The sequence below is a fragment of the Bradyrhizobium uaiense genome (assembly GCF_010811875.1).
GTDB classification, from domain to species: Bacteria; Pseudomonadota; Alphaproteobacteria; order Rhizobiales; family Xanthobacteraceae; genus Bradyrhizobium; species Bradyrhizobium uaiense.
Map to the genome: position 1 here is coordinate 1 of NZ_VKHP01000016.1, position 57671 is coordinate 57671.

Sequence of the window (57671 nt, forward strand, 5' to 3'; positions counted from 1 at the left end):
ACGCGGTGCTGCTGCTTGTGATCGTGCTGGCGATGCCGCCGGGCATCACCAGCACGATCACAAGCAGCAGCACCGCGTAGAGAAAGGTCGACCAGGCCGCGAGCGGCGCGGCGATCTCCGGCAGAATGGTCAGAATGATGGTGCCGAGCATCGGTCCGAGGATCGAGCCGCGACCGCCGATCAGGATCGCGATGAAGAACAGCACCGAGAGGTCGAAGGTGAAAGCGTCGGGTGTGATGTAGGTCTGCAGGGTTGCGAACAACCCGCCGGCGATGGCCGCCAGCGCCCCGGCGAACAGGAAGATTGCGATCAGCATGTTCGGCTTGGAGATGCCGCTGGCTTCGGCGGCGACCTCGGCGTCGCGCACCGCGATCAGGGCGCGGCCGAACCGGCTGCGTGCGACGTTGGCGCTCATCCAGGTGGTGAACGCGGCAAACGCGATGCAAAGGCCATAGAAGCCCCACGGCGTGTTGAACGGCGCCGGGAATTCCGGACCGGTAATGCCGATACCGCCGCCGGTCACGCTCTGCCAGGCCAGTGCGATCTGCGTCACGATGGTCGCAAAGCCCAAGGTCGACATCGCGAAGTAGAAGGTGCGCAGGCGCAAGGCCGGCAGGCCGACGATCACGCCGAAGACCGCACCGATCAGGCCTGCGATCGGCAAGGCGGCGAACACCGGAATCGCCGGCATCACGTTGCCGGCGACCAGCACGCTCGTGGTGTAGGCGCCGAGCGTCAGCAGCGCGACATAGCCGATCGCCAGATGGCCGGCAAAGCCGACCACCAGATTGAGGCCGGACACCAGCACCCAGTAGATCGCGGCACGCGTGCCGATCAGCACCCAGTAATCATTGCTGACGAAGGGCAGCACCACCGCCAGCACGAGAATGCCGAGAAACGGCAGGACGTGCGGCAGCGCGGCGCGCCATGCGCCGCTGTCGGTCCGGGGCGGCGCGGCTGCGACCGAGGTCATCACACCCTCCGCGCAGTGGAGCTGCCGAACAGCCCTTGCGGCGCCGCGAGCAGCACCACGATGAACAACGTGAACACCGCGACCGACGAGAAGATGCCGCCGACCAGGAAATTCGCCGCCTGCTGGAACAGGCCGAGCGCCAGCCCGCCGATGATCGCGCCTCTGTTATTGCCAAGCCCGCCGAGAGCCACCGGCACGAAGCCGTAGAAATTCAGCAGTGCGCCATTGGCGAAGAAGGCGAGCAGCAGCTGCCCGCCGGAGAATCCGGCGATGCCGCCGACCACGCCCGCGAGCGCGTAGCTCGCGACGCGCAGATTGCGCTCCGGCAGGCCGAGCGCGCGGGCCGCAAAATTGTCCTCTGCGATGGCCAGGAACGCGCGGCCGACCAGCGTGCGGCGGTAGAGATATTCAAGGCCGATGACGGTGATAGCGCAGGCAGCGACCGGCAGCCAGAACTTCTCGTCCAGCACGCCCTCACCCATTCCGACCACGCGCGGGAACGGCTGCGGCTCGGTGCCCCATTTGATCGCGGTGACCTGCTGGATCATCAGCGCGACCGCCAAGGTCGAGAGCACGTAGAGATGCTGATCGAGGCTCTTGAGCACCGGCCGCACCGCGACGAATTCGGTAATGATCCCGATCACCGCGCAACAGAGCAGCGTCAGCACGAAGCCTGCGGCAATCGGTAGACCGAGCTTCAGCGTGAACATCGAGCCGAACACGCCGCCCAGCATCGCAAGCTGGCCGGCGGTGAAGCTCATCACCCGCGAGGTCGAGAACATCGTGTTGTAGGTGACGCCGACCAGCGCGTAGATCGCGCCCGCCGCGAGACCGGATGCAAGGATCGAGGCCAGCATCGGCTGCGCCCTCGCTCTTTATGTATACCCCGGCGCCAGCGCGAAGGTGCCGTCCTTGGCGGTAGAGGCTTCCGACATCACGATCTCTTCGGTCAGATAACCGTTATGCTGCGTCGGCGAGAACCGGTAATTGCCGAAATAGCCGGGATAGGTCGACAGCGAGTTCCAGTAGTTGATGATGCCAGCGCTGTCGGTCGAGCCGCTTTCCCCGATAGCCTTGGCGATCAGCTCGATGCAATCGATGCCGCCGGCGATCCACCACAGGAGGGTGTCGTTCAACGCGATATTGGCCTTGGTCAGCCGCACGACCAGGTCCGCGCTCTTCGCCGGCAGCTTGCCGGCGCCGTCATAGCTGCAGCTCTTGTAGCCGATCGCATAGACCTTCTTCCAGTTCTCCGGCTTGGCGACCAGGCTCGCAAGCTCGCCCGAGGCCAGCGACGGATGCCCGACGAAGGGAACATCCCAGCTCATCGCGGCGCGGGTGTTGAACATGCGCGCCTCCATGCCGGTCGAGACGCTCCACACCACGATCGCCTCGGCGCCGGCGTTCTTGGCGCGCAGCATGTCCGGCGTCATGTCGGGCTGCGTGGCGTCGACATTGGCCTGATAGACGACCTCGGCGCCGTCCTTCTTGAACGCTGCGACGGAGGCGCCGACCGCGGTGACGCCATAGCCGGTGGTGTCGCCGATCACCGCGACCTTCTTCACCTTGAGGATCTTGAGGCAATAATTGCGCACGGCATCATCCCATTGATTGTTCGATGGCGCGATGCGGAACGCGTTGGGGAACTTGACCGGATCGATCAGGGTCTCGACGACGCAGGGGTGCAGGTCGGGCATCTTGGCGCGCGCCATGATCGGCGTCGTCGCCAGCGCCTCGCCCGAATTCAGCGGCCCCCAGATCGCGTGGACCTTGGCCTGGCTGATCAGCTCCTGCGTGGCGTTGACAGCCTTGGTCGGATCGCCCTGGGTGTCGCGCATCACGAGCTCGATCTTGCGGCCCTTCACCCCGCCCGCACCGTTGATGGCATCGACCGCGAAATTGACGCCGCGGTTGAAGCCGACGGTCGGCGCCGAGCTCGGCCCGGTGATCGCTGCGAGACAGCCGATCTTGATCGGTTCGGATTGCGCGATGGCCGGGGCCGGGAAGGAGAATGATGCGGCGCCCAATGCACCGGCGCTGCCCAACAAGACGTCACGGCGTGAAATGGCCATGTGATGCACTCCCTGTTTCCCTCTCGGCGCCCGTCGTTTGTTGCGGGACGTCCGTTGATTGATTGTCCGCGCGCTCTTTGGCCGCGGTTTTACAGGTTCAAGTTTGAGCTGGATGTAAAGGTCTTGTCCAGCCCTTCCGATAGCATTGGGATCAGCTGAACTTTCATGGCCGAGGCCGCCGCGTCCAGTGCTCGGCGTTGACAGCCCCGACAGGTATTTCTCCGGCGACGATCTTCGCGACCTGGCGCACGGTCTCCGACGATTGATGCTCGATGGCCTGCGGCGTCAGGCCGCCGACATGCGGCGTTGCGATTACATTGCCGAGCTTCGCAAGTTCCGGCGTCGGCATCTGGTCGGGCGCGCGGCCGACATCCAGCGCCGCGCCCGCAATGCGGCCATCGCGCAGCGCGGCCGCCAGCGCCGCTTCGTCGACGAGATTGCCGCGCGACAGGTTGATGAAGAACGCGTGCCTCTGCATCCGCGCCAGCGCCGCCTGCCCGATCAGGTTCTCGGTCTGCGCATTGGCGATGGCGAGGCAGACGACGTAGTCGGCGCGCGCCAGCAGATCGTCGAGCGGCAGATGCGCGATCACCACATCGTCGATGGCCGCAAAGGGATCGGCGACCAGCACATTCATGCCGAGCGCCTTGGCAAGGCCGGCAAGATAGCGCCCGATGCTGCCATAGCCGATGATGCCGATCGTGCTGCCCGCAAGCTGGCGGCCCATCACGACCTCGGGCGCGCTGCCCGCATGATAGTCCGCAGTGGCCCGCGACACGCCGCGCGACAGATCGACCATGAAGCCCAGCGCGAGTTCGGCGACCGACTGCACGAATCCGGCGCTCGCCTGCGTCACCAGCACGCCCGCGGCGGATGCCGCGGCCACGTCGATATTGCGGATATCGACCGCGCAGCGCACGAAGGCGCGCAGCTTCGGCAGAACCGGGAAGATCGCGCCTGGCCCCTGGGTCATGCGATCGGCGACGATGATGTCGGCGTCGGCCGCGGCCTCGACGAGGGCGGTTGCATCGAGGGCCTCGTCGTCCTCGTGAAGTTTGACGTCAGCGACCGCGCGCAAGCCGTTCAGGCTGCGCTCGCCGTAATAGTCGCGGCGCATTTGCGGGGTATGGGCGAGCAGCACCTTCACGACAGCACTCCCCTAATAGCCGAGCGCATGCGGCAAGGCCGTGCTGATGGCCGGCACGAAGGCGATCACCAGCAGGCACAGCAACAGCAGGCCGAGATAGCCCAAAATCGGCTTGATGGTCTGCTCGATCGGCACGTTGCCGATCAGGCAGGCGCCGTAGAGCCCGAGCCCGAGTGGCGGCGCAAACAGGCCGAGCCCCATCGCGATGACCAGCACGACGCCGAAATGCAGGGGATCGACGCCGAGCTTGACGGCCACCGGCAGCAGCAGCGGGCCGAAGATGATCAGCGCCGCGGCGCCCTCGAGCACCGAGCCCATCACCACCAGCACCAGGATCGAAAGCAGCATGAACAGCCAGGCGCCATGGCTGCCCGAGATCGCCAGCATGAGGTCGCCGACCGCGTGCGGCACCTGTTGCAAGGTCAGGATGAAGGCGAGCGATTGCGCCGCGGCGACGATGAACAGCACCAGTCCCGAGCGCGTTGCGGATTGCACGAAGCAGTGCGCCAGGCTTTTCACGCCGAGCTCGCGGAACAACAGGCTGCCGACCGCGATGGCGTAGACCGCGGCAAAGGCCGAGATCTCGGTCGCGGTGGCGAAGCCGCTCTTGAAGCCGAAGAAGATCATGAAGATCAGCCCGAACGAGGCGATCGCGCCGGTCCACAAGCCCGATACCGCGGCGCGCGGCTCGGCTTCCGCGTTCGCGGCGGGACGCTTGCCGAAGATGATCGACACCGCGATCAGCGCCAGCGCCATCAGTGCAGCCGGCAGCATGCCGGCGACGAACAGTCCGCCGATCGAGAGGTTGGCGACGAAGCCGAGGATGATCAGGTTGATACAGGGCGGAATGGTTTCCGCCATCACCGCGGAGGCCGCAAGCAGCGCCACTGCCCCGCCCGGGTTCTGCCGCGAGCGGCGCGCCGCCGGGATCAGCACCGAACCGACCGCGGCGACATCGGCCATCTTCGAGCCTGATATGCCCGAGAACAGCACCATCGACATCACCATCACGACGTTGAGCCCGCCGCGCATCCGCCCGACCGCGCGTTGCAACAGCTCGATCAGCCGGACCGACATGCCGTTGGCTTCCATCAGATAGCCGACCAGGATAAAGAACGGGATCGCCAGCAGCACGAAATTGTCGATGCCGCGCGCCATCTGCTGGGCGAAGATCACGCCAGGCAACGTGCCCTCGACCCAGATGAAGATCAGCGCCGCCAGCGCCAGCGCGAAGCCGATCGGCAGTCCGCCGAACAGCGTGAGGAAGAAGCCGACCAGCATCAACGTCTGCGACGACGGCACCGACGACGGCGCTAACGCGTCCCAGGCCAGATAGAGACCAATGATGACGGCCGTCGCGACGATGCCTGCCACCATGTCGCGCAACGTCCGGCCGCAGAATGTCTCGAACGCGAAGATGGTCATGAACGCCGCGCCGACGCCCATCGGATAGAACGTCCACTCCAGCGGCAGCCCCGAGCCCGAGGTCTGCCCCGTGGTCAGCCAGCCCATCTTGATGGCATTGAACGCGACGTAGGCCGCGATGATGGTGACGAGCAGCGCGCCGACCGCGTCGACGATCCGGCGCACGCCCGGCGCCAGCATGTCGACGAAGAAGGCGACACCGAGATTCTCGCTGCGCGCGAGCGCGCTCGCCGCACCGAAGAAGCTCGACCCGACCATCAGGCCGCGGGCGACGTCGTCGGACCACTCGACCGGCGCATTGAACAGGAAGCGGGCCAGCACCGAGACGCAGACCACCACGAGATCGGCAGCGAGCAGGACCGCGGCGATCGCATCACTGAGCGCAAGCAATGGCGCCGTGATCCGATCGGTGCGGCTTCGCGTCGCAACTGCGGCGACTGACATGCGCCGACCTCAGGCCTGGGTGGCGCGGATCAGATCGACGACGGCCTTCGCCTCGGGCCGCGCCTTGATGAAATTGTCGGTCTGCGGCAGCACGCGCTTGCGGAACGCCTCCTTGTCGCATTCGACCACCGTGACGCCCTTCTCCGCCAGCGACGCCAGCGCTTCCTTCTCCACCGCGAGGCCGTGCGTACGGGTATCGGCCGCAGCCTTCTTCGCTGCATCGAGGAACCCTTCGCGCAGCTTGGGATCCATCCGGTTGAAGGTGGTGTCGCTGAAATAGACCGCGAGCGGCGAGAAGATGTGCTGGGTCAGGGCGTAGTTCTTCGACGTCTCGTAGAACTTGCTCGCGAGGATGGTCGGCGGATCGTGCTCGAGGCCGTCGAGCACGCCGGCTTGCAGCGCCGTATAGATCTCGCCGAACGCCAGCGGCGTCGCGGCGGCGCCCATCAGCCGCAGGCATTCGGTGATGATCGGATTGGGCAGCGTGCGGATCTTGAGGCCGGCGAGATCTTCCGGCGTCTTCACCGGCTTCTTCGACAACACGCTGCGCGCGCCGAAATTGTAGGCCCAGGCGATGATGTGGATGCTGCCACCCTTGAGCAGCGCATCCTCGATCGGCTTCGCCGCGCCGGCGTCGAACGCCTTGGTCTGCTGCTCGTAGCTGGTGAAGAGGTAGCCGAGGTCGAACGTGCTGACGAGCGGCACGAGATTCGCCGAGATCGACGAGCCCGACACCATCAGGTCGATCACCCCGAGCTTCACCGAGTTGATGACGTCGATCTCCTGGCCGAGCTGGTTGTCGGGGAAGAACGTCACCTCGATCTGCTCGCCGAGCCCGTTCGCCTTCAGGCTCTTGACGAGGTTGTCGTTGTAGACGCGGCCGTTGGCGTATTTGGGATCATTCGGCAGCGACGACGAGCAGCGCAGCTTCATGGCCGCGGCCTCTGCGCGGCCGATGATGGCAGGCGCGGCGGCGAGCCACGCCGCAGCAGTGACCGATGACCGCAACACGATACGGCGGCTCATGCGCGTCGACGTCATGATGGTGCTCCTCCCCAGGAACGGATCGTTATTGTCTTGGCATTCTCTCGCCTGCCCGCCGGTTAGCCCGAGCTTGGCAGCGCTTTTGTCATAATGTATGACAAAAGCAATACGGTTGTGCAAGAGCGCGGCGCTGCGGCGGCGCAGGCTTCAACCGCAGCGAGGCTTCCGATGTTCCAGACATCCAACGCGTTGCGTCGGAGCGTGCACAGCCAGGTCACCGACCGGGTCGGCAGCAGCATCGTGCGCGGCGAGATCGGCGTCGGCGAGACGCTGCCGCCGGAAATGCAGATCTGTGAGATGATGGCTGTCAGCCGCACCGTGGTGCGCGAGGCGATCCGCACCCTGACCGGCAAGGGCCTGATCGAGTCGCGTCCCAAGAGCGGCACAAGGGTGCGACCGCCCGAGCAATGGAATCAGCTCGATCCCGACGTGCTGCGCTGGCACCTCGAGAGCGCCGAGATCGATCGCTATCTGGCAAAGCTGTTCCAGCTGCGCTCGGCGGTCGAACCGGCCGCGGCGGCGCTTGCGGCCACCCATGCCCACGAAGACGACATCGCCCGCATCCGCGCCGGATGCGACGGGATGGACGCGGCGCAGACCAACGAGGCGTTCGTTGCCGCCGACATCATGTTCCACCAGGCAATCTATTTCGCGACCCGCAACGAGTTCTTCTGGCCGATCGCCCAGATGTTCGAGATCACGCTTCGGCAGAGCTTTACGATCGCCGCAACCGGCTCGCACCGTCCACGCGCGCTAATCGAGCACCGCGCGGTGCTGGACGCAATCGTGGCCGGCGATGCGGAGGCCGCGCGCGCGGCCACGGTGGTGCTGTTGGCGCATTCCGCCGACGATCTGGTGCGGATTCGCGGCCGGGAGTTCGAGACGCCATCGCCACGGGACGCGCGCAAGCGGTAACAAGCGGGCAACTCTCTCCCCGTCGTCGTCCCGGCGAAAGCCGGGACCCATACGCCGCAGCCGATGTTACGAAGGGGGACTCGTCATTCCAGCATCACGAGATAATCAGCATCGGTGGTTATGGGTCCCTGCTTTCGCAGGGACGACATCGAATATGTTGCGCGACCGCTGAAATTGCGCACCGGGGAATGACGGAACTATAAGCCGCTAAGGAGCCGGATGGCGCCCGCCTTGGCCTGCCCGCCCCCGGACACGACCCTGTGACCATAGTTGAATGCCAGGCTGACGAAACTTCTGGATTGTTGGCTGCGTAGACGCCAAGACAGCACGGTAATTCCGCGAAGGTCCTTTGATGCACGACGTCTCGATCCCGGCGGCCCTGATTGCCGGCCTAGTCAGCTTCCTGTCGCCCTGCGTGCTGCCGCTGGTGCCGCCCTATCTGATCTATTTGACCGGGGCGACCATCGAGCAGGTCAACCAGGACGGCGCCACCGCGGCCTCCAAGCGCGCGGTCATGATGGCGGCGCTGATGTTCGTGCTCGGCTTCTCCACCGTGTTCGTCGCACTCGGCGCCAGCGCGTCCATCGTCGGCGGGCTGGTGCGCGCCTGGTCGGCCGAGTTCTCGATCCTGGCTGGCATCGTGATCATCGTCATGGGCCTGCATTTCCTCGGCATCACGCGGATCGGCCTTCTGATGCGCGAGGGGCGACTGACCGCGCCCAAGCCGGTCGGGTTGTGGGGCGCCTATGTCATGGGCCTTGCGTTCGCTTTCGGCTGGACGCCGTGCATCGGGCCGATCCTCGCCGCGATCCTCTCGATCGCAGCCGCGGAGGCCACCGTGACCAAGGGTGCCGGCCTGCTCGCGATCTATTCCGCCGGGCTCGGCATCCCCTTCCTGCTCGCAGCCTTCCTGGTCGAGCAGTTCTCCTCACTATTCGCACGGATGAAGCGTCACCTCGACACCGTCGAACGCGTGATGGGCGCGCTGATGGTGGTCACCGGCATCGGCTTCCTGACCGGCGCCGTCTCCAGCGTCAGCGTCTGGCTGCTCGAGACTTTCCCGGCGCTGCAGAATATCGGCTAGCCGTTCGCGCCTGCACACGCGCGTTCGCTGGCTTTTGGCCACGTGATGTCCGACTATTGCGGCCCCTTTCGCCGCCAGCTGAGTCGGAGACCGATGGCCCCCACCCCCGCGACACCCACCAACTGGCCGATCTTCCGTTCGCTCAGTGCGTTCCGGCCGAGCGACCTGCCGGGTGACTTGATCGCCGGACTGACGCTCGCCGCGATCGCAATCCCGGAGCAGATGGCGACCGCGCGGCTTGGCGGCTTCTCGCCGCAGATCGGCTTCTTTGCCTTCATGGCGGGCTCGCTCGGCTTTGCGATGTTCGGCGCCAACCGCTTCCTGTCCTGCGGCGCCGATTCCACGATCACGCCGATCTTCGCGGGCGGGCTGGCGCTGATGGCGACGGCAGGCTCGCCCGACTATCAGGCGTTCGCGATGGCGCTCGCGCTGATGGTCGGCGTCATCATGATCGCCGGCGGCCTGTTCAAGCTCGGCTGGATCGCCAATCTGCTGTCGACGCCGGTGACCGTCGGCTTCCTCGCCGGCATATCCGTCCACATCCTGGTCTCGCAGCTGCCCGGCGTGCTCGGCCTGACCACGCCGGACGGGCCGACGCTCTACAAGCTCGGGGTTCTCGCCGGGAAGATCGGCGAGACCAATCTCTACACGCTCGTGATCGGCCTCGGCGTGCTGGCGCTGGTCGCCGGATCGGAGAAGATCAGCGCGCGGATTCCGGGTGCGTTGATCGGCCTTGTCGCGGCCACCATCGCCGTGATCGCCGGCCATCTCGAAACCAAGGGCGTGAAGGTGGTCGGCACAGTGCCCGGCACGCTGCCGACGCCATCCTTTCCCGACATCGCACCGGAGCGATGGATCAAGCTGCTGTCGCTGGCGATCCTGATCGCCGTCGTCGTCATGGTGCAGACCGCGGCGACGACGCGCTCATTCCTGTCCGATCCGAACAAGCCGGCCGACGTAGATCGCGACTTTCTCGGCGCCGGCGCCGGCAGCGTTCTATCCGGGCTGTTCGGCGCCTTTCCCGTCAACGCCAGCCCGCCGCGCACCGGCATCGTCTCGGAGACCGGCGGACAAACGCAGCTCTCGGGGCTGTTTGCCGCGGCCATCGTGCTCGCACTGCTCGCCTTCGGCGCAACACTGCTGCAGCACGTGCCTGATGCTGCGCTCGGCGGCGTCCTGCTGTTCGTGGCGCTGCGCATCATCCGCATGAAGCAGATCGTCGCGATCTACCGCCAGTCGTTCTACGAGTTCCTGCTGGTGGTGGCGACGGCTGCCTCGATCATCGTGCTGCCGATCGAGCAAGGCGTCGCCGTCGGCATCGCGCTGTCGCTGCTGCACGGCATCTGGACCACGACGCGGGGCCAGCTGGTGGAATTCGTCCACGTGCCCGGCACCACGATCTGGTGGCCGACGGGCCCGCACGTCACCGGCGAGCGTAAGCCCGGCATTGCCGTGGTCGGCCTGCAGGCGCCGTTGTCGTTCCTCAACGCGGAAGGTTTTCACGGCGGCGTGCTCAAGACCATCGGCCATGCGACGCCCAAGCCGCGGCTGCTGGTGATCGAGGCCAGCGGCATGGTCGAGATCGATTTCACGGCGGCGCAGGCGCTGCGCGATTTGTTCCGCGAATGCCGCGATGACGGGGTGACGGTGGCGGTGGCGCGGCTCGAATCCGAGCGCACGCAGGAGGCTTTCGAGCGCTTCGATCTCTACGAGGTGCTGCAGCGGGACCACGTCTTCCACAGCGTCGATGAGGCGGTGCGCACGTTGGGTGGGCAGAGCTAGAAATCGATGAGATCGGAGGCTGCGTAGCCCGGATGAGGCGCAGCGCCATCCGGGATCCTCTCGCACGTTGATAAACCGTCCCGGATTTCGCGGAGCCTGTCATCGGGCGCGCGTTCGCGCGACCCGTTGGCTCCATCCGGGCTACGGGGACTGGGGCGAGCGTGCATCTGCGCGATTTCGGAATTTTGGAAAAATATCCGTGAGTTGCCCGACGTGTCAAGTAGCCTGGTCGAATGCCGGCCACCGCCGGCTACTTTGCATGGGGTTGTTTTCGATATTTTGGCAACGCGCCTCCCCGCAAGCGGGCGAGGCGCGCCGGATCAACCGACTCAAGCCTGCTCACCCTCCAACGTCGGATACTCCCTCAGCACCTCGGCCTTGATCGAACCCGCATGGATGGCGCGGAACAGCGCCCGCCCCGCCTTGATGTTGTTGGCCTTCATGCAGAGGCCGACGATCTCGCGCACCGCGGAATCCCGCACCAGCTGGTCGGATATCTTCATCGCGGTCTCCATCGCGGCCTTGGCGGCACGCTCGTAGCGAGCGCGCTCGATCTGCTGCTGCTTCGGCGAACGCTTGTCGGGTGAGCCGATCGCCTCGGCACAGCCGGCCGCATCGCGGCAGATCGCACGAATCCTGTGCGCAGCCTCGATGTCGCCGAGCGGCTGCTCAGCGGGATCGTCCCAGATGTCCTTGCGCTCGGCCTTGTTGAACAACCACATCGCCGTACCCAAAAGCGAGGCAAGCATAGCTGGCCCTGGTGCAACCTGTGAATGGCAGAGTCTGCGCGACGCCGAGCAAGCGGCGAACTATGGCGTTGAGGTCACACCAAACCGGCTGTTCCACGCGCAATGTGCGCCCGGAGCGAGAAGCCGCGGTCACACTGCGTCACACACGCCGCGCAAGAAAGTGCTGCGCGCTCAGGCGGCAGGAACGATCTTTCCGGGGTTGAAAATGTTTTGCGGATCGAGCGCGTGCTTCAGCGCCCGCATCGCGTCGAGCGCCTCGGGGCCGAGCTCGGCCTTCAAATATTTCTGCTTGCCCTGGCCGATGCCGTGCTCGCCGGTGCAGGTGCCGTCCATCGATTGCGCGCGCTCGACCAGGCGGTGCATGAACTCCTCGCCGCGCGCCATTTCGTCCTTGTTGTTGACGTCGCAGAGCAGCGAACAGTGGAAATTGCCGTCGCCGACATGGCCGACGATCGGCGACAGCAGATTGAGCCGCTTCAGGTCGTCTTCGGTCTCGGTGACACAGTCGGCAAGCCGCGAGATCGGCACGCAGACGTCGGTTGCAACGACGCCGATGCTGTCGCCGGGACGCAGCGCCTTGACCGACCAGTAGGCGTCATGCCGGGCCTGCCATAGCTTGGTGCGGTCTTCCGGCTTGGTGGTCCAAGTGAAGTCGCCGCCGCCGCATTCGGCGGCGATATCGCGGAAGTTCTTCGACTGCTCGGCGACCTCGACCTCGCTGCCGTGGAATTCCAGCAGCAGCAGCGGCGTCTCCGGCAGCGACAGTTTCGAGTAGCTGTTGCAGGCTTTCACCTGCGCGGCATTGAGCAGTTCGATCCGCGCGACCGGAATTCCGGTCTGGATCGCGAGGATGGTGGCCTGACAGGCGCCAGCCACCGTCTCGAACGAACAGGCGGCGGCCGCGATCGTGTCCGGGATGCCGCGCAGGCGGATGGTCAGTTCGGAGATGATGCCGAGCGTACCCTCGGCGCCGACGAACAGATGCGTCAGGTCGTAGCCGGCCGACGACTTCTTGGCGCGCGTGCCGGTCGTGATGATCTCGCCGTCGCCGCGCACCACCTTCAGCGCCAGCACGTTCTCGCGCATGGTGCCGTAGCGCACCGCGTTGGTGCCGGAGGCGCGGGTCGAGGTCATGCCGCCGAGCGAGGCGTCGGCGCCGGGATCGATCGGGAAGAACAGGCCCTGGTCGCGCAGATGCTCGTTCAGCGCCTTCCGCGTCACGCCGGGCTGGATCACGCAGTCGAGGTCCTCGGCATGCACCTCGAGCACCTTGTTCATGTCGCGCAGATCGATGCAGACACCGCCCGCGGGCGCGTTGACCTGGCCCTCGAGCGAGGTTCCGGTACCGAACGCGATGACCGGCACGCGATTGGCCGAGCAAATCCGCACCACGTCCTGGATGTCGGCGGTTTCCTGCGCCATCACCACCGCGTCCGGCGGCTGGGTCGGCAACCATGTGGTGGTATGGGCGTGCTGTTCGCGCACCGCCTGCGACGTGACGAGCCGGTTGCCGAACCGCGCCGCCAGCGCGTCGATCGCGCGCTTCAAGGCCTGCGGCTCAGGTCGCGTCACATTGCTCGAAATCGTTGTCGCCACGTCAAATTTCCTCCCGGCTTTAGCCGACCGTGGCAAAGCTTGTATAAGGGGTCAAGAGAGCCTGACTTGAAAAAAGTTCATGCTCGAACGCCAGCAAACCGGGGATGGAAGATGACTTCAGTGACTGCCGCCAGCGAGATGCCTATTCCGGCCGCCCCGTTCAAATCTTCGGTGATGCAGATCGACCCGCAATGGATCGATTACAACGGCCATCTCAACATGGCCTACTACAATGTGATGTTCGACCGCGCCATCGACGAGATGTGGCTGCAGCTCGGCATCGGCCCGGCCTACATGAAGGCGCGGCATTGCTCGACCTTCACCGCCGAGTGCCATGTCCGTTACATCAGGGAAATTCATCTCGGCGATCCCGTGCAGGTCTCGGTCTTCCTGCTCGGCGCCGACGAGAAGCGGCTGCACACATTCGAGGAGCTGCGCCACGCCACCGAGGGCTGGCTCTCGGCGACCTCGGAAAACCTCACGCTGCACATCGACATGGAGGCGCGCAAGGTGGCGCCCTTTCCGCCCGATATCCGCGCCCGGGCGCAAGCGATCGTGGCGAGCTATGCGGGGGTGCCGCGTCCCGAGGGCATCGGCCGCAACGTGGCGATGCCCTCGGCGAAGACGTGACCGAACGAACGTCCGCTACACTCTCGTGCGACCTCGCGCCAATCCGACCACCGCCGACACCAGGAACAGGATGATGGCGATGAAGAAGATCGCCTTGGCGATTTCGATCGAGGCGCCGGCGATGCCGCCGAACCCTAAAATGCCCGCGATCAGGGCGATGACCAGGAATGTGACGACCCAGCTCAGCATGATCAAACCTCTGCTTTGTTTCCCTGTCTGCTTTCTTGCGCGGGCCGCTGCCCGACGCCGCACCTGTTGAAACAATCCGGCGAGGAAACGCTGGTTCCTGAGCCCGAAACGGCGAAATTTCCGTCGAGTTTTGGAACCAGGCCGACTGCAAGGCTGCTGCCAAAAGCGTTCCTGTCGACCGCGATAAAACCTGTCAAAACGGCCGGTCAGGCCCTATATGGCCTTCAATCCCTGTTAAGAAGGCTCCCCTTCACCGTCCCACGGTGCCATCGTGGGGCCGAGACGATTCGCCAATGACCGAGCCGAGCAAATTGCCCCATCACGGCGTTCCCGAGCACCAGCCGGTGGCTGGCGGCATCGCTGCGCGTGCGCGGGCAACCGCCGGTCCGCAATATCTCAACGGCCTCAATCCGGAGCAGCGCGAGGCGGTCGAGACGCTCGACGGTCCCGTGCTGGTGCTCGCCGGCGCCGGCACCGGCAAGACGCGTGTGCTGACCACGCGCATCGCGCACATCCTGAGCCAGGGCCGTGCGCGGCCGCAAGAGATCCTGTCGGTGACCTTCACCAACAAGGCGGCGCGCGAGATGAAGCTGCGGCTCGGCCAGATGCTGGGACAGGCGGTCGAGGGCATGCCGTGGCTCGGCACCTTCCACTCCATCGGCGGCCGCATCCTGCGCATCCATGCCGAGCTGGTGCAGCTCAAATCCAACTTCACGGTGCTCGACGTCGACGACCAGGTGCGGCTTCTGAAGCAGTTGCTGCAGGCCGAGAACATCGACGACAAGCGCTGGCCGGCGCGGATGCTGGCCGGCCTGATCGACAGCTGGAAGAACCGCGGGCTGTCGCCGTCGCAGGTGCCCGCGGGCGAGGCCGCTTCATTCGGCAACGGCAAGGGCGGCAAGATCTACGCGACCTATCAGGAGCGGCTGAAGATCCTCAACGCCGCCGATTTCGGCGACCTCCTGCTCGAGAACATCAGGCTGTTCCGCGAGAATCCCGACGTTCTCCGGCAGTACCAGAACCGCTTCAAGTTCATCCTGGTCGACGAATATCAGGACACCAACGTGGCGCAGTATCTGTGGCTGCGTCTGCTGTCGCAGGCGCCGTCGCGGCCGGGGCGGTCTCTTGCCGATGTCATTCCGGGCGACCTTACCTCGCCCCGCTTGCGGGGAGAGGTCGGATCGCAAAGCGATCCGGGTGAGGGGGACTCTCCGCAGACCGTGCTCGTGGAGACTCCCCCTCACCCCGACCCTCTCCCCGCAAGCGGGGAGAGCGAGCAGCCTGCCCTCAAGAACATCTGCTGCGTCGGCGACGACGACCAGTCGATCTATGGCTGGCGTGGCGCCGAGGTCGACAACATCCTGCGCTTCGATCATGATTTTCCCGGCGCCAAGGTGATCCGGCTCGAGCGCAATTACCGCTCCACCGGCCACATCCTGGCCGCGGCCTCGCATCTGATCGCGCATAACGAAGGCCGGCTCGGCAAGACGCTGCGCACCGAGGATGTCGACGGCGAGAAGGTCACCGTCACCGGCTCCTGGGATTCGGAAGAGGAAGCGCGTGCGATCGGCGAGGAGCTCGAGGAGCTGCAGCGATCGGGCGAGAATCTCAACAACGTCGCCATCCTGGTCCGCGCCTCGTTCCAGATGCGCGAATTTGAAGACCGCTTCGTCACGCTCGGCCTGCCCTACCGCGTGATCGGCGGCCCCCGATTCTATGAGCGCGCCGAAATCCGCGATGCGCTGGCCTATCTGCGTACGATCAATTCGCCGGCCGACGATCTCGCCTTCGAGCGCATCGTCAACGTGCCCAAGCGGGGGCTCGGCGACGCCACCGTGCAGCTGCTGCACGACCATGCCCGCAAGCGCCGCATTCCGCTGTTCGAGGCGGCGCGTGCCGTGGTCGAGACCGACGAGCTGAAGCCGAAGGCGCGCGGGTCCCTGCGCGACCTCGTGATGCAGTTCGACCGCTGGCGCGCTCAGCGCGAGGTCACCTCGCATACCGAGCTCGCCGAGATCGTGCTCGACGAGAGCGGCTATACCGAGATGTGGCAGAAGGACCGCTCGGCCGACGCCGCGGGCCGGCTCGACAACCTCAAGGAACTGGTGCGCTCGATGGAGGAATTCGAGAACCTGCAAGGGTTTCTCGAACATATCTCGCTGGTGATGGACCGCGACGGTGAGGCCGGCGACGAGGCGGTGTCGCTGATGACGCTGCATTCGGCCAAGGGCCTGGAGTTCGATAACGTGTTCCTGCCGGGCTGGGAGGAAGGCCTGTTCCCGAGCCAGCGCACGCTCGACGAACAGGGCCGCGCCGGGCTCGAGGAGGAGCGCCGCCTCGCTCATGTCGGGCTCACGCGGGCACGCCGCCGCGCAAAAATCTATTTCGCGACCAACCGCCGCATCCATGGCACCTGGTCGACCACGATCCCGTCGCGCTTCCTCGACGAGCTGCCGGCGCACAATGTCGAGATCACCGAGTCCAAGGGCGGATCGGGCTGGGGCGGCAGCGGCGGCTATGGCGCCTCGCGCTTCGACAACCTCGAATCATTCGGCTCGAGCTATTCGACCCCGGGCTGGCAGCGCGCCCAGGCCAACCGCAACCGTGGCGGCGGGGGACGTAGCGGCGGGTTCGAGGAGCGGCAGTCGTCGTTTACCTCTTCCGATAGCTTCAGCCGCACCAAACGCGGCCCCATGGTGATCGAAGGCGAGCTGGTGGCAAAGTCCACGGGCACGACGTCGGAATTTTCGCTGGACGACCGGGTGTTTCACCAGAAATTCGGCTACGGCCATGTGGTGAAGATCGACGGCAACAAGCTGACCATCGCCTTCGAAAAGGCCGGCGAGAAGAAGGTGGTCGACAGCTTTGTGGAACGGGCGTGACAGAGAGGCCTTCTCTGTTCGTAGCTCTTGACCCCAGTTGATTTCATGGGTTGAGATACAGCCATGGTCCGGGGTGGGTTTTTCCTTTTTGTCGTTGCGCTCACTGCGCCGTCGCTGGCGGTCGCGGAGACAATGAGCTTTGGCGATTTGGCAGCGCAGCTCGCCAAGGCGTGCGGCGCCGACATCACCGCGAACTGCCGCGGCGTCAATCTCGACTCCAACCGCCTCAAGGAATGCCTGTCGCGCAACCGCGACGTGATATCGCCGCAGTGCAAGGAGAGCTACTTCTCCACCCTCGACGCGATCCAGAAGCGGATCGCGGCGCGCGTCACCGTGGCGAACGCCTGCACCCGCGAGATCGTCAAGGTCTGCGGCGGCTCGACCAAGGAAACCAGCAAGTCGGTCCCCTGCCTCGTCGGCGCCAAGGGCCTCAGCCGCAATTGCGCCCAGGCGATCAATGACGCGGGGTATCAATGATGCGGCCGTCGACGCGAGGCCTGCGCGACATTGGTCTTTTGGGCCTGCTCGGCACGCTGGCGTTGCTGGCGATGCCGACCGCGCACGCGCAGACCGCCATCACGCGCGACGACGTCATCGCCAAGCTGAATCACTACGAGACAGACACCGAAATCGATGTCCTAGCGCTGCGCCAGCAGGCGGCCGAACGATCGAAGTCACGCTCGAAGAACGAGCCGCCGCCCTCGAAGCGCCCGCCGATCGCCCCTGACCTGACCAAGCTGCCGACGTTCAACGCCGATATCCAGTTCGACGTCGACACGCCGATCGTGCTGCCGGACTCCTACCAGACCGTCGGGCGCATCGCCGATGCGCTGACGCAGTCCTCGCTGCTGCCGTACACCTTCCTGATCGTCGGCCATATCGAATCGACCGGACGGCGCGAGAATAACGTGCTGCTGAGCCAGCGGCGGGCCGACGCCATCCGCGACATCCTGATCAACACCTTCAAGATCACACCGAAGCGCCTGCAATCGGTCGGGCTCGGCGAAGAGCAGTTGCTCGACCCCGCCCGGCCCAATGCACCTGTCAACAACCAGGTGCAGATCATGCTGGTCGGCAAGCTCGCCGACACCGCGCCGCCCGCGCACCCTGCGCCAGCGGCCGCCGCCAAGAAGCCGGCCAAGCCCGCGAAGCGGCATTAGCGGCCTTTCCGCCACACCGCAGAACGAATTTTCTGCCCCGGCTGGTGATTGCAGAACGGATTATGCGTCCCTATCTGCGGTTGACCCCGCATCTCGCCGCGCCCGGGCCGCAATCCGCGCGCGCCCTTTCCTCACGCTTCCGATCCTCCATGTCGCCGATCATTTCCGTATCCAATCTTTCGAAGACCTATGGCTCCGGCTTCAAGGCGCTGAAGGGCATCAATCTGGACATCAATCGCGGCGAGATCTTCGCGCTGCTCGGGCCGAACGGCGCCGGCAAGACCACGCTGATCAGCATCATCTGCGGCATTGCCAATCCGAGCGAGGGCCGCATTGCGATCGGCGGCCACGACATCATCAGGGATTATCGCGCGGCACGGTCGATGATAGGGCTGGTTCCACAGGAACTGCACACCGACGCGTTCGAATCGGTGTGGGCGACCGTCAGCTTCAGCCGCGGCCTGTTCGGCAAGCCGAAGAACCCCGACCATATCGAGAAGGTGCTGAAGGACCTGTCGCTGTGGGACAAGAAGGACAACAAGATCATCACGCTGTCCGGCGGCATGAAGCGCCGCGTGATGATCGCCAAGGCGCTGTCGCACGAGCCGCAGATCCTGTTCCTCGACGAGCCCACCGCCGGCGTCGACGTCGAATTGCGCAAGGGCATGTGGGAAGTGGTGCGCACGCTGCAGGCGTCCGGCGTCACCATCATCCTGACCACGCACTACATCGAAGAAGCCGAGGAGATGGCCGACCGCATCGGCGTCATCAACAAGGGCGAGATCATCCTGATCGAGGACAAGGCGACCTTGATGCAGAAGCTCGGCAAAAAGCAGCTGACGCTGCAATTGCAGAACAAGCTCGATGCCATTCCGTCTGCGCTCGCCGCCTACAATCTCGAATTGTCCGACGACGGTCACGCGGTAACCTACGACTACGACACCAAGGGCGACCGCACCGGCATCACCAGCCTGCTCAGCGATCTGCGCAATGCCGGCATCCGCATTTCCGATCTCGATACGAAGCAGAGCTCTCTCGAAGACATCTTCGTCAGCCTGGTGCGGCAAGTTTGAAGTTCCTATCAGTTTTGCCGCACCCTCTTCATAGGAACTTCAAACTCCAATGCCGCACCAGAATCATAAGTTTTCTAGCGCTCCTTCGATTTCGAAGTTCGCATCGGAGGCTCCCCAAAAGCATGCGAACTTCGAAATCAGAGCGCTAGTGAGGGCGCCATGAACTACCGCGCAATCCGGGCGATCTATCTGTTCGAAATGGCGCGCACGTGGCGAACGCTGCTGCAGAGCATCGTCTCGCCCGTGGTCTCGACGTCGCTGTATTTCGTGGTGTTCGGCGCCGCGATCGGCTCGCGCATCACCGAGGTCGAGGGCGTCAGCTACGGCACGTTCATCGTGCCCGGGCTCGTGATGCTGTCGGTGCTGACCCAGAGCATCTCCAACGCCTCGTTCGGCATCTACTTCCCGAAATTCGCCGGCACGATCTACGAGATCCTGTCGGCGCCGATCTCCTATCTCGAGATCGTCATCGGCTATGTCGGCGCGGCCGCCACCAAGTCGATCATCCTCGGCCTGATCATCCTGGCGACCGCCGGACTGTTTGTACCTCTGCACATCCAGCATCCGGTATGGATGCTGACCTTCCTGGTGCTGACCGCCGTCACCTTCAGCCTGTTCGGTTTCATCATCGGCATCTGGGCCGACGGCTTCGAGAAGCTGCAGATGATTCCGATGCTGGTGGTAACGCCGCTCACCTTCCTCGGCGGCAGCTTCTATTCGGTGAACATGCTGCCGTCGGGCTGGCGCACCATCACGCTGTTCAATCCGGTGGTCTATCTGATCTCCGGCTTCCGCTGGAGCTTCTACGAGATCGCCGATGTCAGCGTCGGGCTCAGCCTCGGCATGACCGCGGGCTTTCTGATCGCCTGCTTGATGATCGTGGCCTGGATCTTCAGGACCGGTTACCGGCTGAAGAACTGACTTGCGAAAGCAAGTCATTCCGGGGCGCGCCTTAGCGCGACCCCGGACTGACGATCCCGATCAGTAGCAATGGAAATGGCCGTGGCGGTAATAGCCGCGGCAGCGGTGGCCACGGCGGTAGCCGCGATCCGGGATGCCGAACACGCCCTTCACCGCACCCATGGCCCCGCCAACACCGGCGCCGACGGCGCCGCCAACCACACCGCCTACCGGCCCGGCGACCCGATTGCCCTCATAGGCGCCCTCGTGGGCTCCGCGGACGATGCCCTGGGCATGGCCGGCATGGGGCACTGCGACCAGCGTCAATGCGAGGGCTGCGGCCGCAAGCAGGAGCCGCGCGGAGAGGCCGGCTGGGACGATGGCCGCGGTCTTGACCTTGGAGTTGTTCATCGAGGTTCCTTGATGCGCGACGCGAATGCGCCGCCGGGCGGGATTTGTGAAACGCCCATGCGGCCAAATGGTTGCGTACAAACGATCGCTTGAGGGCGCCGGTCGCACCCTGCTCGCGAAAAAGTCAGCCCACCGTGACGGGCCGGCCCGGCTTCGGCCTTGTTTGCGCCGTGCGCGGGATTAACGATGCCGCGGGTCCGTCACTGGAACCAAATTCGGATTCCGTGCATATTGGTTGCCGGGGACGGAGAGCCGCGGCTTTGCAATCAGGCCTGGAGGCCAAAGGTAAATGCGTTCGTTCCTCATTGCGTTCACGTCCGTGATGCTTTTCACGGCCGGCGCCGCGCAGGCCAAGGTCGATATCACCATCGACAAGGACAACCAGCAGATGACCGTCGCGGTTGATGGCGTCGCGCGCTATCACTGGCCGGTATCGAGTGGCATTCCCTCGCGCGAGACGCCGAACGGCACGTTCCGCGCCTTCCGCATGGAAGAAGATCACTACTCCAAGGAATTCGACGACGCGCCGATGCCGCATTCGATCTTCTTCACCAAGATCGGTCACGCGATTCACGGCACCGACTCGGTGAATCGCTTGGGTACCCCGGCCTCGCATGGTTGCGTGCGACTGTCGCGCGACAACGCGACGACGCTCTACGCGCTGGTCCAGAAGGAAGGCGTGCTCAACACCACGGTTACGCTGACCGGTTCGGCGCAGGTCGCGCTGGCGCGCAATCCGCGCGGGCGCAACGGCACCGCCGTCGCCCGCTCCGCGCCGCAGCAAGTTGACGGGCAGTACGGCACCGCCGCCGCCGGCGACCCTGTCGTCCTGACACCGCAGCCGCGCGAATATCCGGCGCAGGCCCGGGCCGACGACGGCTACATCTATCCGGCCGACGGCAGTTCGACCGACCAGCGCTATCCCGCACCGCCGTCAAGCCGCCGCGCCTACGGCGCGCAGGCCTATGGCCAGCAGCAATATTACGGCAACCAGGGCTACGCGGCGGCACCGCAGGGCTACTATCAGCCGCGGCCTTACTACCAGCAGCAGCAGCGCGGCGGCTTCTACGGCAACAGCTACCAAGACTGAGACGCGCTCCTGATCCACTGACGGCGCCGCAGACAGTGCGCCGTCAGTTCACACGCCCCTCACCCGCTTGTGACCGCCGCAAAGGGCCCGTGCCGCCGCACGCCGTGGCTGGTCGTCGCGCCGTCATCTGATTGTAAAATTAGCCCGATATTCGGCGGCAAAAGCGCCCGCTTGGCCTCTGGAGGCCGATTCACGCGGAATGCCCGACGAGATCAAGGCCAAAGCGCGGGTCAGTTAGGCAAGATCAGAGGTCGAAATGAAACGGGGCATCATTGTCCTTTGCCTGTGCGTCGTGACGATGGCCGGCTACTTCACCACGGACAGATGGGCCATCAGTCACACGACCATGACGTTCCACGACGTGCTGCGCGACGACCGCAACGTCACGGTCGAGGTCGCGGTCCGTCGCGACCGGCAAATGCAGGCGATGGCGGAGATGATCGAGCTGCCGGTCGCGATCCTGAGCCACGGCAACACCGTCAGGAACACCGAGTACTCGTTCCTCACCAACGTGTTCGCATCGCGCGGCTACCTCGTGGTCAGCATTCAGCACGATCTCGACACCGATGCGCCGATGGTGACCAAGGTCGGCGAGGAATATGTCGGCCGCCGCATGCAGTACAATCGCGGCGTCTTCAACATCATGTATGCGATCGACGAGCTCAAGAAGCGTTATCCGAACGCCAACTATCGCCAGCTGACCTTGATCGGCCACTCCAACGGCGGCGACATCTCGATGTTCTTCGCCAAGCAACATCCCGACCTGGTCAAGAAGGTCGTGACGCTGGACAATCTGCGCGTGCCCTTCATTACCGACAGCAAGATCAAGATCCTGTCGTTCCGCTCCAAGGACCCGGTGTTCAAGGCCGATCCGGGCGTCGTGCCCGACGACGAAACCTGCGCCAAGCTCGGCATCAAGGTGGTCCGGACCGAATTCCATCACAACGACCTCACCGACCGCGGCCCGGACAGCGCGAAATCATCGATCCAGGCGGGGGTGGAGCAATTCCTCGACGAGGACGCCGGCGAAACAACGCCGACGATGCCGCTGATTGCCGCGTCGGCGCCCACCGCAGCGAATGCAGCGCTGCCGGAGAAGAAATAGCGTCGCGGACGGTTACGCACGCGCGCTGCGATAGGCCGTGGCAAAGAGCCAGATTGCGGACAGCAGGAAATAGAACGCGCCGAAGCCCGCATAGGGAGCGACGTCGAGAATCGTCGGCGCGACGGTGCCGATGGATCGGCTGATCATGTAGCCGCCGGCGAGTGCCGACTGGGCGCCGCTCAGGATCATCGCCCATTGCGCGCCATCAAGGCGCCAGCGTCTGACGCCGGTGGACAATTGCAATACACCCGCGAGGATCGCCCAAATCCCAAACACGCCGAGAACAGCGAAGCTGCTGTGGCTGATCGCCACGATCACGGCGAGTGCCGTTATCGCGCTGACCACGACATTCAATGCCTGGGACGGGTTGGCCTTCAGCCCGCCATTGACCCGGGCGTCGGCCAGATTGGCGACGGCGTCCCATGCCGGGTAGATCACGAGCAGGAACGCTGCGGGACCGGTTTGCCCGCTGAAAACGACGGCGGCGGCAACCCAGGCGATCGAGAAGATCGCGCGCCCGAAATAGTAGGATTGCAGCCAGCTGGATTGGGCCGAAAGTCGGCTTTGCATTGATGAGCTCCTGTGTTTACCTATCTACTAGTAGGTAGACGTTCTCAGGTCAATCCGGCGCTCGGACACCTTCTTGTGTCAGACCGGAGTGCCGCGCTGGCTTGACAAGCTACCTACCGGAAGGTAGGCGCGCGAACATGAAACCGGTGGCTTCGACCTCAGAACAGATTCTCGACGTCGCGCAGTCGCTCATCGTCGCGGGGGGCTATAACGGCTTCAGCTATGCCGATATTGCCGATGCGATCGGCATCAGGAAGGCGAGCATCCACCATCACTTCCCGACCAAGGCCGAGCTGGTCTCGGCGCTGGTGGATCGCTACAGGCAGCAGACGGAGCTGGGCCTGAAGTCGCTTCAGGCGCAGTCCGCAAGCCCAGCCGACCAACTGCAGTCTTACGTGGACTTCTGGAAGGCGTGCATTGGAAATGCTTCGCTGCCCTTCTGCGTCTGCGCGATGCTTGCCGGCGAGATGCCGATGTTGCCGGACGAGGTCGCATCACGCGTCCGCGGCCATTTCCATCATCTCGCGGAATGGCTGACGTCGGTGCTGCAAGCGGGCGCGAAGCAGCACCTGTTCCGGCTGGACAAGCGGCCGGAACAGGAGGCCCAAATGCTGATGGCATCGGTTCATGGCGCGATGCTCTCGGCGAGGGCTTTCGACGATCCCGGGCTGTTTGCCGCAATCGTCGAGCCTCAGATCGCCAGGCTGCGGGCACCGGTTCGCTAGAGAAGTCTGGGGCAGCCGCTCGCGCCTACTGTTCGCCGTCGCGCAGGCGCCGGTAGACGGCGCCCAGCACGTTCGAATAATCGTCGGTCCAGACCCGCTGCTTCTCGTCGGCATCGGTCTCGGTCCAGAGGTTTGACGATGCGAGCTTGCCGACATCGGCGTCCTCGCGCGCGGAGACCACGACAGAGGTCGAGAAGATATACTCGTTGTCGCGGCCGGAATCCTCACTGTAGACCCAGCTCTTCATGTCGTTTGCGTCCGCAATGCCGACCACGACGCTGGCGAGTTCGAGATGGCGGTTGGACACGTGCATTACGACGGCGCCCCGCGGCGCCAGCTTCTGCTTGTAGATCGCCATCGCCTCTTCGGTCGCGAGATGGATCGGGATCGCGTCCGACGAATAGGCGTCGACGATGATGAGATCGTAGACCCCGTCCGGCTCCTTGGCGATGGTCAGCCGCGCGTCGCCGATCACCGGCTTCAGGTTCGGCTCGCAGTTCTGGATGTAGGTGAAGTACTTCGGGTCGCGCGCGGTATCGACCATCGACTGGTCGATCTCGAAGAACTTCCAGTCCTCGCCGGGCACTGACGCACAGGTCAGCGTCCCCGAGCCGAGCCCGATGACAGCGACCTTCAGCGGCGCGCCCTTGCGCTCGCGGATTGCCGTGATCGCCTGCCCGATGCCGCCGTCCTTGTGGTAGTAGCTGATCGGTTCGGGCCTTCCGGTGACCGGCGTGCCGTTGTCGTTCTTGAACTTCTCGGCGCCGTGGATCGTGGTGCCGTGCATCAGCACGTGATACTGACCGTTCGACGTCACCACGATCTTGTGCACGCCGAAGAAGCTGCGCACCGTTTCGACGCGGCCATCGCCGGACGGATAGGCGCGCAGCACCACCAGCGCGACCACGACGGTCGCGAAGATCTTCCAGCGATTGGCATTGAGCGCAAGCGCGAGCAGCGCCGAGAGCACGCCGACCGCACCGATCACCCAGATCCGGTGATCGTCGAGCCAGTTGAAGGTGCCGCCGGCCGAATAACTCGGCGCGATCAGCCCAACCGCCAGCCCCGCAAGGAACGGCCAGTACCAGGCGGCCCAGCGCGGCAGCCGCTCGGCACCGCCAGGCGGACGGCACAGCGCCGCGAGTGCCAGCAGGATCGGATATTCGGCGACCCACGAGAAAGTAAAAGGCGCAATGAGCCCCGCGAACAGGCCACCGACCATGCCGCCGAACGACAGCGCGACATAGAAGCCGGTGAGATATTTTGCCGCCGGACGGGTGCGCGCGAGTTCGCCATGACAGGCCATCGCGATGATGAAGAAGCAGAGCTGATGGCCGCCGAGCGTCAGCAGCAGGTTCTGCTCGCCGCCGACCGCGAGCAGGATCACGACGCCGGCGATCGCCAGCGGCTGCGCCCGCAGCATCCATTTGTGCGGCAGCAGCGGCCGCGACTGGAACACCAGCACCCAGGTCAGCAGATACAGCGACAGCGGCAGCACCCAGAGCAGCGGCGCGGCGGCGACGTCGGTCGAGATATGCGCGGTCACCGCGATCAGCAGGCCGGACGGCACAGCAGCGAGGAAGATCCAGCGCGCCCGCAGCGACCAGGACGGCGCCGGCGCTTTGGCGTCATCGACCTGCATGTTGAGCGCGCCGGCATTGACCGGCGACCGCAATAGCAGCACACCGCAACCCGCGATCAGCACGATCAGCAGGCCATAGCCGCCGGTCCAGATCAGGTTCTGGGTGCGCAAGGTGAACATCGGCTCGAGCAGCACCGGATAGGACAGCAGCGCCAGGAAGCTGCCGATGTTCGAGGACGCGTAGAGGAAATACGGGTCGGGGCCGTTGGGATGGCCGGTGCGCACGAACCAGGCCTGCAGCAGCGGATTGTTGGCGGCGAGCGCGAAGAACGGCAGCCCGATCGAGACCGCGAACAAGCCGAGCAGCCAGACCGAATAGCCCGAATTCGGCGGCTCGCCCCAGCCGCTCCTGATCGACAGCGGCAATGTCAGCAAGGCTATGACGAGCAGCACCAGATGCACCGCGATCGGCACGATGCGACTGTTCAGCTTCATCAGGAGATGCGCATAGGCGTAGCCGCCGAGCAGCAGCGACTGGAAGAACACCATCGCCACCGACCACACCGCCGGCGAACCGCCGAGCCGCGGCAGCACCATCTTGGTGAACAGCGGCTGCACCGAGAACAGCAGCAGTGCACTGACGAAGATCGCAGCGGTGTAGACCACCAGCACCAGCCGGTTTCGCGAGGCGGACGGCTCAGATGTCATGAAAGCTCCGGCATGGACCCGGCGGGCGCCGGAGGCGGACGGTCCGGCGGCACCGCACCGGAGGAATTGAACTGAGCATATGGCAGTATCACGGACAAGAAACCGCGGTCACGTGGACTTGACGACGCGCCGCTGCGGCGCCACAGCACGCTGGATCTTTTCTCGAGCATGATCCTTTCGGAAAACCGGTTTCCACTTTTCCGGATCATGCTTTAATCACTGCTTCTTGAAGCGGACATGAATGAAACAGACGTCGTCATCATCGGTGCGGGGCATAACGGCCTCACCTGCGCGGCCTATCTCGCGATGGCAGGGCTGCGGGTAAAGGTCGTGGAACGCCGCAAGGTGGTCGGCGGTGCCGCCGTCACCGAGGAGTTCTGTCCGGGCTTCCGCAATTCGGTCGCCGCCTACACGGTGAGCCTGCTCAACCCGCAGATCATTTCCGACCTGAAACTTGCCGATCACGGCCTCAAGATCGTCGAGCGCCGCGCGCAGAACTTCCTGCCCGCACCCGACGGCGGCTACCTCTTGACCGGCGAAGGCCGCACCCAGCAGTCGGTCGCGAAACTCAGCCGGCGCGACGCAACCACAATCGGCGTGTTCTCGGCGGAACTCGAAGCCATCGCCGATGTGCTGCGCCACTTCGTGCTGCGCGCGCCGCCGAACCTCGTCGAGGGTTTCGGCATCGGTGCGATGAGCGAGGCCTTCAACGCACTCGGCACCGCCAACATCCTGCGGCGGCTGTCGCTGGAACAGCAGCGCAATCTGCTCGACCTGTTCACACGCTCGGCCGGCGAGATGCTCGACGAGCGTTTCGAGAGCGACCTCGTCAAGGCGCTGTTCGGCTTCGATGCCATCGTCGGCAATTACGCCAGCCCCTACGCGGCCGGCTCCGCCTACGTGATGCTGCACCATGCATTCGGCGAGGTGAACGGCAAGAAGGGCGTCTGGGGCCATGCGATCGGCGGCATGGGTGCGATCACTCAGGCGATGGCAAGCGCTGCGCGCAGCCATGGCGTCGAGATCGAGACCGATGCGGGAGTCCGCGAGGTGATCGTCGAGAAGGATCGTGCCACCGGCGTGATCCTCGACAATGGCGAGACGATCCGCGCCAAATATGTTGCCTCGAACGTCAATCCGAAGCTGCTGTACACACGTCTGGTGCCGGACGGCGCACTGCCAGGCGAATTCCTCGCGCGCATCTCACGATGGCAGAATGGTTCCGGCACGTTCAGGATGAATGTGGCGCTGAGCGCCCTGCCCTCGTTCACCGCGCTGCCCGGCCAGGGCGATCACCTCACGGCGGGCATCATCATTGCCCCAAGTCTCGGTTACATGGATCGCGCCTGGCGCGATGCGCGCGAATTCGGCTGGAGCCGCGCGCCCGTCGTCGAGGTGCTGATCCCCTCGACGCTCGACGACAGCCTGAGCCCGCCGGGCCAGCATGTCGCGAGTCTGTTCTGCCAGCACGTCGCGCCGCAATTGCCCGACGGCAAGTCGTGGGACGACCATCGCGAACAGGTCGCCGATCTGATGATCGCAACCGTGGACCAATACGCCCCCGGCTTCGCAGGTACCGTGCTCGGCCGCCAGATCCTGTCGCCGCTCGATCTCGAGCGGCAGTTCGGCCTGCTCGGCGGCGACATCTTCCATGGCGCGCTGACGCTGAACCAGCTGTTCTCGGCGCGGCCGATGCTCGGCCACGCCGACTATCGTGGACCGCTCCGGGGGCTCTACCACTGCGGATCCGGCGCCCATCCCGGCGGCGGCGTCACCGGCGCCCCCGGCCACAACGCCGCGCGGGCTATCCTGGCCGACCACCGCGCGCTGTTCGCGTAGAGCCGATGGCGCATCGGGCGACGAGGTCCGTGCGACAGCTGTGGACAGGCCTGTTGAGAAGCCGTGGGTTGGCCGTGGTGTCCCCTGGCGGGAAAAGCCAGTGGACATCCCGGTGGACTGGCTGTGGAGGCCTGGCTGACAACCGCGGGAGAACGCGCCTGATATCTTGTGGAGCAGCTGCGCAAGGCCCTGTGGACAACCTGTCAAAAAGAAAACACCGGGCCTCGTTGCCCGGTGCTTGCCTCAGAATGCGATCCGCTGAATTACTTGAGTGAGCCGGAAATCGTGCTGAAAGTTCCGCTCAGCGTGGTACCGACACCATTCACCGCAGCGATGATGGCGATGGCGATACCGGTCGCGATCAGTCCGTATTCGATGGCGGTCGCGCCGGAATCATTCTGCAAAAACCTAACGATAAAAGCCTTCATAGTAGCCCTGCCCTTGGTTGTGATGCCCTGGAACCGGGGAGTTCCCGGTTCCGGAACTGGTACTACTACGGTAAAATCTAAAGTTGCCTTCATCGGGAACCTATCAATTCTCGCGAAATTCAATTGAATCCCGGTTGAAATTTTAACAAAAACCGCGCTACCGGCCTCCGATGACCCCGTCCACACACCGCGCCAGTATCACCCTTTCAGACGAACCGACCGCAAAACGCGTGGTCGACGCGCTTTCCGAGCTGTTTTTCGAGGATCAGGCGGCATTTGCGGCCTTCGAGCGGCCGGATGGCCGCTGGGACGTTACCGTCCATTTTGCCGAGCCGCCGGACCAGGCCTTGCTGCGCGAGCTGATCGGCCAGATCGTGCGGCCGGATGTCGCATCAACTTTGGTCTTTGACACCGTGGAGGCGAAGGATTGGGTGAAAGCCAGCCTCGAGGACCTCGTCCCGGTCGCGGCCGGCCGCTTCATGGTCCACGGCCAGCATGACCGGCACAGGATCCCCCCCAACAAGCTCGGGATCGAGATCGAGGCGGCGCTCGCCTTCGGCACCGGCCATCACGGCACCACGCGCGGCTGCCTGCTGCTGCTCGACCACGTGCTGAAGGCCTATCAGCCTCGCCGCGTGCTCGATCTCGGCACCGGGACCGGCGTGCTGGGGATTGCCGCCGCCAAGGCGCTGCACGGCAAGGTGCTGGCGAGCGATATCGACGCTCCGTCGGTCAGGGTCGCCGAGGAGAACGCCTGGCTGAACGGGGCTGGACACCTCGTGGATGTGATCCGCGCCACCGGCTTTGCGTCACCACGCTTCGCCGAGGACGGGCCGTTCGATCTCGTGCTCGCCAACATCCTCGCCAATCCGCTGCGGCAACTTGCCGGCCCGATGGCGCGCCACCTCGCTGCGTCGGCGCAGGTCATCCTCTCCGGCCTGCTGACGCACCAGGCACCGGCGGTCATCGCCGCCTATCGCGCCCGCGGGCTGGTGCCGCTGCGGCATCTGAAGATCGAGGGCTGGAGCAGCCTGCTGCTGCGCTCAAGATCATGATGCAAAATCGCATCATGATCTTTTCTTCTTGTCTGAGCATGATCTTTTCGGAAAACCGGTTCCCACTTTTCCGGATCATGCTCTAAATGACCACCACCGGCAGACAGTGCGGTGACTGCACGCTCTGCTGCAAGGTGATGGCGATCGAGGAACTGGCGAAGCCCGCCAATACATGGTGTCCGCATTGCAAGCCGGGGCGCGGCTGCCGGATCTACCCAAGCCGGCCGGCGGAGTGCCGCACGTTCAGCTGCGTCTGGCTGCTCAATGAACTGCTGGAGGAGCACTGGAAGCCCTCCAGATCGAAGCTTGTCCTGACCACGTCGGACGACGGTCTCGAGGTCAGATGCGATCCGGGCTTCCCCGACGCCTGGCGCAGGGAGCCGTTTCGCAACGAGCTCAAGGAATGGGCGATCTCCGGCGAGACGCTCGACATGACCGTCGTCGTCATCGTCGGTCAGCGCATGACGCTACTGACGCTTGAGCGCGAATTCGATCTCGGTATCGTCGGCCCCGATGAGCGGATCGTACGCGAACTCGACGGCACCAGGGTCGTCAATGCGACCGTGGTGAAGGCGTCGGACCTCGCGCAGTAGACGCAATCTGCGGACCGGCTATTTGGGCGCACCGGAATCGCGGCCGGCCGCCTCGACCTTGTCCTGACTGGCTGCACGCCGGGCACGCGCCTCGGCAAAGCGATCCAGCATCTGGACGATGACGCCGCGCGGCTTCTGTTCGACCGGCGCGATCGGGCCGCGGGGGATCGGCGGCGAGATCTTCTCAAACGTGAATGCAGGCATCGGGCATCTCCTCACCGTTGAGTTGAGACACTCCTGGACACTCCCCGTACGCTTGACCATCGACGTGCAGTGGACATCGTCCGGTCAGTTCTACTATGCCATGTTTCAAGCAGAAGTTATGCCAAAAATATGGTCACGCTTGACTGCACTTGCGCGAAGCTCATGCTCGACCCGAAGAGAGTACGACAGCGATGTTCGAAGCCCATTTCCAGACGTTCGAAGAACCCGAAGGCGGCGTGGCGCTGACCGCACGGCTGAGCGCGCTGCGCGAGGAACTGGCGCGGCGCAAGCTGACGGGATTTGTGGTTCCGCGCGCCGATCAGCAGCAGAATGAATATGTTGCCGCATCCGAGGAGCGGCTCGCCTGGCTCACAGGCTTCACCGGATCGGCCGGGCTCGCGATCGTGCTGAGCAAGGAAGCCGCCCTGTTCGTCGACGGCCGCTACACCTTGCAGGCCGCCAAGCAGGTCGACCGCAAGGCCTGGCAGGTCGAGCCGCTGGTCGAGCCGCCGCCGGAGCACTGGCTGACCCGGCATCTGGCGGCCGGCGACCGCCTAGGATTTGACCCCTGGCTGCACACTTCTGCGGCAGCCGAACGGCTGGCGGCAGCCTGCACCAAGGCGGGCGCCGAGCTGGTCGCCGTCGACGGCAACCCGGTCGATACGATCTGGCACGAACGTCCGGCACCGCCGCTCGGCCCGGTCTCTGTTCACGGCGCGCAGTTTTCCGGCGAGATCGAAGCCGAGAAGCTCAAGCGCATCCGGCTCGAGATCAACAAGCTCGGCGCCGATGCGCTGGTGCTCTCCGACAGCCACGCGGTGGCCTGGGCCTTCAATATCCGCGGCGCCGACGTCTCGCACACGCCGCTGCCGCTGTCCTACGCGGTGGTGCCGAAGGAAGGCCGGCCGCTGGTGTTCATCGATCACCGCAAGCTGTCCAACTCGACCCGCGACCATCTCGAACAGTCGGCCGATGTCGAGGAGCCGGCGGCGCTGGCACCGAAGCTCACCGAGCTCGCCAGGCGCGGCGCCTCGATCGCACTCGACAGCGCGACCGCCGCGGACGCTCTGAGCCGCCTGATCTCGGGTGCCGGCGGCAAGCCGGTGCGCGGCAACGATCCGGTCAGCCTGCTGAAGGCGGTCAAGAACATCACCGAGATCGAGGGCACGCGCACGGCGCATCAGCGCGACGCGGTGGCGCTGACCCGCTTCCTCGCCTGGATCGACCGCGAGGCGCCGTCCGGCGCCCTCACCGAGATCGACACCGTCGAGGCGCTGGAGACGTTCCGCCGCCAGACCGGCGCGCTCAAGGACGTCTCGTTCCCGACCATCGCCGGCACCGGGCCGAACGGCGCCATCGTGCATTACCGCGTGACGCGCAAGAGCAACCGCCGCATCGAGCCCGGCGACCTGCTGCTGATCGATTCCGGCGCGCAATATCAGGACGGCACCACCGACGTCACCCGCACCATCGCGATCGGCCAGCCGACCGACGAGATGCGCGACCGCTTCACCCGCGCGCTGCGCGGCCATATCGCAATCGCCCGCGCGGTCTTCCCCGACGGTACCACCGGCGCGCAGCTCGACACGCTGGCGCGGCAATATCTCTGGCAGGCCGGGATCGATTTCGAGCACGGCACCGGCCACGGCGTCGGCAGCTATCTCAGTGTCCATGAAGGCCCGGCGCGGATCTCGAAGCTCGGCACCACGCCGCTGAAGCGCGGCATGATCCTGTCCAACGAGCCCGGCTACTACAAGACCGACGCCTATGGCATCCGGATCGAGAACCTCGAACTTGTGATCGGCACCGACATTGCCGGCGCCGAGAAGCCGGTCAACGCCTTCGAGACGCTGACCCTGGCGCCGATCGATCGCCGCCTGATCGAGGTGAGCATGCTGAGCTCCGGTGAACTGGCCTGGCTCAACGACTACCACGCCCGCGTCGCGCGCACGGTGCGCCCGCATCTCGACGACAACGCCACCAAGCTCTGGCTCGACGAGGCCACGGCGGCGCTGACGTAGCGGCGTCACCTTTACGTTCCCCCTCCTCACATTCAGTGTCATCCCCCGCGAAAGCGGGGGATCCAGTACGCCGCGGCCTATCGGCTCAACAACGGCGGCCTCTGGAATACTGGGTCCCCCGCTTTCGCGGAGGACGACAGCGGAGTTTGCGGCCGACGACAGCGACCTAATTGCGCGAGACGAAACATCACGACATCGTCATCCGAAATCGCATGGGCGTATGCCGAAACACCCGTATTCCGCACGAACGGCCACGCTACAGTCGTTCCACAATGCGGAAACGGACCTGAATGCACGGCGTGATGGGCAAGCCGCCCGGCGCGGCTAAAGACAACATCGCGACATCGAAGGTTATGCTGCTGATGCTCGTCGTGATGACGGGCGTCGCGCCGATCTCGCTCTACATGCTGGTCCCGGCGCTGCCGGTGCTGGCGAGCACTTTCGGCCGCGACATCGGCATCGCGCAGATGACCGTGTCGCTTTACATGGTCGGCATTGCGCTCTCGCAGCTCATCATGGGTCCGCTGTCCGACAAGTTCGGCCGCCGCCCGGTGCTGCTCGCAGGCCTCGGCCTGATGGTGGTGGCGGGCATCGGCTCGGTGTTCGCCGAGACCCTGCCGCAGCTGATCGCCGCTCGCTTCTTCCAGGCGCTCGGCGGCGCCAGCGGCATGGTGATCAGCCGTGCCATCATCCGCGATCTCTATCCACGCGAGCGGGTCGGCGCCATGATCAGCCTCGTCGTCGCCGCGCTGATGATCGCGCAGATGGTCAGCCCGTTGACCGGCGGCCTTCTGGAAACCGCATTCGGCTGGCGCGCGATCCTCTATCTCATCACCGCGGCGTCGCTGACCGTCACGATCTTCATCGCATTGGCGTTGCCCGAGACCCGCCGCGACCGCGCCGACAGTTCGAGCTTTCGCGGCGACCTCGGCGGACTGCTGCGCAGCCGCGCCTTCGTCGGCTATCTCATGTGCCAGGTGCTGGCGTCGCAGATCATCTTCGCCTTCGCCGGCGGCGGCCCCTACATCGTGGTGACCCAGATGGGCCGCAGCAGCGCCGAATATGGCGCGTGGTTCGCGATGACGGGGTTCGGCTACTTCATCGGCAATCTCTTGTGCGTGCGGTTCGCGCCGCGGCACTCGCTGGAGAAACTGATCTGGTTCGGCCTCGCGCTGCAGCTCGGCGGCAGCCTGCTGAACCTGATCTGGAGTTTTGCCGGGCTGAACCAGGCGCCGCTCTGGCTGTTCGGCACCCAGATGATCGTGATGGTCGCCAATGCCTTCGTGATGGCCAATTCCGCCGCCGGCGCCATCAGCATCCGCCCCGAGGCGGCCGGCACCGCCTCCGGCGCCATGGGCTTCCTGCAGCAGGGCATCGGCTCGCTGATCTCGCAATTCGGCGCCTATCTCGGCGGCCACTCCACGACGACCCTGCCGCTGACATCGGCGATCTTCGCGATCTCGATCGCCTGCGCCTGCACCATGATCTTCGTGGTGCCGCGGCGGAACGTGATGGTAAGCGAGGAGCTGATCGCGCAGGCGGAAGAGGACGAGCAGGGGATGATGTGAGGCGCGCGAATGCGTCACATCCTCACCTCGTCATCCCCCGCGAAAGCGGGGGATCCAGTACGCCGCGGCCTATCGGGTAAATCACTGCGGCCTCTGGAATACTGGGTCCCCCGCTTTCGCGGAGGACGACAGTGGCAACTGCGGCACCGCCTACTCCCCAATCAGCTTCAGCCACTCGTCTTCGGTCAGCACCTGGACGCCGTGCTTCTGGGCCTCGGCAAGCTTCGAGCCGGCGCCCGGCCCCGCGACCACATAGTCGGTTTTCTTCGACACCGAACCGGCCGCCTTGGCGCCCACCCGCTCAGCCGTCGCCTTGGCCTCGTCGCGCGTCATCTTTTCCAGCGAGCCGGTGAACACCACGGTCTTGCCGGCCACCGCCGAATTGCTCTTCGGCTTCTCGGCGTCGATGATCTCGTCGAGCTCGGCGGTCAGCCGTTCGACAATGCCGCGATTGTGGCTCTCGCCGAAATAGTCCGCGATGCTCTTGATCACGGTGTCGCCGATCTGGTCGAGCGCGTCCATCTCGGCGATCGCCTCCTCGTCGCCCCTGGCGACCTTGAGGCAGGCATCGTGGAACGCGTCCCATGAACCGTAGCCGCGCGCCAGCGCCAGCGCGGTGGTCTCGCCGACATGGCGCATGCCGAGCGCATAGATGAAGCGTTCCAGACCGATCCGGCGGCGGCTGTCGATCGCGGCGAACAGATTGCGCACGGAGGTCTCGCCGTAGCCCTCGATGTCCTCGAGCTTCAGCTTCGCGTTGCGCTTCGGCAGCGTGAAGATGTCGGCGGGCTCCTTGACCCAGCCCGCGTCGAAGAAATATTGCAGCTGCTTCACGCCGAGGCCGTCGATGTCGAAGGCGCGGCGCGACACGAACAGGATGAGGTGCTCGACCTTCTGGAACGGACAGGCGAACTCGCCGCTGCAGCGCAGCCGCGAGCCCTCTTCGCCGGTCGCGGTCTCCTCGCGCACCACGTCGGTGTGCAGCGGGCATGGGCACTTCTTCGGGAAATGGAATTCCTTCGCGCTCTTCGGCCGCTTGTCGATCACAACATCGACGACCTGCGGGATCACGTCGCCGGCGCGCTGGATCACCACGGTGTCGCCGATCCTGATGTCGCGTCCCTCGCGCAGCACCTCGCCCTTGTTGCCGATGCCCTTGATGTAGTCCTCATTGTGCAGCGTGACGTTCTGTACGATCACGCCGCCGACGCCGACCGGCTCGAGCTTGCCGACCGGCGTGAACGAGCCGGTGCGTCCGACCTGGATCTCGATGTCGCGCAGCACGGTCATGGCGCGCTCGGCCGGGAATTTGTGCGCGATCGCCCAGCGCGGCGTGCGCGACACGAAGCCGAGCCGCTCCTGCCAGTCGATGCGATCGACCTTGTAGACGACGCCGTCGATGTCGTAGTCGAGCTCGGCGCGCTGCTCCTCGATCTTGCGATGGAAGGCAATCAGCTCCTCGACCGAGTGACACAGCTTGGTCAGCGGATTGGTCTTGAAGCCGCAGCGCTCGAACCAGTGGATCATACCGGTCTGGGTATCCTCCGGCATCGCGCTCATCTCGCCCCAGGCATAGGCGAAGAAACCAAGCGGCCGCGAAGCGGTGATGCCAGGATCCTTCTGCCGCAGCGAGCCGGCCGCCGAATTGCGCGGATTGGCGAAGATGGTGTCGCCGGCCGCCTTCTGCCGCTCGTTGAGCGCGAGGAACGCCTTCTTGGTCATGTAGACCTCGCCGCGCACCTCGCAGATCTCGGGCACATTGCGGCCCTTGAGCTTCTGCGGCACATCCTCAAGCGTGCGGATGTTGGCGGTGACGTCCTCGCCCTCGGCGCCGTCGCCGCGCGTCGCAGCAGTAACGAGCTCGCCGCCCTCGTAGCGCAGCGACATCGAGAGGCCGTCGATTTTCGGCTCGGCCGAGAAATCGATCTTGTCGTCCGGCAGCTTGAGGAAGCGCGTGATGCGCCCAACGAAGTCGACCACGTCGGCTTCCGCAAACGCGTTGTCGAGCGACAGCATCGGGACGGAATGGCGGACCTTCCTGAAGCGCCCCGACGGTGCGGCGCCGACCTTCTGCGACGGCGATTCCGCCGTGACGAATTCGGGGAAGCGCTTCTCGATCGCGTTGTAACGCTGCCGCAGCGCGTCGTATTCGGCATCGGTAACGCTGGGCGCGTCGTCCTGGTAGTAGCGCTTGTCGTGGCCTTCGAGCTCGAGCGCAAGCCGCATCAACTCGACCTTGGCCTGCGCCTTGGTGAGCTTGTCGACGTCGACCAGCGCTTTCTTCGTTTTGGTGGCCATCGGCGAACTAACTCGCCGCCCGCAGCAGCCGTTCCGCGGCCGCCCTCGCCTCCGCGGTGATCTCGGCGCCGGCCAGCATGCGCGCGATCTCTTCGCGGCGATGGTCGGCGGCGAGCGCGTTGACGCGGGTGGCGACGCGCTTGCCCTTGTCGAGCGCATCCTTGGAGATCAGAAGATGCTGGCTGGCGCGAGCTGCGACCTGCGGCGCATGCGTCACCGCCATCACCTGCACCTTGCCGGCGAGACGCGCCAGCCGCGAGCCGATCGCATCCGCCACCGCGCCGCCGACGCCGGTGTCGATTTCGTCGAACACCAGGGTCGGCGCCGAGCCGCGATCGGCCAGCACGACCTTCAGCGCCAGCAGGAAGCGCGACAGCTCACCGCCGGAGGCGACCTTCATCATCGGCCCCGGCTTGGTGCCGGGATTGGTCTGGACCCAGAACTCGACGCGGTCGATGCCCTGCGGACCCGGCGCGGCCGCGTTGCTCTCGACCTGCGTCATGAATTTCGCGCGCTCGAGCTTGAGCGGTGCGAGCTCGGCATTGACGGCCTTGTTGAGCTTCTCGGCCGCCTTGCTGCGCGCCGCCGACAGCTTTGTCGCCGCAGCAGCATAGCGCTTGTCGGCTTCGGCAGCGGCCGCCTCCAGCTTCTTGAGCTGATCAGCGCCGGCATCGATCAGCGCGACGTCGCCGGCATATTGCGCGGCCAGCGCGGCCAGCAGATCCACCGGCGTCGAATATTTGCGCGAGGCCGCGCGCAGCGCGAACAGCCGCTCCTCGATGCGCTCGAGCTCGGCCGGATCGAAATCGGTCGCCGCCAGCGCGGCGTGGAGGTGCTGGTCGGCCTCTTCCAGCGCGTTGATCGCGATGTCGATCGCTTTCACCGCCGGCTCGATCAGCGCCGGCGCATTGGCGGCGCGCCGCTCCAGCCGCCGTACCGCCGCGGACAGGGCCGACACCGGCGAATGCGAGCCGCCGATCGCTTCCTGCGCCTCGCGCAGATCGGTCGCGACCTTCTCGCCCTGCATCATGGTGGTGCGGCGGTTGGCGAGTTCGGTCTCCTCGCCCTCCTTCGGCGCCAGCGCCTTCAGCTCCTGGGAGGCATGGCGCAGATAATCGGCCTCGCGGGCGGCACGCTCCATGCCGGCGCGATGCTCGTCGAGCGCGGTGCCGGCGGTGCGCCTGATATCCCACAGCGCTTCCAGCGCCGCGACATCCTTCTCGTGGCCGGCGAAGGCGTCGAGCAGCTGGCGATGGGTGGAGGCATCGACCAGAGCGCGCTCGTCGTGCTGGCCGTGGATCTCGACCAGAACCGCGCCGACCGCCTTCAGGGTCTGCACGCTGATCGCCTGGTCGTTGATGAAGGCGCGGGTGCGGCCGTCGGCAAGCTGCACGCGGCGCAGGATCATCTCGCCGGTGTCATCGAGGCCGTTCTCGGCCAAGATCCTGGCCGCCGGGTGCCCCTTCGGAACATCGAACGTGGCGGTGACCTGCCCTTGCTCGGCGCCATGGCGCACGAGGCCGGCGTCACCGCGGCCGCCGAGTGCCAGCGCAAAGGCATCGAGCAGGATCGATTTGCCGGCGCCGGTTTCGCCGGTCAGCACCGCCAGGCCACGGGAAAATTCGATATCGAGCCGTTCGATCAGGACGATGTCACGGATCGACAGACGGGCCAGCATGCGAGGACAATTCCTAGCCGAGACCTATCTTCTTGAAGGTCCTGCTGATCCAGGATCCCTGATTCTCGCTCGGCTCGAGACCGCCGGACTTTACTAGATTATATGCGTCCTTGTACCAGCGGCTGTCCGGAAAATTGTGGCCGAGCACGGCGGCTGCGGTCTGCGCCTCGCCGACGATGCCGATCGCCATATAGGCCTCGGTGAGCCGGTAGAGCGCCTCTTCGACATGGCGCGTGGTCTGGTACTGCGTGACCACGGTCTTGAAGCGGTTGATCGCGGCGGTGTAGTCGCGCTTCTCGACGTAATAGCGGCCGACCGCCATCTCCTTGCCGGCGAGCTGGTCGCGGGCGGCTTGGATCTTGTTCTTGGCCTGGGTGGCGTATTCCGAGGTCGGATATTTGCGCACCACCTCTTCGAGCGCGGCGATCGCCTTCTCGGTGCGGCCCTGGTCGCGCGAGATGTCCGGGATCTGGTCGAAATGCGATGCCGCAATCAGGTACTGGGCGTAGGCGGCGTCCGGGCTGCCGGGATGCAGCGTGACGTAGCGGGTCGCGGAGCCGATGCAGCTGTCATAGTCGCCGGCCTGGTAATACGAATAGGCCGACATCAGCAGCGACTTGCGCGCCCAGTCCGAATAGGGATGCTGACGGTCGACTTCCTCGAACTTCTTCGAGGCGGCCTTCAGATCCTTCTTCTCGTTCATCATGTACAAGCCCTCATTGTAGAGCTTGTCCGCGGGCTCATCGACGAACGTGTCGTCCTTGGCCATGAACTTGTCCCAGAGCGCGCCGGTGCCGCAGCCTGAGAGCGGCATTGCCAGCACGACCAGGCCCGCCGCAAAGCGCAGCGTACGCACGGCCTTGGTCAGGCCGGAGACGTCAGAAGGAGAGCGTGGTTCGAGCGCCATACGCATTGCCGACATGAATTGTAAAACCTGACGCCTTTGATGCGGTTAACGGCGACCCCACTCCACCCATGAACCGCGATCATGGATGCAATATCTCTGGTGCCGTTGGCGCCATGTTGGGCAACCGCGGGCCTGTTTAACCGAAAAATGACCGTGGACCAACCGAATACGGAGCCATTCCGCCGGGAATAAGGCGACCCGACGATGCTCACAGCCTGCTGTGGTTATTACGGAAATTGGGCCCGACCGGCTAGACGATCAAGACCTGCGGCGATCAGGACACGTCCGGGCCGTAGGCTGGGGCCACGAGACCGCCCACGGTGCCTGCACCGGCTTCGACATGGCCGCGGACCGGCCGCCGAGCGGTCTCCGATTCGACCACGCGCCAAGCGCTGCGGTCGGCCAGCAGCGCCTTCAGCACTGCGTTGTTGAGCTTGTGACCGCCGCATACCGAACGATAGCTACCGAGCAGCGGCAGGCCGGCCAGCGCGAGGTCGCCGATCACGTCGAGCACCTTGTGGCGGGCGCATTCGTTGGCGTAGCGCAGGCCCTCAGCGTTGAGCAGGCGGGCCTCGTCGAACACCACCGTGTTGTCGAAGGAGGCGCCGAGCGCGAAGCCTGCGCCCCACAGCCGCGCCACGTCGTTCATGCAGCCGAAGGTGCGGGCGCGCGCAACCTCGCGGCGGAAGCCTTCCGGCGAAAGATCAAAGGAGAAGGTCTGCTGGCCGATCACCTTGTTGGTGAAATCGATCTCGACCTCGACGCGGAAACCGCCGGCGAACGGACGCAGCTCGCCCATCGCATCGCCGATCTTGACCTGCACCGGCTTCAGCACCTGGATGAAGCGGCGGACACCGGGCTGGGTCACGATGCCGGCCTGATCGATTGCTGCGACAAACGCCGCGGCGCTGCCGTCCATGATCGGAACTTCGGCGCCATCGACTTCGATCGTGGCGTTGTCGACGCCCATGCCGCGCAGCGCCGCGAGCACATGCTCGGCAGTCGAGACCAGCGGCCCTTCGCGGTCACCCAGCACTGTCGCAAATTCGGTTGCGATCACGGCGTCGGCGGTGGCCGTAACTTCGCGGTCAGCACCATCGAGACCGGTGCGGACAAAAATAAAACCTGCATCAACAGGTGCAGGTCCCAACGTGAGACTGACAGGAAGACCGGAATGAACGCCTACGCCAGTCACGGTGGCTTGCGACCGAAGCGTTGTTTGGCGGCTGAATTTCATTCGATAATGCCCACTACCCGACTTCACTCAATTCAAGTGGCCAAACTTCCCCAAGGCCGACTCGCTTGAGCTCCCCAAGTCACGGGAGACCATAGTGATTTCCTAAACCGCGCCAACTCACGCTTCTTTACCGATTGTTACCCCATCTCCGCCGCATTCACGCCCAAGGTTAACCAAATTGCGGCAGCGAAAACGGTCCTCGGCGGGCGATCATCTGACCACCGAAAGAATAATTAATGATTTAAAATCAGTTGCTTGTTTACCGGCTGCCCATCAAAAGGAGAAGGCCCCGACGGTTCCCCGCCGAGGCCTTCTTTGTGATCAAGGTTGTAACAAAACTCAGTTTGCCTGCCGGCGCAGGAAGGCCGGGATATCAAGATGGTCGTCGCCCTGTGGCGCCGGAGCAACAGGCGCCTGACGGCCATGAGCGTCCAATCCCTGCGGTGCCGGGCGCTTCGCATATTCCGATACCGGCGATTCGTTTGCCGAGATCTGCTGCGCGACGCTGCGGGCCGGCTTGCGCTCGGGCAGCGGCGGCATCGTCGGCATGGCCGGACCGGAGGCGCGGGCCGCGATCGGCGGCTCGGTCTCTTCGTCGCGGCGGCCGAGGCCGACATTGGCCAGCCGCTGCAACAGCGACAGCCGGGTCTTCTGCGGGTGTTCAGCCTCACCGTCACCGCTGGCCTGGCGGATTTCCGCCTGCGCCGGCATCGGCAGATCCTCGAACTTCGGCATCCGCGGAGCACGGACCGGCGAACGCTCGGCCGCCTGCGGGATGAAGGTCTCGGGCGGCATCGGTTCGTGCTGCTCGGCCCGGGACGCCTCGTGGTCCGGGAACAACGAGGGCTTCTGGGCGATCGGGCGCACGGTGACGTCACCGTAGGAGGCCTGCTGCAGCGGCGCCTGGGCAGCCGGTGCGCTGTCCGGGGCAACTGCGGCTGCGATCGCCGCGAGCGCGGCGCGCTCGACGGCCGGACGCTGCTGGGCTGCGGCCGGAGCCGCAATCGGCGCAACGGTCACGCCGGTCGGCGGTTCCAGCTTCTGGGCCCGCTCGGCCATGCGCTGATTGTCGGCACGCAGGCGGGCGGTGAGATCGGCCAGCCGGCTCTCCGGCGAACCACCCGACTGCTGCGCGGGCGCCTGGGCACGGGACGCGATCGCGGCCTGCTCGATGCCGGTTGCGACCACAGAGACGCGAATGATGCCGTCGAGCGATTCGTCGAAGGTGGCGCCGACGATGATGTTGGCGTCGGCATCGACTTCTTCGCGGATGCGGGTTGCGGCTTCGTCGACCTCGAACAGGGTGAGGTCCTTGCCGCCCGTGATCGAGATCAAGAGGCCGCGGGCGCCCTTCATCGAGCTGTCGTCGATCAGCGGGTTGGCGATCGCGGCCTCCGCGGCGGTCAGCGCACGCTTCTCGCCGGTGGCCTCGCCGGTGCCCATCATCGCCTTGCCCATCTCACGCATCACTGCGCGGACGTCGGCGAAGTCGAGGTTGATCAGGCCTTCCTTGACCATCAGGTCGGTGATGCAGGCGACGCCCGAGTACAGCACCTGGTCGGCCATCGCGAACGCGTCGGCGAAGGTGGTCTTCTCGTTGGCGACCCGGAACAGGTTCTGGTTCGGGATGATCAGCAGCGTGTCGACTACCTTGTGGAGCTCGGAAATACCGTGCTCGGCGGTGCGCATGCGGCGCTGACCTTCGAAGTGGAACGGCTTGGTGACCACGCCGACGGTGAGGATACCCATTTCGCGGGCAGCCTTGGCGATCACGGGCGCAGCACCGGTGCCGGTGCCGCCGCCCATGCCGGCGGTGACGAACACCATGTTGGCGCCGGTGAGATGATCGCGCAGCTCGTCCATGACTTCCTGCGCCGCCGCAGCACCGACATCGGGCTGCGAACCGGCGCCGAGGCCCTGGGTCACCTGGGTGCCCATCTGGACGATGCGCTGCGCCTTCGACATGGTCAGCGCCTGAGCGTCGGTGTTGGCGACGACGAAGTCGACGCCCTGCAACCCGGCGGTGATCATGTTGTTGACGGCATTACCACCCGCGCCGCCGACGCCGAAGACGGTGATCCGCGGTTTCAGCTCGCTGATGTCAGGGGGTGTCAGATTGAGTGCCATGGTTGCCTCTCTCGATTATGCGCGCGTTGGTTCGTCCCGGCCGCTGGCCGCGGGAGCTGGTGAAAATGCAGTGAGCCGGGGTGCGGTCATCAGAAGCCCTCGCGAAGCCATCGTCCGACCTTTCCGAAGTAACCGTCTGTCCCTGTCCTGAGCTGCCGCGTGCGCCGCGGTTCGACATGTTCAAGATGTGCGTATTGCGGATAGACCAAGAGGCCCGTCGGCACCGAGAACGAGGCGCCCTTCGCCTCGTTCGGCAGCCGGCCGAAACCGAGCGGGCGACCGATGCGGACCTGACGGTTCAGGATACGGGCGGCAAGCTCGACGGTGCCGGTGAGCTGCGATGCGCCGCCGCTCAGCACGACGCGCGCCCTCGGCTCTGCCGCAAAGGGGGAATCCGCGAGCCGGTCACGGACCATTTCGAAAATCTCCTCGGCGCGATGCCGGACAATGTTCGCGATCGTGGCGCGGGACACGATTTGCGGTGTCTCCCGATCATCCCCCGCAGCGGGAACGGACATCAGCTCACGCGAGTCCGAACCGCCGGTCAGCACTGTGCCGTATAAAGTCTTGATTCGCTCGGCATCCGCAATGCATGCGCCGATGCCGCGCGCAAGATCCATCGTGATGTGTTGCCCACCGAGCGCAAATCCGGATGCGTGCACGAGGCGGCCGCCGGAGTAAGTCGCGATCGTGGTCGAGCCCGCGCCCATCTCGACGACGGCAGCGCCGAGATCGGCCTCGTCATCGGTCAGCACCGAGAGGCCCGCGACATAGGGGCTCGACGCCATGGCTTCCACATTGAGATGGCAGCGCTCGACCACCAGCATCAGGTTCTTGGCAACCGTCGCATCCGACGTCACCACGTTCATGTCGACGCCGAACTGGCGCGCCACCATGCCCCTGGGATCGCGGATGCCCTTGACGCCGTCGAGCGCGTAGCCGACCGGCAGCGCGTGCAGCACGGTGCGGCCGGCACCGGCGGCGTGGCGCATGCCGGCCGAGGTGACGCGGCTGATATCGTCCGAGGTGACCGAGCCGCCGCGGATATCGGCTGCGGCTTCAACCAGCTGACCATGCTGCCTGCCGCCGGAGACCGACAGCAGGACGGATTCGACGCGGACCTTGGCCATGCGCTCGGCCAGCGCGACGGCATGGCGCACCGCCTTCTCGCATTCGGCGAGATCGACGACGGAGCCGGCCTTGACGCCGCGCGACTGGATCTGGCTGTAGCCGATCAGCTCGACCGCATGGGTGCGGCCGCGCAGCGCCTCGTTCGGCGGCGACGGCCGGAGCCGTGCGATCATGCAGGCGATCTTGCTGGAGCCGACATCGAGCGAAGCCACCATCGCGGTGCGCTTCTGCATCGGGCGGGTCTTCGGGGTCAGATTGCGATCGAGGCCGGTCATGCGGAGTCACCGGCCTTCTTCTTGGACTTCTTGTCCTTGAACAATTCGTCACGCGCCTTGCCGGCTTCCTCGGACAATTGCACGATCAGGCGATCGGGCAGCCGCATGTCGACGGCGACGATGTCGCGCGAGAACAGCTTCTCGTCCCTGTCGAGCCTGGAGAGCGCGGCGAGCGCGTTGCCGACGTCGTTCTCCGGCAGCCGGACGTCGAGGCCGTCCTTCAGGCGCAGGTTCCAGCGCCGTTCGCCGACGAAGATCGCGGCCTTGGTCACCGCGCGCACCTGCGGGTAGCGGTCGAGCAGCGCAAGGAAGTCCTGGGCGCGGGTGTCCGCCCCCTTGCCCACCACCAGCGGCAGATTGAGGAAGCGGCGCGTGACGTAGGGCTCGAGCACGGCGCCGTCGGAGGCGATCACCGACAGGCGACCGTTCTGCTGCCACAGCGCGAAGGCGGTGCGCTCGACAATGTCGATCTGCAACCGGCCCGGATAGAGCTTGAGGATCGTGGCGTCCGCGATCCAGGGATTGGCCTTCAACTTGGCGCGCACGGTATCGGCGTCGAGGAACAGCAGCGAGGAGCGGCCGTTGACGCCGCCGATCGCAAGCACCTCGTCCTGGCTCAGCTGCTTGCGGCCGTTGATGCCGACGGTGGTGATGCGGAAGCCTGCGGAATTGGCCAGCGCGTTGCGGGTGTCGCTGAGCGCCGTGGTGAACTCTTCGAGGTGGCCGCCCTTGACGATGCCGAAGCCCAGGCTGCCGAACAGGATCGCGAGCGTCGCCACCAGGCCGATGCGGCGCGGCAGATAGCGTTCGACCATCTGGATGTAGCGGTTCGGCGGCTCGCGATCGATCACCTGCGGCCGCTTTGCGGAACGCGCGCGACGGCGACGAGCGAGATGGGCGCCGACATACTCGCGCAGCAGCACTGCCGCTCCAATAGCGGCTGCTCTCAGGTCAGCTTGAGGCCCCAGCGATCGCAGCGATCGAGTGAGGCGTCCTGCACCATCCATTGCACGAACTCGTCACGTGTTGCGCCCGCAAACCCCGCGGGTCCCGGCACAAATCACGTCTCGGCAAGACCGGTGGGATTAGAGTGGCCCCCTGTTCCCTGGTTGCGATCCTCGAAGCGGAATTCCGCGACAGCTCACGCCCCGGCAGCCAAGCGCTACATGCGCCGCCAGCGTTAACCTTCGGGCTTCCTGGTAAACAAACGGTAAATGAGTTCGGCCTGGAGCGTATTTTGATCAACGCTGTGAGTACTTTGCCGCGTACCCGTTAGCATTTTAGCAACAGCGCCCGGGTTCCATCCGGCCGAGTCGGGCGGGTTCCCGCCTGATCGGCCTTAACTTCTGGCGCGGCGGCGGGCGAGCTCGATCTGGTCGTTGAGGAAGTCGGCAAAAGCGATCCCCTGTGCTTTCAAGGCCTTAGGGTACAGCGATGCCGCGGTGAGGCCCGGCAGCGTGTTGGTCTCGAGGTAGACCGGGCCATTGGCCGATACGATGAAATCGCTGCGCGAGTACCCGGCGCAGGACAACGCGCGATGCGCCTTCAACGCATGATCCATGATCGCGGCACTGACCTCGGGCGCGAAGCGGCCGGGACAAATCTCCTGGGTCGACTTCAGAAGGTATTTGGCTGTGTAGTCGAAGGCTCCCTCCCCGGGCACGATCTCGACCGGCGGCAGCGCCAACACCGTGCCGTCGGATTGCTCGAGCACCCCGCAGGTCGCCTCCACGCCCGTGACGTACGGCTCGATCAGATAGTCTTCATGCTTGGCGGCATTGCGGACCGCGACGAGATCCTGCTGTGCGTTGACGAAGATCAGCCCGTAGCTCGATCCGTCCTTGGCCGGCTTTGCGATCAGCCTGCCATGTTGCGCGAAGGCCTCGTCGAGCTGTGCGACGGTGATGCCCTGCGGTGCGTTGAGGCCGGCGATCGCCGCGAAGCGCTTGGCCGACGGCTTGTCGAACGCGAGATGCGACGACGCCGAGCCGGAGCCGGTGAACGCAACGCCGCGCAACTCGCACATCGCCTGCAATTCGCCATTCTCGGCGCGGCCACCGTGCAGGCCGAGCACCAGCACGCGCTGCTCGGCGCTCGCTTTGTCGAGCGCCTGGTCGAGCGCGATGCCGCGCCCGTCGGGCTTGAAATCGACCTCGAAGGGCCGCGAATGGCCAAGCAGCTTCTCGGACGTCACCGCGTGCACGGTGTCGTCAACGTCCCAGAACCACAGGTCCGCGTCGGGCAGCGCGCGGTGCAGCGCCTGCGTGCTCGCGACCGAGACCAGCCGCTCCTTGTTGGTGCCGCCGAACAGAATGGTCACCTGCATCAGCTTTTCCCGATCCGCTTGATTTCCCAATGTAGCTCAATGCCGCTGGTTTGCTTGACCCGTTCGCGCACCGTCTCTCCGAGCGTCTCGATGTCGTGCCCGGTGGCGTTGCCGGTGTTGATCAGGAAATTGCAGTGCATCTCCGACACCTGCGCGCCACCGACCTTGAGGCCGCGGCAGCCGGCGGCGTCGATCAGCTTCCAGGCGCTGTTGCCGGGCGGGTTCTTGAAGGTCGAGCCGCCGGTCTTCTCGCGGATCGGCTGCGCGGTCTCGCGATGGGCCTGCACCTCGCTCATGCGGGCGCGGATCGCATCCGCATCGGTGATCCTGCCGCGAAAGCGCGCCGAGGTGAAGACAACAGACGGATCGACACCCGAATTGCGATAGACGAACTTCATGTCGGCATTGCTGAATGTATGCTTCACGCCGTCGCGGCCGACGCCGACGGCCTCGACCAGCACATCCTTGGTCTCGCCGCCGTTGGCGCCGGCGTTCATGCGCAGCGCGCCACCGACCGTGCCGGGAATGCCGAAAAAGAATTCCATGCCGCCAATGTTCGCCGCCGCCGCCGTCTCGGCGACGCGCTTGTCGAGCGCAGCAGCGCCGGCAGTGACGACATCGCCGCCCGCGCTGGTTTCGCCGAACGCGCGCGGCGCCAGCCGGATCACGACCCCAGGCATGCCGCCGTCGCGCACGATCAGGTTGGAGCCGACGCCGACGACGTAGACCGGCAATTCCTGTGGCAGGTGCTTCAGGAAATAGGCGAGATCGTCTTCATCCGCCGGCGTAAACAGCACCTGCGCCGGACCGCCGACGCGAAACCAGGTCAGCTCGGCCAGCGACTGGTTCGCCAGCAGCCGCCCGCGCAACTCCGGCATCGCGGCTTTCAGGTCGGGCGTAATGTCGGGGAAGGTCATGACGCGGTGAACGATGTGCGAGCTAGATTGAGATGGCGCCGCATTGCATCTGCAGTCGCCACCCGGGGCTTACCCCTCTCCCTAGCCCTCCCCCGCAAGGGGGGAGGGAGTCTGACGATCCTGCTCACCTCACTTGGCGCCACAACCGCATTCTGATTCGTTGCACGAGTCAGGGAGGCACCGGCGGAAGGGTTCCCTCCCCCCTTGCGGGGGAGGGTTAGGGAGAGGGGTGAGCCGCAAAGGCGGTGCTGATCGTAACCGAACAACATCATCACCCCAGCGCCTTCAATTCGCCGGGCAGCGCGTAGGCCCATTGCGTGATGTTGCCGGCGCCGAGACAGACCACGAGGTCGCCGGACTTGGCGAGACCGTGAACGATCTTCGCGAGCTCGCCCGCGTTCGGCAGCGGGACAACGTTGCGATGGCCGTGGGCGCGCAGGCCGGCGGCGAAATGATCGCGGTCGACACCGGCGATCGGCGCCTCGCCGGCCGGATAGACCTCGGCGACCACGACCGCGTCGGCATCGTTGAAGCAGGTGCAGAATTCCTCGAACAGCGATTGCAGGCGGGTGTAGCGATGCGGCTGCACCACGGCGACGATCTTGCCGTTGGTGGATTCGCGCGCCGCCTTCAGGACGGCTGCGATCTCGACCGGATGATGTCCATAGTCGTCGATCACGGTAACGCCGTTGGTCTCACCGGTCTTGGTGAAGCGCCGCTTGACGCCGCCGAAACCGGCCATTGCCTGGCGGATGACGTCGTCGGAAACGCCGAGCTCGTGCGCGACCGCGATCGCCGCCGTCGCGTTGGATGCGTTGTGGCGCCCCGGCATCGGCAGCATGATATCGGCGATCTCATGGACCGCGCCGGATTTGCGATCGCGGATTGCGACCTTGAATTTCGAGCCGCCGCCCATCGGCGTGAGATCCAACAGCTGTGCATCGGCCTGCGGGTTCTGGCCATAGGTGATGATGCGGCGATCCTCGATCTTGCCGACCAGGGTCTGCACCACCGGGTGGTCGGTGCACATCACGGCGAAACCGTAGAACGGAACGTTCTCGACGAAATTGCGGAACGCGTCCTGGATCGCCTCGAAGGTCTTGAAGTGATCGAGATGTTCGGGATCGATATTGGTGACGATGACGACATCGGACGGCAGCTTCAGGAAGGTGCCGTCGCTCTCGTCGGCCTCGACCACCATCCAGTCGCCGGCGCCTAACCGCGCGTTGGAGCCATAGGCATTGATGATGCCGCCGTTGATGACGGTCGGGTCGAGCCCGCCGGCATCGAGCAAGGTCGCGACCATCGTGGTGGTGGTGGTCTTGCCGTGGGTGCCGGCGATCGCGACGCAACTCTTCAGCCGCATCAATTCCGCCAGCATCTCGGCACGCCGCACCACGGGAATGCGCCGTTCGCGCGCCGCCATCAGTTCGGGATTGTCGCGCTTGATCGCGGTCGAGACCACGATGACGTCGGCGCCGTCGACGTTCTCGGCGGCGTGGCCGACTGAGACCTTGGCGCCCTTCTTGCGCAGCCGATCGAGATTGTAATTATCCGACGCGTCGGAGCCCTGCACGGTGTAGCCGAGATTGATCAGCACCTCGGCGATGCCGCTCATGCCGATGCCGCCGATCCCGACGAAGTGAATGGGTCCGATCTCGCGCGGCAGTCTCATCTTGCTAGCACCTTCATCGTGTCCTGGCTCACCCGGCAGTCCTCCGACTTATGGAAGACTGACATGGCCGTAACAAGCCCGTCAGTGGCATTCCATAGACGAAAAATCCACGAAAGCGGCCTAAATACCCGCCACTTTCGCCACCAGATCGGCGAGCCGCTCGGCGGCATCGAGCCGGCCGACACTGCGCGCGGCCGCCGCCATCGCGGTCAACCTCGAGGGCTCTGCGGCAAACGCCGTGATCTCGGCCGCCAGCCGCTCGGGCGTAAAGTCGCTCTGTGCGATACGCAGCGCACCGTTCGCCTGCGACAGCACGCCGGCATTGGCGAACTGGTCCTGATCGATCGCGCCCGGCAGCGGCACCAGGATCGAGGGCCGCCCGATCGCGGCGAGCTCGGCGACCGTGCCGGCGCCGGAACGCGAGATCGCGAGCTGGCTCGACGCAAGGCGCGCCGGCAGATCCGGGAAGAACGGCGCCAGCTCGGCGTTGATCTTGAGCCGATCATAGACCTCGCGCACCCTGGTCATGTCCTCGTCGCGCACCTGCTGGGTAATGATCAGGCGGCTCCACAGCGCAGGCGCGAGCTTCTCGATCGCAGGCGGCACGATGTCGCTCATCACCCGCGCGCCCTGGCTGCCGCCGACGACGAGCAGGCGCAGCGGCCCGTCCACCTCGACCGGCGTGTACTTCACGGCCGCCGCCGCAAGGATCGCCGGCCGCATCGGCGTGCCGACTGTGGTCGCCTTGCCGGCGAGCGCCGGATCGCGATCGAGCACGCCGGGCAGCGAGGTCGCGATCGCGTTGACGCGGCTGGAGAGGAACCGGTTGGCGCGGCCGAGCACCGCGTTGGCATCGTGAATGATGCCGGGAACGCCGAGCATCCGCGCCGCCACCAGCGGCGGCAAGGTCGGGTAGCCGCCGAAGCCGACGACGGCCGCGGGCCTCAGCCGGCGCACCAGGTTGGCGGCAACCAATGTGCCGTAGCCGAGCATCAGCACGGTCTGCGCCAGCGAGATCGGATTGCGGCTGCGCACGGTGGCGCTCGGCACCAGGTCGATGCTCTCCCGGCCGAACAGGCCGGAGTAGCGCAGCGCGCGGCCGTCAGTCGCGAGCCGGACGCGCAGGCCACGCCTGAACAGTTCCACGGCTAGTGCTTCGGCCGGGAACAGATGGCCGCCGGTGCCACCGGCCGCCAGCAGAATCAAGGGCGCGTTGTCCATGACCGCCTTTTATATCGTCATTGCGAGCGAAGCGAAGCAATCCATAGCCCGGCAAAACGGACGGATGGATTGCTTCGTCGCTTCGCTCCTCGCAATGACAACAAGAGCCACCTACGCGTAGGCGCGCTGAGCACTGGCGCCTTCCATCGATTCGATCTCGGTGCGCGGCCGCTGCCGCGTCAGCGCCAGCATCATGCCGACGCCATAGGCGAGCGAGACGAAGGACGAGCCGCCATAGGAGATGAACGGCAGCGTCATGCCCTTGGCCGGGATCAGTTGCAGATTGACCGCCATGTTGATGGTCGCCTGCACGCCGAACAGGATCGCGAGCCCCGACGCCGCAAAGCGCGAGAACATGTCCTCGGTGGCATAGGCGCGGGTCAGCGTGCGGATCACGATGAAGCCGAACAGCGCGACCAGCATCAGGCAGAGGATGATACCGAACTCTTCCGCCGCGACCGCGAACACGAAGTCGGTGTGGCTGTCCGGCAGGCTGCGCTTGGCGATACCCTCGCCCGGCCCGAGTCCGAACCAGCCGCCGTTCCAGAACGCCTCCATCGCGGTGTCGACCTGGAAGGTGTCGCCGGAGGCGGGATTCATGAAGCGCTTGATGCGGCCCGCGACGTGCGGCACCAGCAAATAGGCGCCGAACAGGCCCGCGCCGGCGGCGCCGGCGAGCCCGAACACCCAGATCATCCGCATGCCCGCGATGAAGAACAGCGCTCCCCACACGGTGAGGATCAGCATGGTCTGACCGAAGTCCGGCTCCATCACCAGGAGCGTGACCAGCATCATCAAGAGCACCAGCGCCATCGAGGTCGCCGGCATCTCCGGCCGCTTGGTCGATTCCGCGAACAGCCAGGCCGCGACGATCACGAAGGCCGGCTTGGCGGCCTCCGAAGCCTGGATGTTGACGCCGAGCAGCGTGATCCAGCGCCGCGAGCCCTTGACCTCGGGCCCGATCAAAAGCGTGAGCACGATCAGCGCGATCGAGACTGCGAACACGATCAGCGCGGTGCGCCGGATCTGCCGCGGCGTCATGAACGACACCCCGATCAGCACGATCAGCGACGGCACCAGGAACATGACGTGGCGGTTGAAGAAGTGGAACGGATCGAGCCCGATCCGGGTCGCCACCGGCGGGCTCGCCGCCAGCGACAGGATGACACCGGCCAGCATCAACGCGGCGATCGCCACAAGCAGCAACTTGTCGACGGTCCACCACCAGTCCGAGAACGGGGTGCGTTGGTCACGGGCGAGCATGGGTGTCCCCAGATGGCAGAGATAACGTCCATTCGTGGCGCAGGATGGTTTCCAAGGGGTTAACGGGATGCATCACTTTTGAGGGAGAGGTTTGGAAGCCTCGGCAAGCGCCATCGCCGTCATTCCGGGGCTCGCGAAGCGAGAGCCCGGAATCCATCAGGCCGCATCATCGTGGATCAATGGATTCCGGGCTCGCGCCAAGAGGTGCGCCCCGGAATGACGGAGCAAATCACACCACCGGCTTCACGCCCGGCAGTGCCTGGACGATGTCGCGGAAAGCCGCGCCGCGGATTTCGAAATTGCGGTACTGGTCGAACGACGCACAGGCCGGCGACAGCAGCACGACAGCTTCCGCAAGTCCCGAAATTTCTGCATCGCGCGCGGCGCTGGCGATCGCGACGTCGAGCGTGCCGGACATGTCGTGCGGCACGCGATCGCCCAGCGTGCCGGAGAACTCCGCCGCCGCTTCACCGATCAGATAGGCCTTGCGGATGCGCGGGAAATATTCTGACAGACCGGTGATGCCGCCGGCCTTCGGCTTGCCGCCGGCGATCCAGTAGATGTCGGCGAACGACGACAGCGCATGCGCCGCCGCATCCGCATTTGTGCCCTTGGAGTCGTTGACGAACAGCACGTTGCCGCGGCGGCCGACCTGCTCCATGCGGTGCGCGAGGCCCGGAAAGCTGCGCAGCCCGTTCTGCAACACATCCGTGGCGATCCCCATCGCCAGCGCGCAGGCAGAGGCGCAGGCCGCGTTCTGCGCATTGTGCAGGCCGCGCAGCGAGCCGATGCCCCCCAGGCGCGCGATCTCGCTGCGTGCCGCGCCCGAAGCGCGCACGATGGTCTCGTGCTCGACATAGAGACCGTCGGGCAGCGGGTTCTTCACGGAGATGCGCACCACACGCTTGCCGACGCGATCGAGCCGGTCGGCGATGTTGCGGCACCAGCCGTCATCGACGCCGACGATCGCGGTACCGCCCTGCTGCACGCCGGCAACCAGCCGCTCCTTCACCGCCGCATAGTGCTCGAGCGTACCGTGGCGATCGATGTGGTCTTCGCTGATGTTGATCAGGATGCCGACCGAAGGATCGAGCGACGGCGCGAGGTCGATCTGGTAGGACGACATCTCGATCGCATGGACGCGCCCCATCCGCGGCGGCTCCAGCGACAGGATCGCGGTGCCGATATTGCCGCCCATCTGGGTGTCGTAGCCGGCAACCTTCATCAGGTGCGCGATCAGCGCTGTCGTGGTCGACTTGCCGTTGGTTCCGGTGATGGCGACGAACGGCGCATTCGGCGCGTGACGGCGCCGCTCGCGGCAGAACAGTTCGACGTCGCCGATCACCTCGCAGCCCACCTCGCGCGCCTTCAGCACGCTCCAATGCGGCGCCGGATGCGTCAGCGGCGCGCCGGGGGTCAGGATCAGCGCAGCGAAATTCGCCCACGACACGGTGCGAAGATCAGCGGTGGTGAAGCCGGCCTGTGCCGCCCGGGCGACATTGTCGGCATTGTCGTCGGCCGCGATCACCTCCGCGCCACCGGCCTTCAACGCCTGGCAGCTCGCGAGCCCGGAGCCGCCGAGCCCGAACACCGCGACCGTCTTGCCCGAGAAGGAGGTGACCGGGATCATGATGGCGCTCAGCGCAGCTTGAGGGTGGAGAGGCCGGCGAGCGCCAGCATCACCGAGATGATCCAGAACCGGATCACGATCTGCGGCTCGGTCCAGCCCTTCTGCTCGAAATGATGGTGCAGCGGCGCCATCCGGAACACGCGTTTTCCCGTGAGCTTGAACGAGGTGACCTGGACGATGACCGAGACGGCTTCGAGCACGAACAGTCCGCCGATCACCGCCAGCACGATCTCGTGCTTCACCGCAACTGCGGTGGCGCCCAGCATGCCGCCGAGCGCGAGCGAGCCGGTATCGCCCATGAAGATCGAGGCCGGCGGCGCGTTGAACCAGAGGAAGCCCAGGCCCGCGCCCAACACCGCGCCGCACAGCACCGCCAGTTCGCCGGTGCCGGCGACGTAATTGATCTGCAGGTATTCGGCGAACACCGCGTTGCCGGTGAGGTACGAGATCAAGCCGAAGCTCGCGGCGGCGATCATGACCGGCACGATGGCAAGGCCGTCGAGGCCGTCGGTAAGGTTCACCGCGTTGCCGGCGCCGACCATGACGAAGGCGCCGAAGATCACGAAGAACCAGCCGAAATTGATCACGAGGTCCTTGAAGAACGGAATCACAAGCGAGGTCGAGGAGACGTCGCGGCCGAGCCGGACCAACGCGTAGGTGGCGGCAAGCCCGATCGCGGCCTCGATCAACAGCCGCAGCTTGCCGGCGAAGCCACTGTGTGACTGCTTTGTGACCTTCAAATAATCGTCATAGAAGCCGACGAAGCCGAAGCCGAGCGTCACCGCCAGCACGATCCAGACATAGGGATTGAGCGGATTGGCCCAGAGCAGCGTCGACACCACGAGCCCGGACAGGATCATCAGCCCGCCCATGGTGGGCGTGCCCTTCTTGGAGATCAGATGCGACTGCGGCCCGTCGGTGCGGATCGGCTGCCCCTTGCCCTGCCGCAACCGCAAATGATCGATGATCCAGGGCCCGAACAGGAACACGAACAGCGCGCCGGTCACCATCGCTCCGCCGGTGCGGAACGTGATGTAGCGGAACACGTTCAGCGCGCTGCGGAATGCCCCAAACCCCGGAACGGTGTTGGACAGTTCGATCAACCAGTAGAACATTCAAAAAGTCCTATACCGCCTCTTCGTGCGCGGCCTTGTCGGGGAAGCGTTTTTCCAGCGCGCTGACAATGACCTTCATCTTCGATCCCAGCGAGCCCTTCACCATGATCACGTCACCGGCACGGACCGCGGCGACCGCCTGCGCTTCGAGCGCCGCCGAACTCTCGGCATAGCCTCCCCGCTTGCCGGTGGAAAGGGCATCCCACAAATTCCGCATCAGCGGACCACAACAATATACGAGGTCGACGCGGTTGGCCGCGACGGCCTCGGCGAGGCCGCGGTGCAGGTCGGGCCCGGTCGGCCCGAGTTCGAGCATGTCGCCGAGCACGGCAATGCGCCGGCCATGCGGTCCGACCTTAGCCTGGCCGAGCACGTTGAGGGCTGCGCCCATCGAGGCCGGGTTGGCGTTGTAGCTCTCGTCGATCAGCGTCGCCTCGCCATGGCCGACCTCGACGGTACGGCGGAGACCGCGACCGGTCGGCGCCTCGAGCTGCGACAGCGACAGCGCCGCGCGCGCGATGTCGGCGCCGAGCAGCGAGGCGCCCGCGAGCACCGCGAGCGAGTTCATCGCCATGTGGCGGCCGGACATGCCGATCTTGTAGGTGATGTCGTGGTCCAGGATATCCGCATGCACCGCCGAGCAGGTCGCGTGCAGCGAGAGGTCGAGCAGCCGTGCCTCGGCGCGCTTGTCGGCGCCGAACGAGACGATGCGCGAGATGCCGGCCTTCCTGGCCTGCTTCTGCAACCGCGCGAACTGTCCATTGTCGCGGTTGAGCACGACCGCACCGCCAGGTTCGACGCCTGAAAAAATCTCCGCCTTGGCGTCGGCAATCGCCTCGATGCCGGCGAAGAATTCAAGATGCACCGGCTCGATCGTGGTGATGACGGCGACATGCGGCCGCACCATCTTCACCAGCGGCGTGATCTCGCCGGCATGGTTCATGCCGATCTCGAACACCGCAAAGCGCGTGCTCGCCGGACAGCGCGCCAGCGACAGCGGCACGCCCCAATGATTGTTGAACGACGCCACCGACGCATGGGTCTCGCCCTGCGCCGACAGCACACGCCGCAGCGCCTCCTTGGTCGAGGTCTTGCCGACCGAACCGGTCACCGCAATGATCTGCGCGCTGAGCCGCGCACGCGAGGCGTGCGCAAGCTCGACGAGGCCGGCGAGCACATCGTCGACCACCAGCAGCGGCGCGTCGGCGGGAAATTTTGCGCGCTGCGCGGCCTCGACCACCGCAAGCCCGGCGCCGGCCTTCAGCGCCGTCTCGACGAAGGCGTGGCCGTCATGGACGTCGCCCTTGATCGCGAAATACGCCTCGCCCGGCGCGATGGTACGGCTGTCAATCGAGAGCCCGGTGACACCGTCCGGCAGCGTGCCTTGCGTCGCGGCGCGCATCGCCGTCGCCATCGCATCAGACGTCCATAACAGCGTGCTCATGCGCCCTCCGCAGCCAAAGCGGCAGCAACCGCCTCATGATCGCTGAACGGCAGCGTCGTGCTGCCGACGATCTGCCCGACCTCGTGGCCCTTGCCGGCCACGACCAGCGCATCGCCCGGCTCGAGAGCCGCAATGCCGGCACGGATCGCGGCGGCGCGGTCGCCGATCTCGCGCGCGCCCCTTGCGGTTGCCATGATCGCGGCGCGGATAGCCTCGGGCTTCTCGCTGCGCGGATTGTCGTCGGTGACGATAATGTGATCGGCATTCTCGGCCGCGATCGCGCCCATGATCGGACGTTTGCCGGCGTCGCGGTCGCCGCCGGCGCCGAAGATCACGACCAGCTTGCGCCTGGCATAAGGCCGCAGCGCCTGCAGCGCCTTGGCGAGCGCATCGGGCTTGTGCGCATAATCGACGAAGATCGGCGCGCCATTGTGCTCGCCGACGAATTCCAGCCGACCCTTTGCGCCTTCGAGATGCGCGAGGCAGCCGAACACGTCGTCCGCCGCGCTGCCGGTGCCGATCGCAAGGCCGGCTGCGACCAGCGCGTTCTCGATCTGGAATTCGCCGACCAGCGGCAGCCGGATTGCGTGCCTGCGGCCGCGATGTTCGATCGCGAGCTTCTGGGCAAAGCCTTCGATCGCGGCGTCCGTGAGCTTGATGCCATCGGCGGCATCGGCGTTGCGGCCGACCGCGATGATGCACAAGCCGCGCGCGCGCGCTGCGCCGATTACCTCGGGCGAGCAATCATGATCGGCAGAGATCACGGCGGTGCCGCCGTCGACGACGAGATCGCGGAACAGCCGGAGTTTTGCGTTCAGGTAGTGCGCGACATCGGGATGATAGTCCATGTGATCGCGCGACAGATTGGTGAAGCCGCCGGCGGCGATGCGCACGCCGTCAAGCCGATACTGGTCGAGGCCGTGCGATGAGGCTTCGAAGGCGAGATGCGTGACGCCGTCGCCCGTGATCTCGTCGAGCTGGCGATGCAGCGCGATCGGGTCGGGCGTGGTCAGCGAGCCGTAGACGGTGCGCTTGTCCGAGACGAGGCCGATGGTGCCGATGCTCGCGGAGGAATGACCGAGCCGCTGCCAGATCTGGCGCGTGAACGCCGCGACCGAGGTCTTGCCGCTGGTGCCGGTCACCGCCGCGATCGTCGCGGGCTGGCGCGGGTAGAATTTGGCGGCGGCGAGCGCCAGTGCGCGGCGCGGATTTGGCGTCGTCACAAACGGCACGCGGAGGGCCGCCTGCGGCGGATGGTCGCCGGCAACAGCGACCGCGCCCGCAGCAATCGCCGCATCGACGAAACGCGCGCCGTCGGTCTTGCTGCCCGCCAATGCGAAGAACAGGTCGCCCGGCTTCACCGCACGGCTGTCGACCACAAGCCCGCCGACGACAACGGCGTCAGCACTTGGATCGTCCCTTGGATCGATCGTGGCATCGGCGCTGAAGAGGTCGCGAAGTCTCATGATCTTCCAGTCTGGCCGGCGCCGTTCTGGCGCCGCGTGAATATACGCCTTACTGGGTTGCTCTAGATGCCGCAAGAATAAGGCGGTCGGACGGCGGCAGGTCGAATCGCGGTTCAACGCCCAAAAGCGGCGCAATTCGGGCGATCACGTTGCCGCCGGTCGGCACCGCATTCCAGCCCGAGGTGATGAAACCGTGTGTTTCCGGCGTCGTCTGCGGCTCGTCCAGCATAATCAGAATCTGGTACTTCGGATCGTCGGCCGGCATGATCGCGGTGAAGGAGTTGAGCACCCGCTTCTTGGCATAGCGGCCGTTGATCACCTTCTCCGACGTGCCGGTCTTGCCGCCGACATAGTAGCCCTTGACGTCGGCGGTCTTGGCGGTGCCGATCTCGGCGTTGAGCCGCATCAGATAGCGCATCTTGTCCGAGGTCTCGGGCTTGATGACCCGCTTCGCCAGCGCCATCGCTTCTTGCTCGGTGCGCTTCATAAAGGTCGGCGGAATCAAATAGCCGCCGTTGACCAGCGCGTTGATGCCCATCACCGCCTGCAGCGGCGCCACCGACAGGCCCTGGCCAAATGCGATGGTCACCGTGTTCAGTTCGCCCCAGCGGCGCGGCACCAACGGGGCCGCGCTCTCCGGCAACTCGGTGCGCAGCCGGGTCAACTGGCCCATCTTGGCCAGGAAGGCCTTGTGCGCCTCGACGCCCTGGCCGAGCGCGATCCGCGCGGCGCCGATATTGGACGAGTAGGTGAACACTTCCTTGGTGTTGATGAAACGTCCGAGCGAATGGCTGTCATGAATGGTGAACTTGCCGTAGTGCAGGTTTCCCCGCGCATCCCACGACGAGTTCAGGTTGATCTTGCCGCTATCCAGCGCCATCGCCAGCGTGAACGCCTTGAAGGTCGAGCCCATCTCGTAGACGCCCGTGGTCAGGCGGTTGATGCGATCAGGATCGTGCGCTTCCTTCGGATTGTTCGGATCGAAATCCGGCAGCGA

Annotated in this window: 48 protein-coding genes and 1 pseudogene (1 of these 49 running past the window's edge); 17 read left to right on the top strand and 32 right to left on the bottom strand. The window is 65.4% G+C overall.

Features of this window, described 5'->3' with window-relative positions:
* The 6 genes from FNJ47_RS06560 to FNJ47_RS06585 form a co-directional block, all read right to left on the bottom strand.
* Positions 1–973 (bottom strand): branched-chain amino acid ABC transporter permease (locus FNJ47_RS06560; RefSeq protein WP_163151821.1); only part of this gene is annotated, 973 nt, incomplete at its 3' end.
* Positions 973–1830, bottom strand: coding sequence for a branched-chain amino acid ABC transporter permease (locus FNJ47_RS06565; RefSeq protein WP_163151823.1), 858 nt, complete (start codon positions 1828–1830; stop codon positions 973–975). The genes FNJ47_RS06560 and FNJ47_RS06565, both read right to left, overlap by 1 nt.
* Before the next feature lie 18 nt (positions 1831–1848).
* Entirely contained in the window at positions 1849–3045 is a 1197-nt protein-coding gene (locus tag FNJ47_RS06570; protein ID WP_235999540.1) for an ABC transporter substrate-binding protein, read from the bottom strand.
* Between the two features lie 163 nt (positions 3046–3208).
* Positions 3209–4192 (bottom strand): NAD(P)-dependent oxidoreductase, encoded by a 984-nt coding sequence (locus tag FNJ47_RS06575; RefSeq protein ID WP_163151825.1) that lies wholly within the window; start codon positions 4190–4192, stop codon positions 3209–3211.
* A 12-nt stretch (positions 4193–4204) separates the two neighbouring features.
* On the bottom strand, positions 4205–6061 hold the full coding sequence (locus FNJ47_RS06580) for a TRAP transporter large permease (RefSeq protein ID WP_163151827.1): 1857 nt from the start codon (positions 6059–6061) through the stop codon (positions 4205–4207).
* Between the two features lie 9 nt (positions 6062–6070).
* Positions 6071–7102 carry a TRAP transporter substrate-binding protein gene (locus FNJ47_RS06585; RefSeq protein WP_163151829.1) on the bottom strand — a complete coding sequence of 344 codons (1032 nt, stop codon included), beginning with the start codon at positions 7100–7102 and terminating at the stop codon, positions 6071–6073.
* 171 nt (positions 7103–7273) lie between these two features.
* Here FNJ47_RS06585 and FNJ47_RS06590 point away from each other — a divergent pair, with 171 nt between their 5' ends.
* The 3 genes from FNJ47_RS06590 (at position 7274) to FNJ47_RS06600 (ending at position 10886) form a co-directional block, all read left to right on the top strand.
* Positions 7274–8020 (top strand): FadR/GntR family transcriptional regulator, encoded by a 747-nt coding sequence (locus FNJ47_RS06590; protein ID WP_235999541.1) that lies wholly within the window; start codon positions 7274–7276, stop codon positions 8018–8020.
* Between the two features lie 352 nt (positions 8021–8372).
* On the top strand, positions 8373–9104 hold the full coding sequence (locus FNJ47_RS06595) for a cytochrome c biogenesis CcdA family protein (protein ID WP_175068352.1): 732 nt from the start codon (positions 8373–8375) through the stop codon (positions 9102–9104).
* 93 nt (positions 9105–9197) lie between these two features.
* Positions 9198–10886: a SulP family inorganic anion transporter gene (locus FNJ47_RS06600; protein ID WP_163151835.1), complete on the top strand. Its 1689-nt coding sequence runs from the start codon at positions 9198–9200 to the stop codon at positions 10884–10886.
* 329 nt (positions 10887–11215) lie between these two features.
* On the opposite strand, the gene FNJ47_RS06605 is transcribed toward FNJ47_RS06600, so the two are convergent.
* Both FNJ47_RS06605 and FNJ47_RS06610 read right to left on the bottom strand, forming a co-directional pair.
* Positions 11216–11608, bottom strand: coding sequence for a hypothetical protein (locus FNJ47_RS06605; protein ID WP_163151837.1), 393 nt, complete (start codon positions 11606–11608; stop codon positions 11216–11218).
* Positions 11609–11806: 198 nt separating this feature from the next.
* Entirely contained in the window at positions 11807–13231 is a 1425-nt protein-coding gene (locus FNJ47_RS06610) for an FAD-linked oxidase C-terminal domain-containing protein (protein ID WP_163151839.1), read from the bottom strand.
* Positions 13232–13369: 138 nt separating this feature from the next.
* On the opposite strand from FNJ47_RS06610, the gene FNJ47_RS06615 reads away from it, so the two are divergent.
* Positions 13370–13861, top strand: a complete 492-nt coding sequence (locus FNJ47_RS06615) for a thioesterase family protein (RefSeq protein ID WP_163151923.1) — start codon at positions 13370–13372, stop codon at positions 13859–13861.
* Positions 13862–13876: 15 nt separating this feature from the next.
* Here the strand turns inward: FNJ47_RS06615 and FNJ47_RS06620 are convergent, their stop codons facing one another.
* The gene (locus tag FNJ47_RS06620; protein WP_021077209.1) at positions 13877–14050 is read right to left on the bottom strand and encodes a DUF1328 domain-containing protein; all 174 of its coding nucleotides are present in this window, start codon (positions 14048–14050) and stop codon (positions 13877–13879) included.
* 293 nt (positions 14051–14343) lie between these two features.
* Between FNJ47_RS06620 and FNJ47_RS06625 the strand changes: the two genes are divergently transcribed.
* The 5 genes from FNJ47_RS06625 (at position 14344) to FNJ47_RS06645 (ending at position 20086) form a co-directional block, all read left to right on the top strand.
* Entirely contained in the window at positions 14344–16932 is a 2589-nt protein-coding gene (locus FNJ47_RS06625) for an ATP-dependent helicase (RefSeq protein ID WP_163151841.1), read from the top strand.
* Between the two features lie 63 nt (positions 16933–16995).
* Positions 16996–17409 (top strand): hypothetical protein, encoded by a 414-nt coding sequence (locus FNJ47_RS06630; protein WP_163151843.1) that lies wholly within the window; start codon positions 16996–16998, stop codon positions 17407–17409.
* The gene (locus FNJ47_RS06635) at positions 17406–18092 is read left to right on the top strand and encodes an OmpA family protein (protein ID WP_163151845.1); all 687 of its coding nucleotides are present in this window, start codon (positions 17406–17408) and stop codon (positions 18090–18092) included. Before FNJ47_RS06630 ends, FNJ47_RS06635 begins: the two co-directional genes overlap by 4 nt.
* A 149-nt stretch (positions 18093–18241) precedes the next feature.
* The gene (locus FNJ47_RS06640; protein ID WP_163151847.1) at positions 18242–19165 is read left to right on the top strand and encodes an ABC transporter ATP-binding protein; all 924 of its coding nucleotides are present in this window, start codon (positions 18242–18244) and stop codon (positions 19163–19165) included.
* A gap of 159 nt (positions 19166–19324) precedes the next feature.
* Positions 19325–20086 carry an ABC transporter permease gene (locus FNJ47_RS06645; protein WP_163151849.1) on the top strand — a complete coding sequence of 254 codons (762 nt, stop codon included), beginning with the start codon at positions 19325–19327 and terminating at the stop codon, positions 20084–20086.
* Positions 20087–20146: 60 nt separating this feature from the next.
* On the opposite strand, the gene FNJ47_RS06650 is transcribed toward FNJ47_RS06645, so the two are convergent.
* Positions 20147–20476 carry a hypothetical protein gene (locus FNJ47_RS06650; protein WP_163151851.1) on the bottom strand — a complete coding sequence of 110 codons (330 nt, stop codon included), beginning with the start codon at positions 20474–20476 and terminating at the stop codon, positions 20147–20149.
* A gap of 289 nt (positions 20477–20765) precedes the next feature.
* Between FNJ47_RS06650 and FNJ47_RS06655 the strand changes: the two genes are divergently transcribed.
* Both FNJ47_RS06655 and FNJ47_RS06660 read left to right on the top strand, forming a co-directional pair.
* Positions 20766–21566, top strand: a complete 801-nt coding sequence (locus FNJ47_RS06655; RefSeq protein WP_163151854.1) for a L,D-transpeptidase — start codon at positions 20766–20768, stop codon at positions 21564–21566.
* A 256-nt stretch (positions 21567–21822) separates the two neighbouring features.
* Positions 21823–22671, top strand: a complete 849-nt coding sequence (locus FNJ47_RS06660; protein ID WP_235999544.1) for an alpha/beta hydrolase — start codon at positions 21823–21825, stop codon at positions 22669–22671.
* Between the two features lie 12 nt (positions 22672–22683).
* Here the strand turns inward: FNJ47_RS06660 and FNJ47_RS06665 are convergent, their stop codons facing one another.
* Positions 22684–23241 (bottom strand): DUF308 domain-containing protein, encoded by a 558-nt coding sequence (locus tag FNJ47_RS06665; protein ID WP_163151856.1) that lies wholly within the window; start codon positions 23239–23241, stop codon positions 22684–22686.
* A 137-nt stretch (positions 23242–23378) separates the two neighbouring features.
* On the opposite strand from FNJ47_RS06665, the gene FNJ47_RS06670 reads away from it, so the two are divergent.
* Positions 23379–23966: a TetR/AcrR family transcriptional regulator gene (locus FNJ47_RS06670; protein WP_163151858.1), complete on the top strand. Its 588-nt coding sequence runs from the start codon at positions 23379–23381 to the stop codon at positions 23964–23966.
* Positions 23967–23991: 25 nt separating this feature from the next.
* On the opposite strand, the gene FNJ47_RS06675 is transcribed toward FNJ47_RS06670, so the two are convergent.
* Positions 23992–26256: a fused MFS/spermidine synthase gene (locus tag FNJ47_RS06675; protein ID WP_163151860.1), complete on the bottom strand. Its 2265-nt coding sequence runs from the start codon at positions 26254–26256 to the stop codon at positions 23992–23994.
* Positions 26257–26493: 237 nt separating this feature from the next.
* Here FNJ47_RS06675 and FNJ47_RS06680 point away from each other — a divergent pair, with 237 nt between their 5' ends.
* A complete protein-coding gene (locus FNJ47_RS06680) occupies positions 26494–28095 on the top strand; it encodes a phytoene desaturase family protein (RefSeq protein WP_163151862.1) in 1602 nt (533 codons plus the stop codon).
* Positions 28096–28358: 263 nt separating this feature from the next.
* Here the strand turns inward: FNJ47_RS06680 and FNJ47_RS06685 are convergent, their stop codons facing one another.
* Positions 28359–28523, bottom strand: coding sequence for a Flp family type IVb pilin (locus tag FNJ47_RS06685; protein ID WP_163151864.1), 165 nt, complete (start codon positions 28521–28523; stop codon positions 28359–28361).
* A 170-nt stretch (positions 28524–28693) separates the two neighbouring features.
* On the opposite strand from FNJ47_RS06685, the gene FNJ47_RS06690 reads away from it, so the two are divergent.
* Together FNJ47_RS06690 and FNJ47_RS06695 are read left to right on the top strand one after the other, a co-directional pair.
* The gene (locus FNJ47_RS06690; protein ID WP_163151866.1) at positions 28694–29578 is read left to right on the top strand and encodes a 50S ribosomal protein L11 methyltransferase; all 885 of its coding nucleotides are present in this window, start codon (positions 28694–28696) and stop codon (positions 29576–29578) included.
* 86 nt (positions 29579–29664) lie between these two features.
* Positions 29665–30171, top strand: a complete 507-nt coding sequence (locus FNJ47_RS06695; RefSeq protein WP_163151868.1) for a YkgJ family cysteine cluster protein — start codon at positions 29665–29667, stop codon at positions 30169–30171.
* 18 nt (positions 30172–30189) lie between these two features.
* Here FNJ47_RS06695 and FNJ47_RS06700 read toward each other — a convergent pair whose 3' ends face one another.
* Positions 30190–30375: a hypothetical protein gene (locus FNJ47_RS06700; protein ID WP_163151870.1), complete on the bottom strand. Its 186-nt coding sequence runs from the start codon at positions 30373–30375 to the stop codon at positions 30190–30192.
* 191 nt (positions 30376–30566) lie between these two features.
* On the opposite strand from FNJ47_RS06700, the gene FNJ47_RS06705 reads away from it, so the two are divergent.
* Entirely contained in the window at positions 30567–32396 is a 1830-nt protein-coding gene (locus tag FNJ47_RS06705) for an aminopeptidase P family protein (protein ID WP_163151872.1), read from the top strand.
* A 290-nt stretch (positions 32397–32686) separates the two neighbouring features.
* Positions 32687–33964, top strand: a complete 1278-nt coding sequence (locus tag FNJ47_RS06710) for a multidrug effflux MFS transporter (protein ID WP_163151874.1) — start codon at positions 32687–32689, stop codon at positions 33962–33964.
* Between the two features lie 150 nt (positions 33965–34114).
* Here FNJ47_RS06710 and ligA read toward each other — a convergent pair whose 3' ends face one another.
* The 18 genes and pseudogenes from ligA to FNJ47_RS06795 form a co-directional block, all read right to left on the bottom strand.
* The gene (gene ligA / locus FNJ47_RS06715) at positions 34115–36262 is read right to left on the bottom strand and encodes an NAD-dependent DNA ligase LigA (protein ID WP_163151876.1); all 2148 of its coding nucleotides are present in this window, start codon (positions 36260–36262) and stop codon (positions 34115–34117) included.
* 7 nt (positions 36263–36269) lie between these two features.
* Positions 36270–37940, bottom strand: coding sequence for a DNA repair protein RecN (recN, locus tag FNJ47_RS06720; protein WP_163151878.1), 1671 nt, complete (start codon positions 37938–37940; stop codon positions 36270–36272).
* A 13-nt stretch (positions 37941–37953) separates the two neighbouring features.
* Entirely contained in the window at positions 37954–38862 is a 909-nt protein-coding gene (locus FNJ47_RS06725; RefSeq protein WP_163151881.1) for an outer membrane protein assembly factor BamD, read from the bottom strand.
* A 259-nt stretch (positions 38863–39121) separates the two neighbouring features.
* Entirely contained in the window at positions 39122–40084 is a 963-nt protein-coding gene (gene lpxC / locus FNJ47_RS06730) for a UDP-3-O-acyl-N-acetylglucosamine deacetylase (protein ID WP_163151883.1), read from the bottom strand.
* Positions 40085–40423: 339 nt separating this feature from the next.
* Complete coding sequence (ftsZ, locus tag FNJ47_RS06735) at positions 40424–42211, bottom strand: cell division protein FtsZ (RefSeq protein WP_163151885.1); 1788 nt, start codon at positions 42209–42211, stop codon at positions 40424–40426.
* A gap of 89 nt (positions 42212–42300) precedes the next feature.
* A complete protein-coding gene (gene ftsA / locus FNJ47_RS06740) occupies positions 42301–43617 on the bottom strand; it encodes a cell division protein FtsA (RefSeq protein ID WP_163151887.1) in 1317 nt (438 codons plus the stop codon).
* A complete protein-coding gene (locus tag FNJ47_RS06745; protein ID WP_163151889.1) occupies positions 43614–44624 on the bottom strand; it encodes a cell division protein FtsQ/DivIB in 1011 nt (336 codons plus the stop codon). Before FNJ47_RS06745 ends, ftsA begins: the two co-directional genes overlap by 4 nt.
* Positions 44564–44885, bottom strand: a pseudogene (locus tag FNJ47_RS51055) (D-alanine--D-alanine ligase); the annotation flags it as partial. The gene FNJ47_RS06745 and the pseudogene FNJ47_RS51055, both read right to left, overlap by 61 nt.
* A 71-nt stretch (positions 44886–44956) precedes the next feature.
* On the bottom strand, positions 44957–45943 hold the full coding sequence (locus FNJ47_RS06750) for a D-alanine--D-alanine ligase family protein (RefSeq protein WP_163151891.1): 987 nt from the start codon (positions 45941–45943) through the stop codon (positions 44957–44959).
* The gene (gene murB / locus FNJ47_RS06755) at positions 45943–46860 is read right to left on the bottom strand and encodes a UDP-N-acetylmuramate dehydrogenase (protein ID WP_163151893.1); all 918 of its coding nucleotides are present in this window, start codon (positions 46858–46860) and stop codon (positions 45943–45945) included. Before murB ends, FNJ47_RS06750 begins: the two co-directional genes overlap by 1 nt.
* 271 nt (positions 46861–47131) lie before the next feature.
* Positions 47132–48535, bottom strand: coding sequence for a UDP-N-acetylmuramate--L-alanine ligase (gene murC / locus FNJ47_RS06760; RefSeq protein WP_163151895.1), 1404 nt, complete (start codon positions 48533–48535; stop codon positions 47132–47134).
* A gap of 120 nt (positions 48536–48655) precedes the next feature.
* A complete protein-coding gene (murG, locus tag FNJ47_RS06765) occupies positions 48656–49756 on the bottom strand; it encodes an undecaprenyldiphospho-muramoylpentapeptide beta-N-acetylglucosaminyltransferase (protein WP_163151897.1) in 1101 nt (366 codons plus the stop codon).
* Positions 49757–49867: 111 nt separating this feature from the next.
* Positions 49868–51019 (bottom strand): putative lipid II flippase FtsW, encoded by a 1152-nt coding sequence (gene ftsW, locus FNJ47_RS06770; RefSeq protein ID WP_050420994.1) that lies wholly within the window; start codon positions 51017–51019, stop codon positions 49868–49870.
* 229 nt (positions 51020–51248) lie between these two features.
* The gene (gene murD, locus FNJ47_RS06775) at positions 51249–52649 is read right to left on the bottom strand and encodes a UDP-N-acetylmuramoyl-L-alanine--D-glutamate ligase (RefSeq protein ID WP_163151898.1); all 1401 of its coding nucleotides are present in this window, start codon (positions 52647–52649) and stop codon (positions 51249–51251) included.
* A gap of 8 nt (positions 52650–52657) precedes the next feature.
* A complete protein-coding gene (mraY, locus tag FNJ47_RS06780) occupies positions 52658–53764 on the bottom strand; it encodes a phospho-N-acetylmuramoyl-pentapeptide-transferase (RefSeq protein ID WP_163151900.1) in 1107 nt (368 codons plus the stop codon).
* Between the two features lie 10 nt (positions 53765–53774).
* The gene (locus FNJ47_RS06785; RefSeq protein WP_163151902.1) at positions 53775–55208 is read right to left on the bottom strand and encodes a UDP-N-acetylmuramoylalanyl-D-glutamyl-2,6-diaminopimelate--D-alanyl-D-alanine ligase; all 1434 of its coding nucleotides are present in this window, start codon (positions 55206–55208) and stop codon (positions 53775–53777) included.
* Positions 55205–56674 carry a UDP-N-acetylmuramoyl-L-alanyl-D-glutamate--2,6-diaminopimelate ligase gene (locus FNJ47_RS06790; RefSeq protein ID WP_163151904.1) on the bottom strand — a complete coding sequence of 490 codons (1470 nt, stop codon included), beginning with the start codon at positions 56672–56674 and terminating at the stop codon, positions 55205–55207. Before FNJ47_RS06790 ends, FNJ47_RS06785 begins: the two co-directional genes overlap by 4 nt.
* Before the next feature lie 49 nt (positions 56675–56723).
* Positions 56724–57671, bottom strand: partial view of a peptidoglycan D,D-transpeptidase FtsI family protein gene (locus FNJ47_RS06795; protein ID WP_163151927.1) — the 3' portion only. The gene runs 798 nt beyond the window's last position; 948 of the gene's 1746 nt are visible here — the last part of the coding sequence; its start codon lies off the right edge, out of view; its stop codon occupies positions 56724–56726.

Coding starts and splice junctions, on each gene's coding strand:
- murG (WP_163151897.1), bottom strand. CDS start 49,756: ATGGACAACGCGCCCTTGATTCTGCTGGCGGCCGGTGGCACCGGCGGC.
- FNJ47_RS06595 (WP_175068352.1), top strand. CDS start 8,373: ATGCACGACGTCTCGATCCCGGCGGCCCTGATTGCCGGCCTAGTCAGC.
- ftsA (WP_163151887.1), bottom strand. CDS start 43,617: ATGACCGGCCTCGATCGCAATCTGACCCCGAAGACCCGCCCGATGCAG.
- FNJ47_RS06665 (WP_163151856.1), bottom strand. CDS start 23,241: ATGCAAAGCCGACTTTCGGCCCAATCCAGCTGGCTGCAATCCTACTAT.
- murC (WP_163151895.1), bottom strand. CDS start 48,535: ATGAGACTGCCGCGCGAGATCGGACCCATTCACTTCGTCGGGATCGGC.
- FNJ47_RS06695 (WP_163151868.1), top strand. CDS start 29,665: ATGACCACCACCGGCAGACAGTGCGGTGACTGCACGCTCTGCTGCAAG.
- FNJ47_RS06635 (WP_163151845.1), top strand. CDS start 17,406: ATGATGCGGCCGTCGACGCGAGGCCTGCGCGACATTGGTCTTTTGGGC.
- FNJ47_RS06620 (WP_021077209.1), bottom strand. CDS start 14,050: ATGCTGAGCTGGGTCGTCACATTCCTGGTCATCGCCCTGATCGCGGGC.
- FNJ47_RS06655 (WP_163151854.1), top strand. CDS start 20,766: ATGCGTTCGTTCCTCATTGCGTTCACGTCCGTGATGCTTTTCACGGCC.
- ftsW (WP_050420994.1), bottom strand. CDS start 51,019: ATGCTCGCCCGTGACCAACGCACCCCGTTCTCGGACTGGTGGTGGACC.
- FNJ47_RS06640 (WP_163151847.1), top strand. CDS start 18,242: ATGTCGCCGATCATTTCCGTATCCAATCTTTCGAAGACCTATGGCTCC.
- FNJ47_RS06565 (WP_163151823.1), bottom strand. CDS start 1,830: ATGCTGGCCTCGATCCTTGCATCCGGTCTCGCGGCGGGCGCGATCTAC.
- FNJ47_RS06675 (WP_163151860.1), bottom strand. CDS start 26,256: ATGACATCTGAGCCGTCCGCCTCGCGAAACCGGCTGGTGCTGGTGGTC.
- FNJ47_RS06725 (WP_163151881.1), bottom strand. CDS start 38,862: ATGTCGGCAATGCGTATGGCGCTCGAACCACGCTCTCCTTCTGACGTC.
- FNJ47_RS06605 (WP_163151837.1), bottom strand. CDS start 11,608: ATGTGGTTGTTCAACAAGGCCGAGCGCAAGGACATCTGGGACGATCCC.
- FNJ47_RS06645 (WP_163151849.1), top strand. CDS start 19,325: ATGAACTACCGCGCAATCCGGGCGATCTATCTGTTCGAAATGGCGCGC.
- FNJ47_RS06700 (WP_163151870.1), bottom strand. CDS start 30,375: ATGCCTGCATTCACGTTTGAGAAGATCTCGCCGCCGATCCCCCGCGGC.
- FNJ47_RS06745 (WP_163151889.1), bottom strand. CDS start 44,624: ATGGATGGTGCAGGACGCCTCACTCGATCGCTGCGATCGCTGGGGCCT.
- FNJ47_RS06625 (WP_163151841.1), top strand. CDS start 14,344: ATGACCGAGCCGAGCAAATTGCCCCATCACGGCGTTCCCGAGCACCAG.
- FNJ47_RS06710 (WP_163151874.1), top strand. CDS start 32,687: ATGCACGGCGTGATGGGCAAGCCGCCCGGCGCGGCTAAAGACAACATC.
- recN (WP_163151878.1), bottom strand. CDS start 37,940: ATGCTGGCCCGTCTGTCGATCCGTGACATCGTCCTGATCGAACGGCTC.
- FNJ47_RS06630 (WP_163151843.1), top strand. CDS start 16,996: ATGGTCCGGGGTGGGTTTTTCCTTTTTGTCGTTGCGCTCACTGCGCCG.
- FNJ47_RS06690 (WP_163151866.1), top strand. CDS start 28,694: ATGACCCCGTCCACACACCGCGCCAGTATCACCCTTTCAGACGAACCG.
- FNJ47_RS06705 (WP_163151872.1), top strand. CDS start 30,567: ATGTTCGAAGCCCATTTCCAGACGTTCGAAGAACCCGAAGGCGGCGTG.
- FNJ47_RS06785 (WP_163151902.1), bottom strand. CDS start 55,208: ATGAGCACGCTGTTATGGACGTCTGATGCGATGGCGACGGCGATGCGC.
- FNJ47_RS06680 (WP_163151862.1), top strand. CDS start 26,494: ATGAATGAAACAGACGTCGTCATCATCGGTGCGGGGCATAACGGCCTC.
- murD (WP_163151898.1), bottom strand. CDS start 52,649: ATGATCCCGGTCACCTCCTTCTCGGGCAAGACGGTCGCGGTGTTCGGG.
- ligA (WP_163151876.1), bottom strand. CDS start 36,262: ATGGCCACCAAAACGAAGAAAGCGCTGGTCGACGTCGACAAGCTCACC.
- FNJ47_RS06590 (WP_235999541.1), top strand. CDS start 7,274: ATGTTCCAGACATCCAACGCGTTGCGTCGGAGCGTGCACAGCCAGGTC.
- FNJ47_RS06660 (WP_235999544.1), top strand. CDS start 21,823: ATGAAACGGGGCATCATTGTCCTTTGCCTGTGCGTCGTGACGATGGCC.
- FNJ47_RS06670 (WP_163151858.1), top strand. CDS start 23,379: ATGAAACCGGTGGCTTCGACCTCAGAACAGATTCTCGACGTCGCGCAG.
- FNJ47_RS06750 (WP_163151891.1), bottom strand. CDS start 45,943: ATGCAGGTGACCATTCTGTTCGGCGGCACCAACAAGGAGCGGCTGGTC.
- FNJ47_RS06650 (WP_163151851.1), bottom strand. CDS start 20,476: ATGAACAACTCCAAGGTCAAGACCGCGGCCATCGTCCCAGCCGGCCTC.
- FNJ47_RS06600 (WP_163151835.1), top strand. CDS start 9,198: ATGGCCCCCACCCCCGCGACACCCACCAACTGGCCGATCTTCCGTTCG.
- FNJ47_RS06615 (WP_163151923.1), top strand. CDS start 13,370: ATGCCTATTCCGGCCGCCCCGTTCAAATCTTCGGTGATGCAGATCGAC.
- FNJ47_RS06790 (WP_163151904.1), bottom strand. CDS start 56,674: ATGAGACTTCGCGACCTCTTCAGCGCCGATGCCACGATCGATCCAAGG.
- FNJ47_RS06585 (WP_163151829.1), bottom strand. CDS start 7,102: ATGACGTCGACGCGCATGAGCCGCCGTATCGTGTTGCGGTCATCGGTC.
- FNJ47_RS06685 (WP_163151864.1), bottom strand. CDS start 28,523: ATGAAGGCTTTTATCGTTAGGTTTTTGCAGAATGATTCCGGCGCGACC.
- ftsZ (WP_163151885.1), bottom strand. CDS start 42,211: ATGGCACTCAATCTGACACCCCCTGACATCAGCGAGCTGAAACCGCGG.
- lpxC (WP_163151883.1), bottom strand. CDS start 40,084: ATGAAATTCAGCCGCCAAACAACGCTTCGGTCGCAAGCCACCGTGACT.
- mraY (WP_163151900.1), bottom strand. CDS start 53,764: ATGTTCTACTGGTTGATCGAACTGTCCAACACCGTTCCGGGGTTTGGG.
- FNJ47_RS06580 (WP_163151827.1), bottom strand. CDS start 6,061: ATGTCAGTCGCCGCAGTTGCGACGCGAAGCCGCACCGATCGGATCACG.
- FNJ47_RS06570 (WP_235999540.1), bottom strand. CDS start 3,045: ATGGCCATTTCACGCCGTGACGTCTTGTTGGGCAGCGCCGGTGCATTG.
- murB (WP_163151893.1), bottom strand. CDS start 46,860: ATGACCTTCCCCGACATTACGCCCGACCTGAAAGCCGCGATGCCGGAG.